The sequence below is a fragment of the Blastochloris tepida genome (genome assembly GCF_003966715.1).
Lineage (GTDB): Bacteria > Pseudomonadota > Alphaproteobacteria > Rhizobiales > Xanthobacteraceae > Blastochloris > Blastochloris tepida.
On the sequence record NZ_AP018907.1, the window covers coordinates 2,251,028 to 2,307,423 of the forward strand.

Consider the following 56,396-nt stretch of genomic DNA (forward strand, 5'->3'; position numbering starts at 1 on the left):
GCGTGATCGTTCGACCCGCCATTTCAGCCCCCGAACTCGGAATTGGCTAAGCATCCCTCTGATTTTGAACGTTAATCAGACCGCGGCCAGAGGGTCAACCGGGCAGGCGGGGAATCACCACCGCAACAACACCGATCCCCAGGTGAAGCCGCCGCCCATGGCTTCCAGCAGCACCAGATTGCCGGGCTTGAGCCGGCCTTCGGCGGCCGCCACCGACAGCGCCAGCGGGATCGAGGCCGCCGAGGTGTTGGCGTGGCGGTCGACCGTGATGACCACCTTGTCCGCGGCGATGCCGAGCTTGACGGCCGAGGCATCGATGATGCGCCGGTTGGCCTGGTGAGGCACGAACCAGTCGATGTCGTCCGGCCCGTAGCCAGTGGCCTTGAAGGCGTCCTCGATGACGTCGGTGATCATGCCCACCGCGTGGCGGAACACCTCCCGCCCCTCCATGCGCAGGAAGCCGACGCTCTGGGTCGAGGACGGGCCGCCATCGACATAGAGCTTCAGCTTGTGGCGGCCGTCGGAGCGCAGATGGCTGGTGAGCACCCCGCGGTCGGCGCGCGTGCCCGGCTGCTCCTGGCGCTCCAGCACCACGGCGCCGGCGCCGTCGCCGAACAGCACGCAGGTGGTGCGGTCGGTCCAGTCGAGGATGCGCGAGAAGGTCTCGGCGCCGATCACCAGTGCCCGGCGGAACCTGCCGCTCGCCAGCATGCAGTCGGCGGTGGAGAGCGCGAACACGAAGCCCGAGCACACCGCCTGCAGGTCGAAGGCGGCGCCGTGGGTGATGCCGAGCGCGGCCTGGACCGTAACGGCGGTGGAGGGAAAGGTGTTGTCGGGCGTGGCCGTGGCCAACACGATGAGGTCGATGTCGGCGGCCTCGATCCCGGCATTGGCCAGCGCCGCCTTTGCCGCGGCGATGGCGAGATCGGACGTCACCTCGCCCTTGGCGGCGATGTGGCGTTGGCGGATGCCCGTGCGTTGGACGATCCATTCGTCGGTCGTGTCGACCATGCCCGCCAGTTCGGCGTTGGTCAGCACACGCTCGGGCAGATAACCGCCGACCCCGAGCACCACAGAGCGCGCTGTCACGATGCGGCGGCCTCCGCCGGAACCGTCGGAGGGGAGAACGTGCCGCGCTCGTACCGAGCGAGATCGGCGCTGATCTTGGCGAGAAGTCCGTACCGCACCATGTCGTAGCCGATATCCACCGCGGACGCGAAACCGAGCTTGTCGGTTCCGCCGTGGCTCTTGATCACCACACCGTTCAAACCGAGAAAGACGCCGCCATTGGAGCGGCGCGGGTCCATTTTTTCCTTCAGCGCCTTGAAAGCCCCGCGCGCCAGAAGAAAACCCAGCCGGGTCCATACCGTCCTGCCAAACGAGGCGCGCAGGTATTCGGCGATCTGCTTAGCCGTGCCTTCGGCGGTCTTCAGCGCGATATTGCCGGAGAAGCCTTCGGTCACCACCACGTCGACGGTGCCACGGCCGATATCGTCGCCCTCGACGAAGCCGTGATAGTCGAGGCCCGGCATGTCGAGGGCGCGCAGGCGCTGACCGGCGTCGCGCACCGCCTCGACGCCCTTGATCTCCTCGACCCCGACATTGAGCAGGCCGACGGTCGGCCGGTCGAGATCGAACACGATGCGGGCCATGGCCGAGCCCATCACCGCCAGATCGACGAGGTGCTGGGCGTCGGCACCGATCGAGGCGCCCACGTCGAGCACCAGCGATTCGCCGCGCACCGTCGGCCAGATGCCGGCGATCGCCGGCCGCTCGATGCCGGCCATGGTGTGCAGGCAGATCTTCGACATCGCCATCAGCGCGCCGGTGTTGCCGGCGGACACCGCGACATCGGCCTCGCCGCGCTTCACCGCCTCGATGGCCCGCCACATCGACGACACCCGGCGGCCGGCGCGCAGCGCCTGGCTCGGCTTGTCGTCCATGCGCACCGCCACCTCGGTGTGCTGGAACTCCGACACCGCGGCGACCTTCGGATGCCGGTCGAGAATCGGCCGGACCTCCGACTCACGGCCGAAGACCAGGAAGCTGGTGTCGGGGTGGCGGATGAGCGAGATCTCGGCGCCGGCAATCACGACCGAAGGTCCGTGATCTCCGCCCATGGCGTCGAGCGCGATGCGGACAGGTGCGGTCATGGCTCAGTGGAGATTGACGGACCACGTGATCGGCGGCTCGGCAGGCCCCTCCCCTGCGCCGACCGTTGGCGAAGCGGAGATGCTTGCGGACTTATCAGGCCGGCAGGATGACCGGAGCCGGACCGAAACCCGCCTCCCGCACCCCCGCCGATGCCTGCGGGCGCGAACATACATTTTCGCGCCGTCCTGGCAACCACGTGACAGAACTATGACGCTCCGGAATCCTTCAGCCTGGCCAGCGCGGCAAACGGGGACTCGTCGTGGGCCTGCTCATCGCCGGGCTGCCATGCCGCATCCGGCTTGCGCGGATAGGGATCGACCCCCAGGCTGAAGAACTCGGTGAGGATGGCACCGAGATCGATGCGGCCGTTGATGATGGGCTCGGGCGGATCGGCGCTCTCATAGCCGAACTCGACCTCGGCGCCCGGCGCGTAGTCCGGCCCGGCATCGGCGGCGAAGCGCACGTCCACCGCCTCGTCGATCGCGCTCTCCATCGGCTCCAGTGTCACCACGCAGGCCTGCACGACGCGCCCGGTGAGGCGGCCGGTCACGGTGACCGTCCCCTTGCGGTCGACGACAAGCTCCAGAGTCGCCTTCAGCTCGGGCACTGACAGCGCGCCGACATGGCGAGCGAGTGCGGCCCGGGTCTCCTCGGTCGGCTCCAGCGTCAGGCTGCTCTCGGGCGGAAGCTGCGCCACCAGCACCGAGTGGGTCCAGGGAGCGGCGGGTGTGGGGTCGGTCACGGCAAGTCTCCAGATTCCGGCAAAGCCGGACGCAACGGGAATCATATGGGTTCCGGCAGATCGATCGGCGACCCCGGACACGTTCACTGGACACCATAGCCGGCCCGGCCGCCGGGCAAAACGCGCGAGCGCCCCGGTTCCCAGGCCGAGCGGGCGGCGCTTGACGCCCGCCAGAGCGGTGGGCAGCCTCGCACGTCGCTTTTTCGCAACGTCAGGGAGCTGGCCATGGCCATCCGACACGTCGCGATCGGGAGGGCGGTCATCCTGACGATGCTCGGCCTCCTGTTCGCGCCCCTGCCCGCCGTCGCCCAGTCGGCCGGCTGGTCCGTCCACCGGCTCGACAGCGCCGGGATCGCCGTGCCGACCGACTGGAAGGTGGCGCGCGTCAATGGCGGCAAGGAGCTCGACATCACCTCGCCGGACGGCAGCCGCCGCCTGCTGGTGTGGTGGTGGTTCCCCGATGAGCCGCTGCTGGGCTATCCCGACATCGTCTCCCACCGCAAGGTGACGGTGGCCGGCGAGCGCGCGCTCTACATCCACAGCCGCACCGGCCCGCGCGACACCATATCGGTGACGCTGGACAAGGGCCGCAAGGACAAGCGGCGGCTGCACTTTCTCTATGAGGTCGAGGGCGACCTCAGCCAGGGGGATCCGGCGCTCGACGATATCCTGTCGCGGGTGACGCTCGGCGGCGCGGCCCAGAACCCGGTTCAAGACAAGCGCAGCGAGGCGGCCCCCGCTCTCCCGGCGCCCGCTGCCGCGCCCGCCCCCGCCGCTGCGCCGAGCCCGGCCCCGGTGGCGGCCGGCCCAGCCGCGGCGTCGCCCAGGCGGGTGTGGCTCGGCCGCTTCTCGATCGAGCCGCCGGCCGGCTGGTCCGATGTCAGCGACCGCGGCACCGGCGCGGTGACGCTGGCGCGGCCGGACTCGGTGGCGCGAATCGACATGTCGCTGCTGCCGGCCGGCGAGCCGATGCCGAGCGAGGGCCTGGAGGAGGTCGAGCAGACGGTGATCGCCGATCAGCCGGCCACCCGCCTGTTGGTGCGGGGCGCCGGAACGCAGGCGATGTTCTACATCTTCGACGAGGCGGACGCCGCCGGCGCCCGCCTGACCCTGGTGCTGACGACGGTGGGCGAGGTTTCCGGCGCGCTTGCGCTGTTCGAGACCGTCGCCGAGAGCCTCCGTGCCGATCTGCCGCCGCCTGCCGGCACCGCGCAGGGCGCCCAAAGTTTGTCCCCGGCCGGCGACGACGAGCTGGACCAGGATCCGTTCGCCGGCCTCGATCTGGATTGAGCCGCGAGGCTCCGGTAGGTTTCGACCGCAGCGGGTGCCGGTCGGGCCGGCGCGCCACGATCACGCCACAGAGCCGCACGAAGGTCGCCGCGCCATTTCCATTGCTTCAGGTCGGCTGTATGCCGGTGGCGTCGCCGCAGGGCCGCCGAGGCCGGCCGGCGGAGGCGATGCGGTCATGAAAGACGCACTGCGCTCAGGACAGTTGTTCGGGATCGTTGCGTTCAGGATAGAGGTGCGATGAGCAAGTTCACGATCGGTCGACGCGCGTTGGCGGTCGGATTGCTGGCGGCGATGCTGCCGCTCGGCGGCTGCTTCACCCAGACCCTGCAGCGCGGCTATGTGATGCCGGAAAACGCGCTGGAGCAGGTGCCGATCGGCTCCACCCAGGAGCAGGTGCTGATCGTGCTCGGCACGCCGTCCACCGTCGCCACGCTGAACGGCGAGGTGTTCTACTACATCTCGCAGACGGCGAAGCAGAGCGCCGCCTTCATGCAGCCCAAGATCGTCGATCAGCGGGTGCTGGCGGTCTATTTCGATCCCAAGTCGCGCCGGGTGCAGCGGGTCGCCAATTACGGCCTGCAGGACGGCAAGGTGTTCGACTTCATCAGCCGCACCACCACCGCCGGCGGCGAGGAACTGTCGTTCCTGCGCCAGATCCTGAGCGCCAACAAGAGCTCGTGAGACGGTTTCCGGTCGATCCCTTCGGGATACCGGAAACGGTCACCGGTCGGACGCGGCTTGGCGCGGTCTGGCAGCCGCCCGATCGTCCGCTCCGCAACCATGGCCTGTGCGGCAAGACCGCCGCCAGTGCGGCTAACGCCTTGGCGCACCTTGCCCGCCGTGGTAAGCGACCGCTTCGGCCGTACGGCGCGGGGTGTCCGCGTGCGTCGACCGGATCAACGCAACCATGAGTAAGGGGAGCGTGGCCATGTCGGTTTCCGACGTCGAGCGCAGCCGGCCGCTATCCAACAGCTTCTTCACCGCCTCGCTGGCCGAGGCCGATCCCGAGATCGCCTCCGCCATCGCCAAGGAGCTGAAGCGGCTGCAGGACCATATCGAGCTCATCGCGTCGGAGAACATCGTCTCGCAGGCGGTGCTCGAGGCCCAGGGCTCGATCATGACGAACAAGTACGCCGAGGGGTATCCCGGCCGGCGCTACTATGGCGGCTGCGAGTTCGTCGACATCGCCGAGACCATTGCGATCGACCGCGCCAAGAAGCTGTTCGGCTGCGCCTTCGCCAATGTCCAGCCCAATTCCGGCAGCCAGGCGAACCAGGGCGTGTTCCTGGCGCTGCTGAAGCCCGGCGACACCTTCATGGGGCTCGACCTCTCCGCCGGGGGCCACCTCACCCATGGCAGCGCCGTCAACATGTCCGGCAAGTGGTTCAACGTGGTGCCCTACAATGTGCGCCCCGAGGACCAGTTGATCGACATGGAGGCGGTCGAGAAGCTCGCCCGCGAGCACAGGCCGAAGCTGATCCTGGCCGGCGGCTCGGCCTATGCCCGCCACTGGGACTTCGCCCGCTTCCGCCAGATCTGCGACGAGATCGGCGCCATCTTCATGGTCGACATGGCCCATTTCGCCGGGCTGGTGGCGGGCGGTGCCCATCCCTCGCCGTTCCCGCACGCCCATGTCGTGACCTCGACCACCCACAAGACGCTGCGCGGCCCGCGCGGCGGCCTGATCCTCACCAATGACGAGGACATCGCCAAGAAGATCAATTCGGCGATCTTCCCCGGCCTGCAGGGCGGCCCGCTGATGCACGTGATCGCCGCCAAGGCGGTGGCGTTCGGCGAGGCGCTGCGCCCCGAATTCCGCACCTATGCCGCGCAGGTGGTCGAGAACGCCAAGGTGCTGGCGGCGACGCTGCTGGAAGCCGGCTTCGCGCTGGTCACCGGCGGCACCGACAACCATCTGCTGCTGGTCGACCTGCGGCCGAAGGCGCTCACCGGCAAGGCGGCGGAGGCCGCGCTGGGGCGCGCCCACCTGACCTGCAACAAGAACGGCATCCCGTTCGACCCCGAGAAGCCGATGGTCACCTCGGGCATCCGGCTCGGCACGCCGGCCGCCACCAGCCGCGGCTTCGGCCCGGCCGAGTTCAGGAAGGTCGGCGAGCTGATCGCCGAGGCGCTCGACGGGCTGTCGAAGAACGGCGAGTCCGGCAATGGCGCGGTCGAGTCGGCGGTGGCCGCCAAGGTCGGCGAGCTGACCCGGCGCTTCCCGGTCTACGGACAGTGACCTCATGACAGGGCGGCGCGGGTCATGAAGTGCCCCTTCTGCGGCAGCCTGGACACCCAGGTGAAGGACTCGCGCCCGTCCGAGGACGGCACGGCGGTGCGCCGCCGCCGGGTATGCCCCGATTGCGGCGCGCGCTTCACCACCTTCGAGCGGGTGCAGCTTCGCGAACTCACCGTGCTCAAGCGCTCGGGCCGGCGCGTGCCGTTCGACCGCGAGAAGCTACGCCGCTCCATCGCCATCGCGCTGCGCAAGCGCCCGGTCGAGGAGGAGCGGATCGACCGGCTGGTCTCCGACATCGTCCGCCAACTTGAGAGCCAGGGCGAGAACGAGATCGAGTCCGAGGCGATCGGCCAATTGGTGATGCAGCGCCTGCGCGACATCGACACCGTGGCCTATGTCCGCTTCGCCTCGGTCTACCGCAATTTCCGCGATCCCAAGGATTTCGAGGATCTGCTCGGCGAGATCGCCCACGCGGCGGCAGCCGGCGCCGATCGGCCATGACCGCCGCGACCGCTCCGCACCACCCCGCCGCCCGCCCCGCATCCGAGACCACGGCTGACGATCTGCGGCTGATGGCGGCGGCGATCGCGCTGGGCGATGCCGCGCGCGGCACCACGTGGCCCAATCCGGCGGTCGGTGCGCTGGTGGTGCGCATCGAGGACGGCGTCCCGGTGATCGTCGGCCGCGGCTGGACCCAGCCCGGCGGGCGACCCCACGCCGAGGTGGTGGCGCTGGCGCAGGCCGGGGCGGCGGCGAAGGGCGCCACCCTCTACGTGTCGCTGGAGCCCTGCGCCCATTTCGGCAAGACCCCGCCCTGCGCCGACGCCATCATCAAGGCCGGCATCGCCCGCGTGGTCGCATCCGTCGGCGATCCCGACCCCCGCACGGCAGGTGCCGGCTTCGCCAAGCTCGAAGCGGCCGGCATCGAAGTCACGCGCGACGTGCTGCGGGCGGAGGGCCTGCGCTCGCACGCCGGCCACATTCGCCGGGTTCAGGACGGCCGTCCGCACGTGATGCTGAAGCTCGCGGTCTCGGCCGACGGCAAGGCGGCGCTGCCCGGGCCGCGGCCGGCTGTGATCACCGGCGAGGCGGCGCGCGCCCGCGTGCATATGCTGCGGGCATTGTCGGATGCGATCCTGGTCGGCATCGGCACGGTGCTGGCCGACGATCCCGACCTCACCTGCCGCCTGCCGGGGCTGGCACACCGTTCGCCGGTGCGGGTGGTGCTCGACGACGGGCTGCGGCTGCCGCCCACCTCGCGCCTCGTCCGAAGCGCCGGCACCGTGCCGGTGTGGGTGATCGCCGCCGCGGACGCCGATCATGCCCGGGAGCAGGCGCTGACCCAGGCCGGCGTCGAGGTGATGCGGGTCGGGCGCGGTGCCGACGTCCGGCTGGACCTTGCCCAGGCGCTGGCGCTGCTCGCCACCCGCGGCATCACCCGGCTGATGGTCGAGGGCGGGCCCACCGTCGCGGCCGCCCTGCTCAAGGCCGATCTCGTCGACGAGACGGTGGTGTTCGAAAGCCCCGTCCGGCTGGGCGAGGACGCCCTGCCGGCGCTGGCCGGCCTGCCGCTCGGCATGCTTTCTGCTTCCCCGGCCCTGAACGCCGTCGAGCGGGTGCCGGTCGGCGCCGACCTCATGACGGTCGCAAGGAGACCCTGAATGTTCACCGGCATCGTCACCGACATCGGCGAGGTGGTCGCCGTCCAGGACCGCGACACGCTGCGCCGCCTCACCGTCGCCTGCCGCTATCCGGCGGCCTCGATCGCCCTCGGCGCCTCGATCTGCCACTGCGGCATCTGCATGACCGTGGTCGAGATCGGCGAGCAGGACGGCCGCACCGTCTATGCCGTGGATGCCGCGGCCGAGACGCTGCGGCTGACCACCGCCGGCACCTGGCAGGTGGGAACCCGCCTCAATCTCGAACGCTCGCTGAAGATCGGCGACGAGCTTGGCGGCCACATCGTCACCGGCCATGTCGACGGGCTGGCCGAGGTGATCTCGCGCCGCGACGCCGATGCGCAGGCGACCTTCGTCATCCGCGCCCCGAAGGCGCTTGCCCGCTTCATCGCCGCCAAGGGCTCGGTGGCGCTCGACGGCACGTCGCTGACGGTCAACACGGTCGAAAACGACGACTTCTCGGTGCATATCATCCCGCACACCCTGGCGGTAACCACCTGGGGCGCGGTGAAGGCCGGCGACCGGTTGAATCTGGAGGTGGATCTGATGGCGCGCTATGCCGCGCGCCTTGCCGAGGCGCGCTGATCCGCGTATTCCCGGGCACAAACCCGGAAAATACCCCTGATGATCGTCACCTCTTCCAGCGCGGCCGCGGAGGCCGAGCAACCCATTCCCGGCGCCCGTATTCTCGTGGTCGAGGCGCGCTTCTACGAGTCGCTCGCCGACCTGCTGCTCGACGGCGCCATGCGCCGGCTTCAGGCGGCCGGCGTGCAGGTCGATCGCGTCACCGTGCCCGGCTCGCTGGAGATCCCGGCGGCCGCAGCCATTCTGCTCGACGCGGCGGCGGCCCGCCTTGAGCCCTATGACGGCGTGCTGGCGCTCGGCTGCGTGATTCGCGGCGAGACTTCGCACTACGACATCGTCGCCAACGAATCGGCGCGCGGCCTGATGGATCTGGCGGTCGCCCGCGCGCTGCCGGTGGTCAACGGCATCCTCACCGTCAACACCGAGGCGCAGGCGACCGAGCGCGCCGAGCCCGCGCGGCTCGACAAGGGCGGCCATGCCGCCGCTGCCGTGCTGTCGCTGGTGCGGCTCAAGCGCGGCCTCGTGATGCCGGAGCGCGTGTCATGAGTTCCGCGCCCGACAAGCCTGCCGCTCCCAAATCGCCCTCGCCGCGCCGCGTCGCGCGGGCCGGCGCCCGCCTCAATGCGGTGCAGGCGCTCTACCAGATGGATCTGGCGGCGACGCCGACCGCCGACGTGTTCGCCGAGTTCGAAAGCCACTGGATCGGCCGCGAGGTCGAGGGCGTCACCCATCCGGATGCCGAGATCGCCTTCTTCCGCGATCTCGTCGAGGGCGTGGTGCGCGAGCAGCGCCGCATCGACCCGCTGATCGACGCCACCCTCAGCGGCGGCTGGCCGCTCAAGCGCGTCGAGGCCGTGCTGCGGGCGCTGCTGCGTTCCGGCTGCTACGAATTGATGTCCCGCCCCGATATTCCCGCACGGGTTGTCGTGTCACAATATGTCGACGTCGCCAGCGCGTTCCTGGAGCAGGAGGAAACCTCGATGGCCAATGCCGTTCTCGACGCGCTGGCCCGCAAGCTGCGCGCGGCCGAATTCACCGACGAGGGCGGCCGTTGAGATGACCATGGAGCTGAAGGTGCCGCCTCCAGACGGCGCTGCCGCAGCCCCCGGCGCGGAGGCTGCCGCCGCGCCGAGGCCGGCGCCTTCGGCTTCGACTGCAGACGAACCCGCACCGGCCGCGCCCGTCCCGGCCGCCCTGCCCTTCGATTTCGGGCCGCTCGATCTGCGGCCGCTGGAGCCCGGCGCGCTCGATTTGGGGCCGCTCGATCTCGGGCCGCTCGATCTCGGGCCGTTCGATCCCGGCCTGTTCGAGTCCGCCGTCGCCAAGGAGACGCCCGCGGCGGAAACGTCCCCGACCGAGACACCGGCGAGCGAGACGCCTGAGAGCGAAAAGCCCGAAGCGGAGACGGCAAAGGCCGAAGCGCCGGCCGCCGATGTGCCGGCCGCCGGCCCGCCGGCGCGCGAGCCTCGCCCGGAGACTCCGGCCGAGCCGGCAGCGGCCGAGCCGCTCACCCTGCCGACGGCGCAGCTGCGCGCCGCCGCGCCCGCGCCCTTCGTGCTCGACGTGCCGCCGCCGGTGCTGGTGAAGGCATCGGTGCGGCCGAACCCGGAAGCCAAGCCGCGCCCGCCGGCCGCGCCCGTCGCCAAAACGCCGCCCCCGCCTGCCGCCGCGCCCGTCGCCGAGGCCGCGACGGCGCCCGAGCCGCCACAAAGCCGGGTGCGCCCGCTTGTGCCGGTGCATGCCGATGCGGTGAGCCGGCTGTCCGGCGAGGATGCGCTGATCCACCGGGCGTTCGCGCCGATCGCCAGCCACGAGGGCGCGTTCGGCCTGACCGACGATGCCGCGGCGATCCCGGTGCCGCCGTCGCACGAGGTGGTGGCCACCACCGACACGCTGGTGGCCGGCGTCCACTTCTTCGCCAACGATCCGCCCGAGGCGATCGCCCGCAAGGCGCTGCGGGTCAATCTGTCCGACCTCGCCGCCAAGGCCGCCGAGCCGCTCGGCTTCCTGCTGTCGGTGGCGCTGCCGGAAGGCACCGGGCCGGACTGGATCGACGCCTTCGCACGCGGGCTCTCTGACGATTCCAAGCGATATCGCATTCCGCTGTTCGGCGGCGACACCGTGCGCACCACCGGGCCGCTGGTGATCTCGGTCACCGCGCTCGGCACCGCGAAGCCCGGCGAGGTGGTGCGCCGCGCCGGGGCGCAGCCCGGCGACTGGGTGATGGTCACCGGAACGATCGGCGATGCGGCGCTGGGGCTGATGCTGCGCAAGCATCTCGGCCTGAAGGCGCTCAACCGGCTCGGCGCGCGCGACAAGGCCCATCTCACCGACCGCTACCTGCTGCCGCAGCCGCGCCTGAAGCTGGCGGCGGCGCTGCGCCTGCACGCCACCGCGGCGATGGACATTTCCGACGGCCTTGCCGGCGACCTCGCCAAGCTCTGCGCGGTCTCGGGCGTCAGCGCCCGCATCGAGACGGCGCTGCTGCCGCTGTCGCCCGCCGCGGCCGCCGCCATCGAGACCGATCCCCGCCTCCTGGAGCGGGTGGTGACCGGCGGCGACGACTACGAAATCCTGATGACCGTGCCTTCCGACGATCTCGACGCCTTCGTCTCGGCGGCGACGCGGGCGGGCGTGGCGGTCACCGCCATCGGCGAGATCACCGCCGGGCCGGGCCTGCCGGTGCTCTACGGCCCGGACGGACCGATGAAGCTCAAGCAGATGAGCTTCAGCCATTTCTGACGCTGCCTCGGGGCGTCTGGAGCATCCGTCGATCTGATTGGACCAAGCGGACGCTTTTGGTTTTTGTTTTATCGCATTCTCTTCCGCAAAACCGGTTCCCACTTTTGCGGAGAATGCTCTACCCGATCTGGCGGTTGCGCGCGGAGATGTAGCGCGGTAGTGGCGTGCGGTTCCGCACCATCTTGAGGGCGTCCGCCTCCGGCGAGTCGTGGCACATCGCCTCGACGAGATCGATGTAGGCCTGCCCCGGCAGGGCCGGTGCGAACACATAGCCCTGCGCCATGTGGATGCCGTGCTCGCGCAGATATTCCACCTGCTCGAAGCTCTCGACGCCTTCGGCGATGACGTCGATCCGCATGGTGCGGCCGAGTTCGGCCAGCGTGTCGATGATGGCGTTGGAATAGCGCTCGGTGCCGATGGCATCGACGAACATCTTGTCGATCTTGATCGCGTCGACGCCGAGCTTGAGCAGATAGTTCAGGCCGCTGTGTCCGGTGCCGACATCGTCGATCGCCACCCTGGCGCCGAGGGCCTGCAGCGCGGCGATGCTGCGGCGCGCGGCGGCGAGATCGGCCAGCGGCGCGCGCTCGGTCACTTCCAGCATGAGCTGCGACAACTGGATCGCGGAGTGTCCGAAGATCTCCTGGATGTCCTTGACGATGCGGTCATTGTCGAAATGCTCGGCATGGATGTTGAAGCCGAGCTTGAGCTGGGGGCGCAGCGCATAGACGTCCGCCACCTCGTCCCGCGCCGCCCGCATCAGCGCGAGCGTCAGCTCGAAGATCAGGCCGGAGCTTTCGGCGAGCGGCACGAAGGCGCCGGGCGAGACCACCTCGCCGGTCGGCTTGCGCCAGCGCACCAGCACCTCGCAGCCGATCAGCCGGCCCGCGGCGATGTCCATCACCGGCTGATAGAAGGGCACGATCTCGCCCGCCGCGATCGCCGCCCGCAACTCGCCCACCGGATCCTCGCGCGGGCGCGTCGTGCTCAGCGCCAGCGCGATGACCAGCGCGCAGACCACGAAGCCGCCGGCGCGCGTGTACTGCACCAGCGTCCCGCCTTCGGCCTTGAGGCCGCCCATCGTGCGCACGATCTCCACCGAGATCGGAAATTGGCTGGAACTCACGACGACGCGGACATCCCGCGGGCCGACCGGTTCGCCGGGATCGTGCAGCACCGACGGGATGCCGGCCAGGAACAGCCGGACGCCCAGCCCCTGCGCCGGCGGGATGAAATCGTCGGCCTCGAAGATCTCGGCGGGCACGAGCGCCGCCAGATAGTGCTGGGCAACCGGATGGCGCAGCCGCAGCGCCGGCTCCTGGCTCTCGCCGAACCGCACCATCGACACGGTGATGCCGGAATCGGCCACGGTCTGCTCGGCCGTCATGGCCTTGTGGTCGGAGCCGAAGCCGTGGTGGGAGCACAGCACGGCGCCCGCGCCATCGACCAGGGCCACCTCCTTGACCGGCGTGGTGGTGTAGACTGCGCGCCGCATCGCCTCGATGTCCCCCGGCCGGCACGAGCCGACGCCGGATGCGACGAGAGTCCGCAACGACGTGGAGGCGCGCTGCAGCCTGACATTGGCCCGCGCAACCATTTCGCGGGCGTTCAGCGTCGCCTGCGACGTGCCGCGGTCGTGGGTGAGGACGTCGATCGCCGCTTCCACGCCGATGACGATGAAGGCCGCGCAGCAGATCGCCGCGAAAAGCACGAGCACCCGTTTTCGTGTCGCGCGCTTCACCCCGACAATCCTCGCGCTAATCTCCACTCCGATAAAGCCGAATTCGCCTTAAAAACGGATTAACACTTGGAACCTTACGCAGTAGTCGATGGGATAATGAACCAGAGATCGAACTGTTACAGTTCGCACCGGTGCACAATATTTCGCCATCCCCACAACCATGTTGCGAATGAAGCACGCGGCGAAACCCTCAACGGCCGGCCAGCCCCGTCGGGAGAACTTGTGTCGGGCCGCGTTCTGAACTGCAACTTTCGAGCGACTGCCGTCCCTGGCTGACGCAGACCGGGCAGAGCCTTCACGGCAAGAGATGATACCAACGGCCGCGAAAGCGGACCGTTGGTTCCGATCGCGGATTTTCGCTAAATCTTTGATTTCCCGCAAGAAAATCCGCGAGAGTCAACGGCTCCACGCGTCAGCGTCTGGGGCCGTTAGTATGATGCGTCTGTGAATACCGGTTCTGCGAAAGAACGCGCGCCGAAAGCCCCGCGTACGAGCGGGGCTTTCGGTACTTGCATAGCGGAAATGCGGCTTGATCCGACCGGCGCCGGTCAAGCGATTGCCGGCCCGTTGGGCCGGCGAACCGCAGTCCGTATTGTCCGGCTTCCGGTCGATCCGTTCGGGATACCGGAAACGGTCTCGGCGGAAATCCCTCGTTCGGAAACGAGAATTTCGGCGAACGGCACATGGTTTCCGGCCTGATCGGCCGGAAACCCTATCAGGCGCCGGGCAGGTTCAGCCGGATATGCAGCTCGCGCAGCTGCTTGGCCGTCACCGTCGAGGGCGCGCCCATCAGCAGATCCTCGCAGCGCTGGTTCATCGGGAACAGCACCACCTCGCGCAGATTGCTCTCGCCGGCCAGCAGCATGACGATGCGATCGACGCCCGGGGCGATGCCGCCGTGCGGCGGCGCGCCGTACTGGAACGCCCGGTACATGCCGCCGAACTTCTCGATGATCGTCTCCTCGCCATAGCCGGCGACCGCGAACGCCTTCTTCATGACGTCCGGACGGTGGTTACGGATGGCGCCCGAGGACAGTTCGATGCCGTTGCAGACGATGTCGTACTGGAAGGCGGTGATCGACAGAATCGTGTCGCTGTCGGCCGGATCGAGCGCCATGAAGGCATCGTGCTCGAAGTTCGGCATCGAGAACGGGTTGTGCGAAAAGTCGATCCTCTTCTCGTCCTCGTTCCACTCGTACATCGGGAAGTCGGTGATCCAGCAGAACTCGAAGCGGTTCTCCTCGATCAGGCCGAGCTCCTTGCCGACGCGGCTCCTGGCCTCGCCGGCGAACCTGTAGAACTTCTCGGGCCGACCGGCGACGAAGAAGCAGGCGTCGCCGTCATGCAGGCCTAGCCGCTCGGCGATCATCGCCGTGCGCTCGGGGCCGATATTGTTGGCGAGCGGCCCGGCGCCCGCGCCCTCGCGCCAGAAGATGTAGCCCAGCCCCGGCTGGCCCTGGTCCTGCGCCCAGCCGTTCATGCGGTCGCAGAAGGCGCGGCTGCCGCCGCCGGGGGCGGGAATGGCCCACACGTCGGCCTTGGGATCGTCGGCCAGGATGCGGGCGAACACCTTGAAGCCCGACTCGCGGAAGGCGTCGGCGACCGACTGCATCTTGATCGGGTTGCGCAGGTCCGGCTTGTCGGTGCCATAGGTGCGGATGGCGTCGGCATAGCGGATCTTCGGGAAGGTCTGGGTGACCGGCTTGCCGTTGCCGAACTCCTCGAACACGCCCTTCAGCACCGGCTCGACGGCGGTGAACACGTCCTCCTGGGTGACGAAGCTCATCTCGATATCGAGCTGGTAGAACTCGCCCGGCGAGCGGTCGGCGCGGGCGTCCTCGTCGCGGAAGCAGGGCGCGATCTGGAAGTAGCGGTCGAAGCCCGCCACCATGAGGAGCTGCTTGAACTGCTGGGGCGCCTGCGGCAGCGCATAGAACTTGCCGGGATGGACGCGGCTCGGCACCAGATAGTCGCGCGCGCCCTCGGGCGAGGAGGCGGTGAGGATCGGCGTCTGAAACTCGAAGAAGCCCTGCGATTTCATGCGGCTGCGCAGCGAGTCGATCACCGCCCCGCGCAGCATGATGTTGCGGTGCAGCCGCTCGCGGCGCAGATCGAGGAAACGGTAACGCAGGCGCGTTTCCTCGGGATATTCCTGATCGCCGAACACCTGGAGCGGCAGCTCCCCGGCCGGGCCCAGCACCTCCAGCTCGGTGATGAACACCTCGATCTCGCCGGTGGCGAGCTCGCCATTCACCGTGCCGATCGGCCGCGGGCGGACCTTGCCGTCGATCCGGATCACCCATTCGGCCCGGGCCTGCTCGGCCGCCTTGAAGGCCGGGCTGTCGGGGTCGGCGACCACCTGGGTAATGCCATAGTGATCGCGCAGATCGATGAACAGCACGCCCCCATGGTCACGGATGCGGTGGCACCAGCCCGAAAGGCGGACGGTCTGGCCGATGTCGGAGGCGCGCAACGCGCCGCAGCTGTGGGTACGATAGCGGTGCATGGAAAACCCGTTGACGGAGCGGGGGGCTAGAGCACATGTGACGGCACCCTTGTCAAGGCACCGACTCCAAGCCTGACTGCGACTCCGCTATAGCAGTTCCATGAATCTGATTACGACCACCCGGGAACTGGCAGACGTCTGCTCGCGACTTGCGGAATATCCGTTCGTCACCGTCGACACCGAGTTTCTGCGCGAAACCACATTCTGGCCCAAGCTGTGCGTGGTGCAGATGGCCGGGCCGGACGAGGCCGTCGTGGTCGACGCCTTGGCCGACGGCCTTGATCTGTCATGCTTTTTCGAGCTGATGGCCAATGAGCAGGTGGTCAAGGTGTTCCATGCCGGCCGGCAGGACATCGAGATCATCTGGCACCGCGCCAACATGATCCCCCACCCGGTGTTCGACACCCAGGTGGCGGCCATGGTGCTCGGCCACGGCGATTCGGTGTCCTACGACCAGCTCGTCCAGCGACTGACCGGCCAGGTCATCGACAAGTCCAGCCGGTTCACCGACTGGGCGCGCCGGCCTCTGAGCGAGGCGCAGATCGCCTATGCGGAAGCCGACGTCACGCATCTGCGCGATGTCTACATGCGCCTGCTGCGCGACCTGGAGAAGCGCGGCCGCGGCGACTGGGTGGCCGAGGAGATGGCGGTGCTGATCTCGCCGGAGACCTACCGGCAGGATCCGGCGGTCGCTTGGCAGCGGCTCAAGACGCGGGTGCGCAAGCCGCGCGAGCTCGGGGTGCTGATCGAGGTCGCCGAGTGGCGCGACCGCGAGGCGCAGGCGCGCGACGTGCCGCGCTCGCGCGTGCTCAAGGACGAGGTGATCGGCGAGATCGCCATCCAGCAGCCGACCACGCCCGAGGCGCTGGCGCAGCTTCGCTCGCTGCCCAAGGGGTTCGAGCGCTCGAACTGGGGCGTCGCCATCATCGAGACGGTGAAGCGCGGCCTCGCCCGCGACCCCAAGACGCTGCCCGCCATCGAGCGCGAGCGCAATTCCTCCAACGGCGCCCATGCCACGGTGGAGCTGCTGAAGGTGCTGCTACGCATGACCGCCGAGCGCCACGCGGTGGCGGCCAAGGTGATCGCCACCGTCGACGACCTCGAGCAGATCGCCGCCGACGACGAGGCCGACGTGGCGGCGCTGCGCGGCTGGCGGCGCGAGCTGTTCGGCAACAAGGCGCTGGCGCTGAAGGAGGGCCGGCTGGCGCTGGCGATCGACCGCGGCCGGGTGGTGGCGGTGGAGCGGCCGAACGGCGAGCACTGAGCGAAGCCCGGCGCGGTCAGGGTCCGGCCGCCATCGGGCGGGGCGGCGGAGCGGCGTTCGTCGAACCGGCATCTGCGCAGCCGCTATTTGCGCGATGGGTGCTCGTACGGCCGGAATTTGCGTGCGCGGAACCGGCACGGTAACGTCCTGCCCCTCAGCCGGGGCTCATATCCCAGCCTCCAAGGTTTCCAGCCTCCAAGGTTTCCGGCACGTCCCCGAGGTCGACCCATGAAGATCATCCGGCATCGGATCGAGTTCGCCACCATCGAGCCGATCGAGATCGTCGATATCACCGGGCGCGTGCGGGACTGGGTGGCGGCCTCCGGCGTCAGGGATGGCTTGGTAACAGTTACCTCTATGCACACCACCGCCCGCGTCAATGTCAATGAGCGCGAGCCGCAGCTCCAGCGCGACATGGTCACCTTCCTCAAGCGGCTGGTGCCGCGCGACGGCGACTGGCTGCACAATCTCGCCGCGGTCGACGGCCGCGACAATGCCCACTCGCACCTGCTCGGCCTGTTCATGAATTCGTCCGAGACCATCCCGGTCAGCGGCGGCGACCTCGTGCTCGGCGGCTGGCAGTCGATCTTCTTCATCGAGCTCGATGGACCGCGCGAGCGGCGCGGGCTCGATTTGCAACTGCTGGGAACCGACTGACCGATGACGCCGGATGACATTGCGGGCTTCTTCGCCACCCGTGCCGACCTCAATCTCGACGACTATATCGAGCTCGATTTCACCTTCGAGTGCGCGGGCGATCCGCGCGCCGCCGCGGCCCATCTCGCAAGCGAGCAATCGACCGCGCAGTGGCGGCGGGTGGGCGTGGACGAGGATTTCCGGCCGCGCTTCGCCGCCAAGGTGATCGATCTGCGCGCCGAGCCGCAGCCGATCGGCTTCTCAGTGCCGGTCGCCTGCGCCGCGCCCGGCGAAGTGTTCTCCTGCCGCGCGACGATCGCCCACCCGCACGGCAATTTCGGCCCGCGGATCCCCAATCTGCTGTCGGCGGTGTGCGGCGAGGGCGTGTTCTTCGCCCCCGGCATCCCGCTGATCCGGCTGGAGGATATCCGCTTTCCGCTGCCCTATCTCGCCGCTTTCGAGGGGCCGCAGTTCGGGCTTGCCGGCCTGCGCGAGCAACTGAAGGCGTTCGACCGCCCGATCTTCTTCGGCGTCATCAAGCCCAATATCGGCCTGCCGGCCGCCCCCTTCGCCGAGCTCGGCTATGAGAGCTGGCTCGGCGGGCTCGACATCGCCAAGGATGACGAGATGCTGGCCGACATTCCGTGGTGCCCGCTGAAGGAGCGCGCCGCGGCACTCGGCGCCGCTCGCTGCCGGGCCGAGCAGGAGACCGACACCCCCAAGATCTACCTCGCCAACATCACCGACGAGGTCGACCGGCTGGCCGATCTGCACGATCTCGCGGTCGCGGCCGGCGCCAATGCGCTGCTCGTCAACGCCATGCCTGTGGGCCTGAGTGGCGTGCGCATGCTGCGCCGCCACGCCGAGGTGCCGCTGGTCGCCCACTTCCCGTTCATCGCCGCCTTCAGCCGGCTGGCGGGCTACGGCATCCACTCGCGCGTGCTCACCCGCCTGCAGCGGCTGGCCGGGTTCGACGTCGTCATCATGCCCGGCTTCGGCCCGCGGATGATGACCCCCGAGCGCGAGGTGCTGGATTGCGTACGCGCCTGCCTGGAACCGATGGGGCCGATCAAGCCCTGCCTGCCGGTCCCCGGCGGCAGCGACTCGGCGGCAACGCTGGAGGGCGTCTACCGCCGGCTGGGCTCGGCCGATTTCGGCTTCGTGCCGGGGCGCGGCGTGTTCGGCCACCCGATGGGGCCGCGCGGCGGCGCCGCGAGCATTCGCCAAGCCTGGGAGGCCATCGCCGGCGGCATCCCGCTCGACCGCCACGCCGCGACGCATCCGGAACTTCAGGCGGCGCTGGCGGCGTTCGCCGCCCCGCACACGTCGCCCCGCGCGGCATAATTTCTCTCACCTTTGCCACGCACCTACCTCCGGTCCTGAGGGTGGCGGGCGGTAGCGACCGGACCCAACGGTCGGCTTTCGCTGCCATTGTCATTGTGCCGGCGCGTTCCTCAATGGGCCGAACAGGCTGCGCCGGCTTGCACCCCCGTGTGCGCCGGCTTGCGCGCGGGCCACTTGCGCGCGGGCCATTTGCGCGCGGGCCATTTGCGCGCGGGCCATTTGCGCGCGGGCAAGAGGCCGGCCTCGGAGCGGAGATCGCTATCTGGCTACCGCAAAGCTTCACATTGAAGCAATCGATCGGCTTGATTCAATCTTTAAGTGTTTAAGCATTTTTCGCAACCTTAGATAATTTAGCTAAACCTCCAGCATGTTCTGTCAATACACACTCAAGGCATATTTCTGACCGCGCTTTGCCACAAGCTGGGGCTATGCTATCGTTTATTGACATTGATGGGCGGGGGAAAGACAGCATGAAGGGGATCATCCTGGCTGGCGGCAGCGGAACGCGGCTTTATCCCGTCACCACCGTGGTGTCGAAACAACTGCTCCCGGTCTTCGACAAGCCGATGATCTACTATCCCCTGGCGGCTCTGATGTTTGCCGGGATCCGCGACATCCTCATCATCACCAATCCGCCGGACCAGCCGCTGTTCGAGCGCCTGCTCGGCGACGGCGGCGATTTCGGGCTGCGCTTCTCCTATGCGGTGCAGGACCGGCCGCGCGGCCTCGCCGACGCCTTCATCGTCGGCCGCGATTTCGTCGGCGACGACCGCGTCGCCCTGGTGCTGGGCGACAACATCTTCTACGGCGCCGGCCTGCCGGGGCTGCTGGCGAAGGCGGCAGCGCGCCAGACGGGCGCCACCGTGTTCGGCTATGTCGTCAACGACCCGCAGGCCTATGGCGTGGTCGAGCTCGACGAGAGCGGCCGTGCCCTGTCGATCGAGGAGAAGCCCAAATTCCCCAGGTCGAACGTGGCGGTGACCGGTCTCTATTTCTACGACAATGACGTGCTCGACATCGCCGCCGGCATCAAGCCGTCGGCGCGCGGCGAGATCGAGATCACCGACGTCAACCGCGCCTACATGCAGCGCGGCGACCTCTATGTCGAAACGCTCGGCCGCGGCTATGCGTGGCTCGACACCGGCACCCACGCCTCGCTGGTCGAGGCCAGCCATTTCGTGCAGATCCTCGAGCAGCGCCAGGGCCTGCGCATCGCCTGCCCGGAGGAGATCGCGCTCCGGCTCGGCTACATCCCGCTCGACAAGTTCCACGCGCTGGCCCAGCGCGTCGCCAAGAGCAGCTATGGCGAATATCTGATGTCGGTCTACAAGAGCTTCGCCGCCGCCCCGCGCATCGCCGCGGCGTGATACGGCACCAACGGCCGGCCGGCGTGCACCCCATGTGAGCCGGATCCCCCGGCGAGCGCGGCCGAGATTGAGCGGCATTCCTGCCGTTCCCCAGATACAGCACGGGCGGTCATCCGCCGGCCGCAGCGCCGCCGCCCGCAGCGCCCGGACCAGCGCATGCACGCCGGGCTCAAGCCGCGATCAGCCCCACACCCCGACCCTGCGATCCTCGACCCGCTTGGCCTTGTGCGTGGCGCGCGGCAGCGTGTCGGGCGGCAACACGTTGACATCCGCCGACACGCCGGTGACCGACTTGAGCTTGCGCCCGAAGCGGTGGGCAAGATCCTGGTCGTGGCCGTTGAAGCCGCGCACCTTCTCGACCTCGACGGTGAGCCTGTCGAGGTGATGAACCCGCTCGACGATCAGGCGATACTCGCCGGTGAGTTCGTGGTCCTGCCGCGCCACCGCCTCGACATCGCTCGGAAACAAATTGACGCCCTTGATGATCAGCATATCGTCAAGCCGTCCATGGATGCCGTCGAGCCGGACCGCGGTGCGGCCGCATTTGCAGGGCTCCGGATTGTAGCTGACGATATCGCCGGTGCGGAAACGCACCATCGGCCGCGCCGTCTTCTTCAGCGTCGTCAGCACCATCTCGCCGCGCTCGCCCGGCTTCACTGGCAGGCCGGTGACCTGGTCGAGCACTTCGATCAGGATGTGGTCCTCCGCCCAGTGCAGGCCGTCCTTTTCCTCGCACATGCCGGCGCACGAGCCGAAGATGTCGGACAGGCCGTAATAGTCGTAGACTGACGCGCCCCAGAGTTCCTCGATGCGGCCCCGCGTCTCGGGGATCGATCCCCCCGGCTCGCCGGCAACGAAGATACGCCTGACGCTGAGATCCTTGCGCAGGTCGTAGCCTTCCTTCTGCGCCGTCTCGCCGAGATACCAGGCGTAGGACGGCGTGGTCCAGATGATGGTCGCCTGGAACTGGCGCAGAATCGCCAGCAGCCGCTCCGACGGTATCGTCCCGGCATGAATGCTGAGCGCGCCGAGCTTCTGCGCGCCGAGCACGCATGGCCCACCGATGAACAGGGACATGTTCAGCGAGTGCGCATACCGATCGTGCGGCCGCATGCCGGACGACCAGAACTGCCGCGCCTCATAGTCGATCCAATCGTCGAAATCCTGCGCGGTGAATGGCGAGGCGGTGGGCACGCCGGTCGAGCCGGACGAGGCCGAGATGTAGACGATATCGCGCTCGGGGACCGCGGTGAGGTCGCCGAACGGCGGCACCGCGAGCTGCCGGTCGCGCAGCACGCGCTTGTCGATAAAGGGAAAGCGCCGGATGTCGTCGAGCGTCCTGATCTGGTCGGGATGGGCCTTCGCGGCGTCGAACGCGGCGCGATAATAGAGTGAATTTGCGTAGGCATGCGCGATGTGCTGCTTCAGCAGTCCAAGCTTGAGGCGATCCCAGTCCTCGCGGCTCTGCGTCTCGAGCTTCGCGTCCCAGTAGCGGAGATCGTCGTTGAAGGCGGTCGTCATGTCATTCCATTCCAGGCGTGAGATCAGAGCAGCGACACAGTCGCCCAGTCGCGCGGGATGCCGCCGAAGGTGGACCATCGCCATCGGACGCCGGTCAGACCGGCGGTTTCCGGCATCTCCGCCACGCTCGGCATCCGCTCGCGACGACGCATTTCGAGGCAGATGCTAGCGTGAGTTCGAACGCTGCGACTCCCGGTCCGGAGAATAAAAATTCCGGTCTCGCAACATTGCCCGTGGCAGCAACCTCATCCCACGCAGCAGCCCCTGCGCAGACATGTCTTCTCTTCGGCTCACGACCACCACCGATCGCGAAAGCAATCCCGCGCCGGCGCCCCATTCCCCCACCTCTGTTGAGACGGAGTCCGGGCGCTACCGTGTGGTCGTCAAGCGCATGCCTCTACGCACCCGGAAGGCAACCATGGGTCACGGCCGCTCGCAGACGAGGCGGGACCGCGCGGCGGGCGCGAAGCCGTACTCATCATCCTGCGCAAGGCGTTCAGCAGCCGGCTGATCGCCTTGTTCGTAGGCGCGGTCCGACTCGCCATCTTCGCGGTCGGGTTTCTGCCCAACGTGCTGTTCACGTGCGGGAGGAGAAGACGATGAAGGACGCCAAGGGGCTGGGGCGGATTGCAAGGGCAGCTCGGACGCCGCTGCAATGGTCGAGGCCGGGGTTGCCCGGGTCGCCATCCCAGTGACCGTCGAGAAGGTCGCCGATCATGCCGCCATCGCCTCCTTCGGCGTCGCCTCGACGCAAGGCATCGTCATCGACGGTAATATCAACGGCCCCAGACGCTGACGCGTGGGGCCGTTGACTCTCGCAGATTTTCTATTGGGAAATCAAAGATTTCGCGAAAATCCGCGATCGGAACCAACGGTCCGCGTTCGCGGCCGTTGGTATAAGGTGATCCATGCGGGCAGGATGCCCAAGGCCGAGGACGTCGCCAAATGGTTGGCGTGATGCGGGCGAAGCGGCGAAAGGTCTGTGGCGTGGCCGAAGGAAATGACGATAGGACACAAGCGTCGTGGTCCAGGCAATGAAACGGTCCGCCAACATGAAGCCGTTCGATCAGCACAGCATCCTCGTCGATCTCTCCGACATCCGCGTCCGGCGGCGATGGGACCGGCGTCGACCAACGTGATGGAAATATTCCGGGGAGTGGGAGACGCCGGCACGGCACGCAACGTCCAATCTCAGCGTGACGTTGGAAACGACCCGCTCCCCAACCGCCGCTCGCAGCCACGTTCCTTCCAAGTGCGGCCATCCTTCCAAGCGCGGCCATCCCGATCGGAACGCGGGATCCCATGATCAGAGCTGGGCGCCATCCCCTCCCGACGGATTGCCACGGGTATGCGCGACCACCAGCCGAACCACCCGTTCCGCCGCAATTGCCGCACTTTCACGTTCCGTATTCAGCACCAGCGCTGGCGACACGGGAGGTTCGTAGGCCTGATCACGTCCGGTCAGGTGCCTGATGCGACCGGCCTCCGCCTTCGCATAGAGCCCCTTCGGATCGCGCTCGCGGCACACGTCGAGCGGTGCGTCGACGAAGACCTCCAGGAATCGCCCTTCGGGCAGCAGCGCAGCAATGCGGGCGCGATCGGCACGGAATGGCGACACCAGCGCTGTGACCACGATCAGGCCGGCATCGTGCAGAAGCCGCGCGACCTCGCCAACCCGTCGCACATTCTCGGTGCGCGAGAGCGCGTCGAAACCCAGGTCGGAATTGAGACTCTGCCGCAGATTGTCACCGTCGAGCAGCATGGTGTGGAAGCCCTGGGCCACCAGTCGCCGTTCGACCAGATTGGCGATCGTCGATTTCCCGGCTCCCGACAGTCCGGTCAGCCACACCACGACCGGTGTCTGCGCCTTGAGGAATGCTCGTCGTTCCGGCGTCACGTCATGCGCGTGGCCGTGGATCTCCTGCGATCCGCCGAGGCTTTCGCGAATCATGCCGGCGGCGACCGTGCGGTGCGTCGTCCGATCGATCAGAATGAACGAGCCGGTGGTGCGGTTGTCATCATAGGGATCGACGGCGATCGGGATCGTCGTCTCGAGGTGTATCCGGCCGATGCTGTTCAGCGGCAGGATGTCCGCGTCTTCATTCAGAAGCGTATCGACCGCGAGCGCGCTGGCAATGTTGGCAATGACCGCAGGCACCGTCGCCGTGCCTGCCTTCAGCAGATAGGCGGCGCGCGGAACGCCGGGGTCCTCATCCATCCACACCACGTCGGCGGAAAACTGCCGGGACACGATCGGCCGCGCCCGCGGCGCTGCGAGCACGTCACCCCGGGCGATGTCGAGCTCGTCCTCCAGAGTCAACGTCACGGCGTGCCCGGCTGCCGCACGCGGCACGTCGCCATCGAAGGTGACGATGCGCGCGACACGCGACGTATGTCCCGAAGCGGCGGCGACAACCGCATCGCCGACCCTGATCTCTCCTGACGCCACGGTGCCGGCGAACCCGCGAAAGTTCTGCGACGGTCGATTGACCCATTGCACCGGCAGCCGGAAAGCCTGATCGGCCCGGTGATGCCCGACATCGATGGTTTCCAGCAGCCGAAGCAGTGTCGGCCCATGGTACCAGGGCGTGCGCGGACTCGGTTCGGCGATATTGTCGCCAAACCGCGCGGACAGCGGAATCGCGGTGATCGACGCGAATGCGAGCGGCGCTGCGAATGCGCGGAACGCCGCCGCAATCTCCTCGAACACGTCTTGCGAGAACTCGACGAGGTCGATCTTGTTGATCGCGAGCGCGACGTGGCGAATGCCGAGCAGCGAGACGATGACCGCATGACGGTGCGTCTGCTCGAGGAGACCGCGGCGAGCGTCCACCAGCAGAACCGCGAAATCGGCGTTCGAAGCGCCGGTCGCCATGTTTCGGGTGTATTGCTTGTGGCCGGGCGTATCGGCAACGATGAACGCACGTTGCGCTGTGGCAAAGAACCGGTAGGCCACATCGATGGTGATGCCCTGCTCGCGCTCGGCCTCCAGGCCATCCAGCAGCAGAGCGTAGTCGATCTCGCCGCCGGTGGTGCCGAACCGCCGCGAATCGCGTTCCAGCGTCGCCATCTGGTCCCGGAACAGGCTGTTCGCTTCGTGAAGCAGCCGGCCGATCAGGGTCGACTTGCCGTCGTCCACCGAGCCGCAGGTGATGAACCGCAGCTCGCTGCGTTCCTGGCGCGGCAGCACCTCCGGCTCGGACTGGATCGTCTCGGCGGCAATGGCGCGTGCGGCTGCAGTCGACATCAGAAATACCCCTCGCGCTTCTTGCGTTCCATCGAGGCATGCATGGCGCCGTCGATCAGCCGGCCCTGTCGTTCCGATGACTCGGAGGCGACCACCTCGGCAAATATGTCGTCCACCGTCGTTGCGTCCGATGCCGTCGCGGCAGACAGCGGCCAGCAGCCGAGCGTGCGAAAGCGCACGCGGCGCGTCACCACCTGCTCGCCGGGATTGAAACGCATGCGCTCGTCATCGACGACGATCAGCGCGCCATCGCGGTCGACCACCGGCCTGTCAGCGGCGAGATAGAGCGGCACGATCGGGATGTCCTCGATACGGATGTAGTCCCAGATGTCGAACTCGGTCCAGTTGGAGAGCGGGAACACCCGCATCGTCTCGCCCGGCGAAAGGCGCGTGTTGAACAGGCTCCACAATTCGGGGCGCTGGTTGCGCGGCTCCCAGATGTGGCCGCTGGCACGGTGGGAGAAGATGCGCTCCTTGGCGCGCGCCTTTTCCTCGTCGCGCCGGCCACCGCCGAACGCGGCGTCGAATCCGAATTCATCGAGCGCGGCCTTGAGCGCTTCCGTCAGCATCAGGCGGGTATATTCGCCGGTCTCGGTGTCGAACGGATTGACCCCGGCGCGGGCAGCGCGTTCGTTCGAACGCACGATCAGGTCGAGCCCAAGCTCCCTCGCCGTGCGGTCGCGATGGTCGAGCAGATCGCGAAAATCCCAGCCCGAAGCGATGTGCAGGAAGGGAAACGGTGGCCGCGCCGGAAAGAATGCCTTGCGGGCAAGGTGCAGCATGACGCTGGAATCCTTGCCGACCGAATACAGCATCACCGGATTACGGAACTCGGCCACCACCTCGCGCAGGATGAAGATTGCCTCATCCTCGAGACGCTTCAGATGGGGCGACAGACGGCCCTGCCGCGCCGGGCGGCGTACGACCGGTGGCTCCTCCGGCAGGGCCCCCGGCATCAGGATATCGGACATCAGACTGTCTCCGAGACGCGCAGCCAGGGCCGCGGGCCGGGCCGCGTTTCAGTACCTTCCCGCGACGCCGGCTGATAATGGTGCCGCACCGCCTTGATGCGGCCCTCGCGCAGCGCTCCGATCGTGCCAGGGTGCGTGACATCAAGCGCGTCGAACCCGACACGGGTGAGAAACACGATCTGGTCCTGCAGCACGTCGCCGACCGCACGCAGCTCGCCTTGATAGCCGAACCGATCGCGCAGCAGTCGCGCCGTCGAGAAATGTCGGCCGTCCGCATATTTCGCGACGTGCACCACCACCAATCGCAGGTGGGGAATGATCTCCTGAAGCCCGTCGAGCCTCTCGCCGGCTGCCAGCACGACACCCGCGCCGGCATTGCGCTGGCGCAGCTTCGGCCATTCCGCGATCAGACGCGCCTTCGCAAGCGCCACCTTGCCGGTCGCCGGCACCGGTTCGGTCTCGCCTGGAAACTGCCAGTCGTCGTCGCCGAAGGAGCCGTTTCGATAGAGTGCCATGGTCGGTTGTCCGGGTCAGGTTTCCGAGATCAAGGGCAGCGAGGCCGGGCGGTGGATGCCGCATTCGGTCTTGTCGAAGCCGGACCATCGGCCGGCCCGCGGATTGTCGGCGGACGCCGGTCGCGTGCACGGTTGACAGCCGATCGACGGATAGCCGCGCGCCACCAGCGGGTGTTGCGGCAGGCTGTGCTTGCGGGCATAGGCCGCAAGATCCGCCGCACCCCACGCCGCGAGCGGATTCACCTTCACCCGCTTGTCCTCGAATTCGAACGCCGGCAGCGCAGCTCGCGTCTCGGCCTGAAAGCGCTTGCGGCCGGTGATCCAGGCGGCGAACGGCTCAAGTGCCGCATTGAACGGCGACACCTTTCGAAGGGCACAGCAGCCATCCGGATCCCAGGTCGCCCGAGTTCCATCCGGATCGCGGCGGCTGACCGCATCCGGTGACGGGCCCACCACCCGCACATCGCCGAGCCCCAGCCGCTCCGCCAGTTCGTCGCGGTAGGCCAGCGTCTCCGGGAAGTGCCGGCCAGTGTCGACGAACAGCACCGGAATCGCCCGATCGATCGTTGCTGCAAGGTGAAGCAGCACCACCGACTCGGCCCCGAACGACGACACAACCGCAATCTCGCCCTTGAAGTGGTCGAGTGCCGCTCGCAGCACCGTCGCCGCATCGGCGGCCCCATAACGGTCCTGCAGCAGCGCTGCGTCAGCCGGCGTCGGCATAGAGCGCCTCCCAGAACGGCTTCTCGCCGAGCCTTCGATAGGTGGCGAGAAACGTCTCCTCCGGCGCCAAACGAAGGCGAACGTACGCGCTGATGATGATCTCCACGGCATCGACGACGTCTTCAGACGAGAACCCGCGGCCTACGATCTCACCGATCGCGGTGTTCTCGTCAGCCGAGCCGCCAAGCGTGATCTGGTAGAACTCCTCGCCCTTGCGGTCGACACCAAGAATGCCGATGTGTCCGACGTGATGATGGCCGCACGCATTGATGCAACCGGAAATCTTGAGCTTCAGGTCTCCGATGTCATGTTGACGGTCGAGATCGGCGAAACGCTCCGACAGCCGCTGCGCAACCGGGATCGAGCGGGCATTCGCCAGCGAGCAATAGTCGAGCCCGGGGCAGCAGATGATATCGGTGATGAGGCCGGCATTCGGCGTGGCAAGCTCCACGCTCTCCAGCGCCGCATGCGCCGCCGGCAGGTCATCAAGCCTGACGTGCGGCAGGATGAGGTTCTGCTCGTGCGACACGCGAATCTCGCCGAAGGAGAACCGCTCGGCAATGTCTGCGACCGCATCCATCTGGTCGGCGTTGGCATCGCCCGGGATGCCACCGGACGGCTTCAGCGAGATCGTGACGATCCCATAGCCCGGCTGGCGGTGCGGGTGCACGTTGCGCGCGACGAAGCGGACAAAGGCGGGGTTGGCGCGTCTGGCCGCCTCGAAGATCTCCGCGCGGCCCGGCTCCTCGACGAAGGCCGGCGGCGCAAAGTAGGCGCGAATTCGCGCGATCTCCTCTGCCGGAAGCGTCAGGGTGCGGCCCCGCAACTCGCCGAACTCGTCTTCGATCGCCGCCTTGAGCCGGTCGAACCCTGTCTCGTGAACCAGGATCTTGATGCGCGCCTTGTACTTGTTGTCGCGCCGTCCCTCGAGATTGTAGATTCGCAGGATGGCCTCGACATAGGCAAGCACGTCTTCCTCAGCCACGAAGTCGCGAAGCTTCTTCGCGACCATTGGCGTGCGTCCCTGGCCACCGCCGACATAGACTGCAAAGCCGATCCTGCCCGCCGCGTCGCGCGTCACCTCCAGCCCGATGTCGTGGACCTGAATTGCGGCTCGGTCTCGCGGCCCGCCGCTAATCGAGATCTTGAACTTGCGCGGTAGGAAGGTGAATTCCGGGTGGAGCGAGGACCACTGCCTCAGGATCTCGGCATAGGGTCGCGGATCGGCGATCTCATCCGCCGCGGCGCCGGCGAAATGATCGACCGTGACATTGCGCACACAGCTTCCAGAAGTCTGGATCGCGTGCATCTCGACCTCGGCGAGTTCGTTCAGGATCGCCGGCACGTCCTGCAGTGCGATCCAGTTGTACTGAAGGTTCTGGCGGGTAGTGAAGTGGCCATAGCCGCGGTCGAACCGTCGGCCGATGTCGGCAAGCTTGCGCATCTGGCGTGCCGACAGCGTGCCATAGGGAATCGCGATACGCAGCATGTAGGCATGAAGCTGCAGATAGACGCCGTTCATCAGGCGAAGCGGCCGGAACTGATCTTCGGTCAGTTCGCCGGCCAGCCGCCGCTCGACCTGGTCGGCGAATTCCGCCACGCGCTCTCGGACAAAGGTGGCGTCGAACTCATCGTATCGATACATCACGGATGCTCCGGACCGGCGTTGCTGGACACCAGGATCGTCGGGCCGCTTGCGCGAATCAGCTCACGCAACTCCAAAGGCCGTACGAACCCCTTTTCGTTCACAACCCCGATCAGTGTCGGCTCCACCACACGTCCGGCATCGTGGTCGGCACGGGCGCGAGCCAGCAATGCGTCGGCGGCCTCGCGCGTCGTCGCGATTTCGGCGTCTCCGACAGAGGGAAGCCATGCGCCGTCCGCCCGGCGGAACACCACGAGGCCTGTGCGGAGATCGTTGGCGATTGCCACGGATGGCTGGAAGGGCTTTGTGGTCTTCGATCTGGTCATCGCTCAAGCCGCTCTGCGGGTGGATGGACACGCAGCCGGTCTCGCTCCGGCGACACCCGGGACGACGTCGCAGGCGATCCCCGCCACGCGAAGCGCTGTTGCCGCGCTACGAACGAACGCCGAGGCCGCTGCATCGCCCGGAACAAGTCGAACCACGCGCCGGCCGGCACCGGCATGCTGTGTCAGCAGCGCAACCTCGTCAGGTTGGTACACCGCGCCGTGCCTTGGCGGGTCGATGCCGATGCGTTCGATGTCACGTCGCGCCAATGCCAGGATGTCTTCCGGTGCATCGCTATCGTGGACCAGCACGTCGGCGCCGAGCAGCAGGCGGTGGGCACGCAGAGTCATCAGATCCGCCTCCCCTGGTCCGGTGCCAATGAACAGCACGGCACCAGCCACCGTTCGGGCGATCGCTTGATCGAGATCCGCGAGCGCCTGTTGAGCTGCGGTCTCCGCCGCACCGGCGAGCGCGAGCTCGGCCGCGCGGCCTTCCAGGAGACCTGTCCAGAATCTGCGCCGTGCGACAGGATCCGCGAGACGATCGAGTACCTGGGAGCGCACTGAACCCGCAAGAACAGCGAGCTGGCCGAGGTTCGGCGGCAACAGCGCCTCGATCATCCCGCGAATCCGTGTCGCCAGAACCGGTGCGTGGCCATCGGTGGCGACGGCGACCGAGATCGGTGCGCGATCGATGATCGCCGGCATGGCGAAGTCGGAGAGTTGCGGTCGGTCGACCACGTTGACCGGCACGCGTTGCGCGTGGGCATGTGCCGCATGACGCGCATCGGTGTCGGCGTCACCGGTAGCGATGATTGCCAGGGCGACGTCATCCAGCGCATAGGCGCAAAAGTCGCCGTCACTTCGGGTAATTCCATGCGAAGCGGCGAACCGCTCGAGTGCCGGCGACGGATTCGCGGCGACCAGCGTCAATGCCGCTTCGGTGCGTGCCAGCAATCGCAGCTTCTGCAGTGCTGCGGCTCCCTCCCCGACCACGACCACGCGGCGACCGGCGACGTCATGGGACACGGGAAGGAAGCGGAAACGTGCCATGGACGAACCTCGATATTGCATGGACTCTACGCGCCGAAGGCACGAAGCCGGCGGAAGGACACATGGACGGTGTCGCCCCTGGCGAGCAGCACGTCCGGCGGCAACTCCATCTCCACCTTTGGAAGATCCGCATCGATCTGAAGCTCGGCCCGCCGCGTCGCCCCTGCTCGCCGCACATCAGCAATCCGCGCCGACAGCGCGTTCGCCTCGCCCTCTGCCAGGACAAGGTCGCGTGGGCGGACGAACAGCGATGCCGGTCCGTCCGCGACCCTCGCGCCGTTCAGCGGGAGCGCGTGCGGGCCGAGCCGCAGCACGCCGCCGGTCGCATGCGCTGGAAGCCGCGCCGCCTCGCCGATGAAGCCCGCGACGAACGCCGTCGCCGGATGCTCATAGACCTCGTCGGGTGTTCCGATCTGCTCCAGCCGCCCCCGGTTGAGGACGGCAACACGATCGGCAATCTCGAGCGCCTCGTCCTGGTCGTGGGTGACGAAAAGCGTGGTGTGGCCGGTCTTCTCATGGATGTCGCGCAGCCAGCGGCGGAGGTCGCGTCGCACCTGGGCGTCGAGCGCGCCAAACGGCTCATCGAGCAGCAGCACCTTGGGATCGACGGCCAAGGCGCGAGCCAGCGCCACGCGCTGGCGCTGACCACCAGAAAGTTGCGCGGGATAGCGCCGCTCCAGCCCGGCAAGCTGCACGAGGTCGAGCAGTTCCGCCACTCGCGCCCGGATCGCCGCACTCGACGGTCGTGATGCACGCGGGCGCACCCTCAAGCCGTACGCGATGTTCTCGGCCACGGTGAGATGGCGGAACAGTGCATAATGCTGAAACATGAAGCCGACGCCGCGCGCCTGCACCGGCACCTGCGTTGCGTCCTCGCCGCCAAGCAGGATCCGTCCACTGGTGGCCTGCTCCAACCCGGCGACGATGCGCAGCAGCGTCGTCTTGCCGGATCCCGAGGGGCCCAGCAGCGCCACCAGCTCGCCGGGACGTGCGCGCAAGCTGACCCCATCAAGTGCCGCTGCCTCACCGAAGCGCTTGCTGATGCTCTCGGCCCGGATTTCCGCTGTCCGGCCGCTATCCAAGGCGGCGTGCTCTTGCAAGGCCATCGCCGTAGCGCCATTCGAGGGCTGACTTGACCACGAGCGTGATGAGAGCGAGCCCAGCGAGAAGCGAGGCGACCGCGAAGGCACCGACAAAGGCATATTCATTGTAGAGAATCTCCACCTGCAGCGGCAGTGTGTTCGTAAGGCCGCGAATGTGTCCGGAAACAACCGACACCGCGCCGAACTCGCCCATGGCGCGTGCATTGGCGAGCAGCACCCCATAGAGCAGCGCCCATTTCACGTTCGGCAGCGTGACGGTGAGAAACATGCGAAAGGCAGAGGCGCCGAGCGTCAACGCCGCCTCCTCCTCGGCCGTGCCCTGCTCCTGCATCAGCGGAATCAGCTCGCGCGCCACGAACGGGAAGGTGACGAAGATCGTCGCCAGCACCAAGCCTGGTACGGCGAAGATGATCTTGATGTCATGCTCCTGCAGGAAGCTGCCGAACACGCCGTGCGCGCCGAACAGCAGCACGAAGACGAGACCAGAGACCACAGGCGATACCGAGAATGGCAGGTCGATGAGAGTGACCAGCACGCTCTTTCCAACGAAATCGAATTTCGCCACGGCCCAGGCTGCGGCGATGCCGAACACCACGTTCAGCGGTACCGCAATCGCTGCCACCAGCAATGTCAGGCGGATTGCCGCCTGTGTGTCGGGATCGGCGAAGCTGGCGAAATAGGCCGCGACGCCGCGGCGCAGCGCCTCGGCGAACACGGCGGTCAAGGGCAGCACCAGGAACAACGCCAGGAACGCCATCGCGGCCGCAATCAGGACCAAACGGACGAAAAGCCCCTCGCCGACCACCTCTACCGGGCTTCCCCGCAACACAACTGCTGCCGACACCCCATTAGACATGACCGAACCTCCGCCGGCTCCAGGCCTGGATGAGGTTGATCACCAAAAGCGCCATGAACGAGATCGCCAGCATGATGGTGGCGAGCGCCACCGCCCCGGTGTAGTTGAACTCCTCGAGCTGGATGACGATCAGGAGCGGCGCGATCTCGGACACGAACGGCATGTTGCCGGCGATGAAGATCACCGAGCCGTATTCGCCGACCGCGCGGCCGAACGCCAGCGCGAAGCCGGTCAGCACCGCCGGTGCCAGCGCAGGCAGGACGACGCGCGCCACGGTTTGCACCCGCGAGGCGCCGAGCGTGGCGGAGGCCTCCTCGATCTCGCGGTCGAGATCGGCCAGAACCGGCTGAACAGTTCGCACCACGAATGGTAGCCCGATGAACACCAAGGCCACGAAAATGCCAAGCGGCGTGTACGCAACGGAAATGCCGAGCGGCAGAAGCCGTGAGCCGACCCAGCCGTTCGGTGCATAGATCGCAGTGAGGGCGATTCCAGCGACCGCTGTGGGCAGCGCAAACGGCAAATCGACCATGGCATCCAACAGCCGCCGGCCGGGAAACGCATAGCGAGTCAGGACCCACGCCACGACAAACCCGCTCACCGCGTTGAGCGCGGCCGCCGCGAATGCGACCCCGAACGTCAGCCTCAGCGCCGCGGCGGTCCGCGGCGCTGTCGCAGTCTCCCAAAGCCCCTCAATCCCGAGACCAGAGGCACGGCCTACCAGAACGCTGAGCGGAATGAGAACGATCAGCGACAGATAGGTCACCGCGAAGCCGAAGGTCAGGCCAAATCCCGGCAGCGCAGAGTGCTGGCGCAGCTTAAAAGGCATCGATCGCAAGGTGTCGGCAGCGCTCATCGGCCTGCCGCCCCACCGGGCTTATAGATCTCGTCGAACACACCGCCATCGGCGAAGTGCTCGGCTTGCGCCTTGCTCCAGCCGCCGAACACCGCATCGATGGTGACGAGCTTGAGATTCGGAAACCGCTTGAGGTCGGCCGGGTCGGCGGCCTCCAGCTTCGACGGCCGGTAGAAGTTGGCGGCGATGATGCGCTGCGCCGCGGGGGAGTAGAGAAAGTCGAGATAGGCCTCGGCCACATGGCGCGTGCCGCGCCGGTCGACAACTGCGTCGACCAGTGCGACCGGCGGCTCGGCCAGGATCGACAGCGACGGATAGACGATGTCGAACCTGTCGGCGCCGAACTCGGCGAGCGCGAGATGGGCCTCGTTCTCCCACGAAATGAACACGTCGCCCAGCCCGCGTTGCACGAACGTCGTCGTCGAGCCGCGCGCGCCGGTGTCGAGCACCGGAACGTTGCGATAGATCGCAGCGACGAACGCCTTGGCCTTCTCCGGATCGTTGGTGCGGTCGAGCTCATAGGCCCAGGCGGCGAGGTAGTTCCAGCGCGCCCCGCCCGAGGTCTTCGGGTTGGGGGTGATCACCGCCACGCCGGGCTTGGCGAGATCGCTCCAGTCCTGAATGGCCTTGGGGTTGCCCTTGCGCACCAGGAACACGATGGTCGAGGTGTAGGGCGAGGAATTGCTGGGCAGCCGCGTCTGCCAGTTCGCCGGCAACAGCTTGGCCTTCTCGGCGATCGCGTCGATGTCGGCGGCGAGCGCCAGCGTCACCACGTCGGCCTGGAGCCCGTCGATCACCGTGCGCGCCTGCCGCCCCGAGCCGCCATGCGAGGTGCGGATGGTCACCCTCTGGCCGGTCCGCGCCAGCCAGTCCTTCGCAAACGCCTCGTTGATTGCCTTGTAAAGTTCGCGTGTCGGATCATACGACACGTTGGTAAGCGTCACCTCGGACGACTGTGTTGCGGATTCACGGCTCCCGTCCTGCGCATGGCCGAACACGGTCGTCGCCAGCACAAGGCCAAAGGCAGCAGCCGTTGCCGCGAGGTAGCGCCAATCCAGGGGCTGCGAATTTGTCATCTCGGTCTCCACGGCAAATCGATCTCCAGAAATGGATGCTCCGAGAACGGAGCCGTCGAAGAGCCGGCTCACAGGAGAAGCCGACCCGCGGATTCACGCAAGACCGGGAGAGGAATTTGGATCATCTTCACTCCAGGTCACAGCTTGGGCGAATTGAATCCTCTGCAGCTTGCGGCGGCACGAGAGAATTTGTTCCGGACGCGCCGGCTACGCCGCCACTTGCCGCAACGGCCGGGCGCTTGCCCGGCCACCATCACCACGTAGCCAGGATGCTGCCGGCGAACGCCTTGTCGACGAACGCTTTGACTTCGGCCGAGCGGTAGATGTCGATATAGCGGCGGATGCGCGGGTCATCCTTGCGGTCCTCGCGGGCGGCGAACACCAGCGTCCATTGCGAATCCACGCCTTCCAGCGCCAGTGCCTTCTTCTGGTCGAGACCGGCGAGGTGTGCGTAATTGTTCGAGACGAACGCCACCGCAACATCGTCGAGGGAGCGCGGCAACTGGGCGGCCTCAAGCTCGATGAAGCTCAGCTTCTTGGGATTTTCAACGATGTCGGCGGGGGTTGCCGAGATGCCCGCGCCTTCCTTCAGCTTGATCAGGCCAGCCTGCTGGAACAGATAGAGTGCGCGCGCGGAATTGGTCGGGTCGTTGGGGATCGCCACCTTGGCACCGGCGGGAATGTCCGCCAGTTTGGTGAACTTCGAGGAGTAGATGCCCGCCGGCACCACGATCGATGTCTCGAGCGGGATGATCTGGAACCCGCGCGCCTTGACCTGATTGGCGAGATAGGGCCGGTGCTGGAAATTGTTGAGGTCGATATCGCCGGAGTTCAGCGCGACGTTCGGCTGCGTCCAGTCGGTAAACTCGATCACCTCGACCTTCAGCCCCTCCTTCTCGGCAATGCGCGCCGCCTCGCGCAGGATGTCGCCGTAGGGGCCGGCGGAAACGCCGACTTTGAGCGCCCTGCCCGGCTGCACGGTCGGCACGACGTCCGCCGTCTGCGCCTGCGCGACGGCAACCGCCGGCACGAGGCTGGTGAGTGCTGCCGCGAGCACGAGGCGGCGGGAAAGGTGTCCGATCATCGCAATAAGCTCCCTAACGCCGGGCGCACGCCGCGGCGGTGTCAGATCTGGATTGGGGAAGGAGGCTGGCCGAAACGCAGGGACCGAGGCACCCGGCCGCTCCGCGGGACGACGCAACGAGGTGTCGGATCCGGCTAGCGCCGACAGCTTGCGGTAACAAAGCTCACGGGGCTTCTCCTGTTCTAATCCGGAGACCCACGAAATCATCGTGGCGCTTTAGCGTTTGGTGTCGCGGCGCAAGCTGCTCCGTCAAATCCCGCGACCGGCCGAGGCCGATGCCACATGATCCCGTCTTCGCGGTATCGCGTCAACGAAAGCGAATCCCAAAGTTCGCCGAGATCGGGGAATGGACTTGTTTCGATTGCGGCTCGGAAGGAGGATTCTTGAGGCCCTGCCCGCCGATCCAGACATGCAGCGCTGGCCACGCCGACGGAAAGCCCCATCCAAAGCAGAACGCCCCCGGTTGCACCGGGGGCGTTCCGCACAAGCTTCCGGGGAGAGACCGCAGCCTACCACGCTGCAACGTAGGCACCCTTGAACTTGTCGGCGATGAATTGCTTCACCGCGTCGCTGTGATAGGCCTTCACGAAGGTCGCGACCCAAGGCTTTTCCCGGTCCTCCTCGCGCACGACAATGATATTGACCCAGGGCCCATCCGCCGTTTCCTTCAGTATGGAATCCTTCACCGGATCGAGTCCGGCCTGGACGGCATAGTTATTGTTGACGGCGGCGGCATCGACATCTGGCAGCGAGCGCGGCAGTTGCGCGGCATCGAGCTCGATGAACCGGAACCGCTTCGGATTGCCTGTGATGTCGGCGACGCCGGCGGTGACACCCGCGCCCTCCCGCAGCTTGATGATGCCGTTCGTGGCGAGAAGCTGCAGCGACCGGGCGCCGTTCGTCGGATCGTTCTGTATCGCGACGGCCGCGCCCGAGGGCAGATCGTCGAAGCTCTTGTACTTCTTCGAGTAGAACCCCATGGGCGAGGCGATGGTGTCGCCCACCTTGGCCAGTCGCCAGTCGGTCTTCGCAAGCTGGTTCTTCAGGTAAGGCTCATGCTGGAACGAGTTGATCTCGATGTCCTTCTGCGCCAGCGCCTGATTGGGAATGACGTAGTCCGTGAACTCGACGACCTTGACGTCGAGCCCCAACTTCTTCGCCTCCGGCACGACCTGTTCCAGGATTTGCGCATGAGGGCCGGCGGTGACTCCCACGCGAACGGTCTCGGCCACGGCGGAGGTCGTGAGGAGCGCCGCAACGGCGGCCGACAGGAGAAATTTCTTCATCGCTTGAACTCGATTTGACTTCGACTGTGATCGGGGTTTGGCAGGCGGCCCTATGGCCGCGACCGCGTGTGGATGCTCACTCCCGTCGGGTACGGCGGTCGAGCCGGCGGGCCAGCGTGTCGCCGAACGACTGCACGAACTGAACCAGGGCGATCAGGATCACCACCACCGCCAGCATCACCTCCGGCATGAAGCGCTGATAGCCGTAGCGGATGCCGAGATCGCCCAGACCGCCGCCGCCAACTGCGCCCACCATCGCTGAATGCCCGATCAGGCTGACCAGCGACAGCGTAAGTCCAAGCACGATCGCCGGCATCGCCTCCGGCACCAGCACCTTGCGCACGACCTGGAGCGGTGTCGCGCCCATCGCACGGGCTGCCTCGATCAGACCCGGATCGACCTCGCGCACGGCGCCTTCGACAATGCGGGCGATGAACGGCGTCGCGGCGATCGTCAGCGGCACGATCGCCGCCGAGGTTCCGATCGACGTGCCGGCAACGAGCCGAGTGAACGGAATGATCGCCACCACCAGAATGATGAATGGCGTCGAGCGGGTGGCGTTGACGACGGCGCCGAGCACCGTATTGGCGACCGGCGCCGCGAAGATCTCGCCGCCGCGCGAGGTGGCAAGGAACACGCCGAGCGGCAGCCCCAGCGCCGTCCCGAGAGCGCCGGCAACCCCGACCATATAGAGAGTGTCGATCAGCGAGGCGACGATCTGATCGACGATGGCAGCGGGAAGGAGAAGACTTTCAAGCGACATGACCGAGAACCTCCGTCGACAGATGGAGCCGTCCGAGCGCGTTGCGCACGGCATCGACGGTCACCGGATCCCCGGGCACCGCGACGATCAACGTGCCGAACGACCGGCCGGCAATGGGCTCGATCTGGCCGGCGAGAATATTGACGTCGATTCCCAGGAGGCGGGTGACGCGCGACAGAACCGGCTCGTCGGCATTGGGACCGGTGAAGACGATGCGCAGGACCGTACGTCCGCCGGGGATCGGCTCGGAGACGAGACGCGACCGCAGATCCTCCGACAGCAGTGCGCCGGTGACCGATCCGACGAAGTTGCGGGTGGTTTCGTGCTCCGGATGGGCGAACACCTCGAAGGTCGAGCCCTGCTCGACCACCCGGCCCCGGTCGAGAACAGCAACCCGGTCGGCGATCGATTTCACGACACTCATCTCGTGCGTGATCAGCACGACGGTGAGGTGAAGCTCCCGGCGAATGCGGGCGATCAGCGCCAGGATCTGCTGCGTGGTCTCGGGATCGAGCGCCGAGGTTGCCTCATCACACAGGAGCACTTTCGGACGGATGGCCAGCGCGCGGGCGATCCCGACGCGCTGCTTCTGACCGCCGGACAGTTCGCTGGGATAGCGATCGCGCTGTGCCGACAGGCCGACCAGGTCCAACAGCTCGTCGACCCGAGCGGCGATGTCGCGGCGCGGCCAGCCGGCGATTTCCAGCGGCAGCGCGACATTCGCGGCGGCGGTCCGCCGCGCCAGCAGCGCGAAGTGCTGGAACACCATGCCGATCGTGCGGCGGGCGGTTCGCGCGGCGCTCTCCTCAAGATCGGAGATGGTGACGCCGTCGATCAAGACCCGTCCCGAGGTCGGTCGCTCCAGCGCGTTGACAATGCGCACCAGTGTCGACTTGCCGGCGCCGCTGCGGCCAATGATGCCGAGAATTTCGCCGGCACCGACATCGATCGACACGTCGTCGAGGGCGGTGACCGGGGCCGCATCGCTGCGCGGGCGGTAGACCTTGCCGACGCGGTCGAGCCGGATCACCGGATCGGTCCTGGACACCCCCTGCCGCGCGGCGCTGTCCGCCACCGGAATCACGGAGGAATGTGCGTTCATGAATGACTCCTGCGCGCGCCCGCGAGGGGAGCACGCTCAGTTTGACGGGAAAGGAATGGCTTGCGGCCGGGTTCGCGGCCGGCAGCAACGGACTGCGCTATTTCAGCGACAACAGGCTGTGGGCATCATGTCACACCTCTTCCGGCGGAGACCCACGAACCAGAGGACATAAGAATCCAAGTCCGGGGCGCTTTAGCGTTTGGTGTCGCGGCGCAAGCTGCTCGACTCAAATCACCGCGGCTCGCCGTTCCTGACAGCGCGAGCACGCTTAGGATGAGGGTTTGCCGCCGGACGTCAAGCACGATCCTGCGCGAAATCCGCCGATTCGGCGGTCGGCCCGTCAAATAGCGAAGACACTCTCCTGCGCCGCATCCGCGGCAAACGGGCGTTCTCCCGGGGCGCCCTTTCGGAGGACGACCTTCCCCGGGACGGATCCCTCCGCACGACGACAGCCGCGGCGGACGCCCAAGCGGCAGGTTCGGCCAACATCGTCGCATCGGCCTCCGTTGATGCGGAGGAGGCGCCAACATAGCGAAGGAAACCGCACGCCTTCGCCAAGTTTGCCTTGTCACATCCCCGACGCGATCTAACGTGGTCGTGACGTTTGGCGTGACGACCACCACGTCGAGCCGCACACACTGGAAAATCCGACTTTCGCGGACATGCAGACTGGGACCATTGCGCCGCTTCGCGGCGCGGGGTGCGGCCGTGCTGACATGCTCCCCATTTTCCTGCCGGTCATAAGTTAGGCCCGGCTGCGGTTTGGTCCCGTTGGGACCGGGTGGCGAACGTCGACGGCGCAAGACCGCCGAGGCTCGAATGGGGTCTGACGGTGTTGTAGTCGGTGCGCCAAGCCTCGATGATCCGCCGCGCCTCGGCCAGCGAGGCGAAGGCGTGCTCATTGAGGCATTCATCGCGCAGCCGGCCGTTGAAGCTCTCCACGAAGGCATTCTGGATCGGCTTGCCGGGGGCGATGTAATGCCATTCGATCCCGGTGTCCTCGGCGAAGCGCAGGATTGCCCGGCTCACGAACTCCGTGCCGTTGTCGGAGACGATCATGCAGGGACGACCGCGCCGGGCGATCAGCTCGCCGAGCTCGCGCACGACGCGGGCCCCGGAGAGCGAGGTGTCGACCACCGCGGCCAGGCACTCCCGCGTGAAGTCGTCGACGACGTTCAGCACCCGGAAGCGGCGCCCATCGTCCAGCGCATCGGAGACGAAGTCCAGGCTCCAGCGCTGGTTCGCCCCCTGCGGCACCGCCATCGGCGCCCGCGTACCCAGGGCCCGCTTGCGGCCGCCACGGCGGCGCACCGCCAGCCGCTCCTCCCGGTAGAGCCGGTAGACCTTCTTCAGGTTCATTCGCATGCCCTCCCGCCGCAGCAGGATCGCCAGCCGCCGATAGCCGAACCGGCGGCGCCCGTTGGCCAGCTCCCGCAGGCGCACCCGGACGGTCGCGTCACCGCCCGTCTTGCGCCGGCCCTGGAAGCTCGACCGATCCACCCCGATCAGCCCGCAGGCCCGGCGCTCGGAGTAGCCGTGATCGGTGATCACGCGCTCCACCGTCGCGAACCGGGCTGCAGGCGAGATCAGTTTTTTCTCAGCAGGTCCTTCAGCACGGCGTTGTCGAGCATCTGCTCGGCCAAAAGCTTCTTCAGCCGCCGGTTCTCCTCCTCGAGCGAGCGCAGCCGCGCCGTCTCCGAGGCCGTCATCCCGCCAAACTTGGCCTTCCACTTGTAAAGCGTCGCGTCGCTGATCCCGTGCTTGCGGCACACATCCTGGGGCTTCATCCCAGCCTCGTGCTCCTTCAGCACCGAAATGATCTGCTCCTCGCTGAAACGGCTTCGACGCATGGTCCATCTCCTCGTCGATGGACCCAACTTATCCCTGGCCGGAAATCAGGGGAGCACGTCAGTGCATGCAGCATGAAGGGCAGCATCGATGGCTGAGGATACCGAAGTTCGCAGAACGCTTTCGGAAGGGGCCGCACGGCAACTCGCCAACGCCACCAAGACGCGCGCGCAATGGCCCGGGATAACACCACGCTGGCTCGTCAGCTTCCTGCCGTGGACGCCGGTGGAAGCCGGCATCTATCGCCTCAACCGCGTCAAGGAGGAGGAGACGGCGGCGAGGATCGACGTCGAGTGCAGCCCGCGTCGCGACCGCGATCCTGATCTGCCGGAGACCTTCGTCGATTACGAGGAGGCACCGCGCGAATATTCGCTCAACGCCATCACCACCGTGCTCGACGTGCAGACCCGCGTGTCGGATCTCTACAGCCACCCCTACGACCAGATTCAGGAGCAGCTTCGCCTGCTGATCGAGAAGGTGAAGGAGCGCCAGGAATCCGAGCTCATCAACAACGCCGAGTACGGCCTCCTCAACAACATCGCGCCCTCCCAGCGCATCGGCACCCGCAACGGGCCGCCGACCCCCGACGATCTCGACGAACTGATCACCAAGGTGTGGAAGGAGCCGGCGTTCTTCCTTGCCCATCCCAAGGCGATCGCGGCGTTCGAGGCGACCCATCTCCAGATCGGCGTGAGCGCAGAATTTCCATCCCCTTCATCTGCCCGCAGGAGAAGGGGATTGCATTATTCGGCGCACGTCTTGCCGATCCGGGAAATGGCATTCTCTATTTGGCCAGCGACGCAATTCGAACGGAGCCATTCATGACCCTATCCCGCCGCACGCTGCTTGCCGCTGGCCTTGGCGCGGCCGCCATGCCCGCGCTGTCTTACGGACCGGCACGGGCCGCGAGCATTCCATTGCGGGCAGGCGTCATCCCGATCATCGGCGCCTCGCCGCTGTTCGTGGCCGACAAGGAGGGTTGGTTCAAGGACTCCGGGCTCGACCTCACCGTCACCACCTTCCAGTCCGGGCCGAACACCATCCAAGCGCTCGCCTCCGGCACCATCGACCTCTATGTCGCGGGCATTGCCCCACTCGGCGTCGCGCGCTCGCGCGGCATCGACATCAAGGTGGTCGCCGCCACTGCCACCGGCGAGAACGTGTTCGTCGCCACGCCGCAGCTCGCCGCCCATTTCACCGAGGGCGTGACGCCGGCAGAGGCCTTCGCGCGGTTTCGCGACGCAACCGGCAAGCCGGCGCGTCTCGCCACACAGCCATCCGGCTCGGTGCCCAACACCACGCTGCAATATTGGCTGTGGGAGCGCATCAAGGCCGATCCCGGCGACGTCGAGATCGTGGCGATGGGCATCGACGCCACCCAGCAGGCCGTGCTGGCCGACGCGGTGGAAGGCGCCACCGTGCGCGAGCCGGCACTCACCATCATCCGCAAGACCAACCCCGCCGTGCGCCTCATCGCGGTCGGCGACGAGCTGTTCCCCGGCCAGCCCGGCACAGTGGCGGCCGTGTCGGGCGCGTTCCTCAAGAGCCATCCCGGTGCCGTCGAGGCGCTGGTTGGCGCCCTGATCAAGGCCGAGGCGCTGATCACCCGCGATCCTGCCCGCGCAGCGCCACACGTCGCTGCCGCACTCGGCCCCGGCATCGTCGATGTCGAGACGGTGACGGCCGCCCTCACCTCGCCGGCCAGCAAATTCTTGATCGATCCGCGGCAGATCATCGGCCCGGCCAAGGCGATGCAGAGCTATCAGGTCAAGCTCGGCTCGCTCGCCGAGGATGCCCCACTCGACGCGCTGTTCGATACCAGCTTCTTCGAGAAGGCGAAGGCAGCCGGGTGACTCATTCCGCGAATTTCGAGCGCACTGACGCGCACGAGCAGACGGCGGTGCCAGCGGCCCGCCGCCTGATCGATCCGCTTCGCAGGGCCTCCGCCTCGCTCGGTCCGACCGGGCTCGCCGCGGCCGGCCTCGTGATATTCTTGCTGGTGTGGGAGGCCTTTCCCCGCTTCGGGCTGGTGAACCCGATGATGCTGCCGGGGCCGAGCGCCGTTCCCGCAGCGTTCCTGCGCGAGCTGCGGTCCGGCCAGTGGCTGTCGGCGGTCAGCGCCAGCCTCAGCCATTATTCGCTCGGCCTCGTGCTGGGGGCCCTGCTCGGCATCGCGCTCGGTGTGCTGACCGGCATGTTCCGGCGCGTCGAGGACGCGACATCCTGGATCGTGCGCGTGCTGCGGCCGATCCCCGGTCTCGCCTGGGCGCCATTCGCCATCATCTGGTTCGGTGTCACGCCCACGGCCGCGGTGTTCATCATTGCAGTTGCGGTGTTCTGGATCGTGTTCTTCGCCGCCCATGGCGCGATCCGCACCGTCGACCGCGACCTGATCGAGGTGGCCGACGCCTTCGGCTTCCGTTCGGCGCCGGCGCGCCTCGTCAAGATCCTGCTGCTGGCCGCCATGCCCGGCATCCTGGTCGGCATGCGTACCGCGCTCGGCCAGGCCTGGATGGCGGTGGTGGCGGCCGAGATCTTCGGCGTGCCGGGGCTCGGCCATCGCATGATCGAGGCCTCGGCCCTGCTCGCAACCGAGCTTGTGGTGGTCTACATGCTCACCATGGCCGCGCTCTACGGCCTGCTCGACTCCCTGTTCGTCACCCTCAACAATTGGCTGCTGCGATGGAAAGCGTGATCGAGATCGACGGTCTGTCGCTCGTCTACAACCGCGATGGCCTCCGCAACGAGGTGCTGCGCGGCCTCGACCTCCGGATCGCGCGTGGTGCCTTCGTCGCCATCGTCGGCGCATCCGGCGTCGGCAAGTCGACGCTGCTGCGCGTGCTGATCGGCCTCGCCGAGGCGGCTGCGGGTACCGTTCGAATCCGTACCTCGCCCGCCGCGCACCAACCGGTGGCGCTGGTGTTCCAGGATTCGCGTCTTCTGCCCTGGCGCACGGTGCTCGCCAATGTGGCGTTCGGCCTCGAAGGCCGCGGCCTCTCGCGCAGCGAGCGGGCCACGCGGGCGCTGGACGCGCTGCGCATCGTCGGCCTCGCCGAACTCGCCGCACGCTGGCCGCACCAGCTTTCGGGTGGTCAACGCCAGCGGGTGGCACTGGCGCGCGCGCTCGCCGTCGAGCCCGAGGTGCTGCTGATGGACGAGCCGTTCTCCGCGCTCGACGCCATCACCCGCGAGTCTCTGCAGGACGAACTGGTGCGCATCTGGCAGGAGACCGGCAAGACGGTGCTGTTCGTCACCCACGACATCGAGGAGGCGACCTATCTCGCCGACCGCGTTGTGGTGCTGGCCGGCGCCCCCGGCCGCGCCGTCGCCGACATCGCGATCGACGCGCCGCGTCCGCGCGCGCGGAGCGGCGGCCCGCAGGCGCTGGTTGCCGACATCCGCCACCATCTCGGCGCGGACAGCCTGATCGACGGCGCCGCCATCTGACCGCCCGCAAACCATCCTTCCCGGCGCCTCATGTCGATCCGGTGCGGGCCCCGAGGCGATGTCCCGCCCCAGCGGTCACGCACTGCGGCTGACCACCGTGGTGTAAATGCGTTCGAGCAGCACCAGCGCCCCGCGGCAGCCGACATAGCTGCGCGACAGAACGACCTCATAGGAGGCCGGGAATCCTGACAGTCCCGGCTGAAGAATTGCACCGGTTACGGGCGCGAGCTGCACGCCCCCGCCACTGCTGCGCTCGGCACCGGGCGCGCGCCACACCCGCGGCCTGTTCCTCGAATGGCGGGACCGTCTCGCGGCGAAGTCGCGCCGGCAGGCCGATTATGCTTGGCAGGTACTCGCCCGCGTCTTGTCCTGGGCGATGGGCCGCGGCCTGATCGGCACCAATCCCTGCGAGAAAGGCGGCCGTCTCTACCGCGGCACCCGCGCCGAATTCGTCTGGACTGACGACGATGAAGCCGCCTTCCTCCGGGCCGCGCCGGCGCATCTGCACCTGCCACTGATCCTGGGGCTGTGGACCGGCCAGCGGCAGGGCGATCTGCTCCGGCTCGGCTGGAGCGCCTACGACGGCACCACGATTCGCCTTCGCCAGTCCAAGACAGGCGCCAGGGTGGTGATCCCGGTGGGCGCGCCGCTCAAGGCCGCGCTGGACGCCACCCCGCGCCGGGCGACGGTGATCCTGACCAACAGCGATGGCCACGCCTGGACGGCGGACGGTTTCCGGTCATCGTGGGGAAAAGCCTGCGCCAAGGTCGGCGTGACCGGCGTCACGTTCAACGACCTGCGAGGAACCGCCGTGACGCGGCTGGCACTGGCGGGGGCGACGGAACCGGAGATCGCGACCATCACCGGGCACAGCCTGCGGGACGTTCGGTCGATCCTTGACGCCCACTATCTGCACCGGGATTCGGCCCTCGGGGAGAGCGCGATCCGGAAGCTGGAGGCTGCAAGCCGCAAACCGGATTTCAAACCGGAGGGTTAGGCGTCAGGTTGGCGATGCGCTAACCTATTGAAACTTAGTGGCTGGGGGACCTGGATTCGAACCAAGACTAACGGAGTCAGAGTCCGCTGTTCTACCATTAAACTATCCCCCACCAAACCGGCGATCAGGCTTGCCGCGTCCGCGACGCAAGAGGCAGCCGTCCTGCGTGCCGGTTCGATGATTTGGCCGATATAGCGACTTGGCCGTTTGTCGTCCACCCCCCGCCCGCGCGTTTTCACTGCCTCGTCGGCCCCGGGACCGGCGGCACGGCCCGCGACGGGCGGCGGGACAGCACGCCCGGTCGTGATTGGAGCATTCTCCGCGAACGTGGGGATCGGTCTTGCGACAGAGAATGCGCCAACTCAACAACTTGGAGCGTCCGCCCGGCTCAACCGGATCGGCGGATGCGCCTGGTTTGCGGCTTCGCCGTCGGGATGTCACGAACAGTCTCGCAGGAAACCATGTGGTATCAGCGTCCTCGAACGCTGACGCGTGGCACCGAGTTGACGCGCGGCGCCGAGCTGACGCGTAGCGCCGACATGGGGCCGTTGGCCCTTGTGGATTTTCCCAGCGGAAACCATACGGTTTCCGGGCGATTCCTCCGGGATGCTGGAATCGGCCTCGCCGGGCTCCCCTTGTTCGACAAGGGGATTTTCGGCGGCCGGACCACGGCTCGAAGGCCTTCCCGGCCGGAAACCGTATCCAGGATTTCAGAAAATCCGCGGCCGGGCCCAACGGTCGGCGATCGCCGCTGCCGGTGTGATGCCGGCCGCGGCATCCCGCAAGGAACGCGGCACCTGCACGCGAAGCGGCACCCGCACGAGAAGATGAGGCCAGACGACCATGACGGACCCCACACGATCGGCCGCTGACGATCCCAAGGCGCCGCTGCAGTGGGAGATCGACGTTCCGGTCGCCACCAATCCGCTGCTGCTCGCCAGCTATGCCAAGCTGTTCGGCCTCACCGCGCTGATCATGGGCGCGTTTCTGTCGTTCCTGATGGCGGTGAGCGGCAGCCCGGACGCGATTCCGATGATGGTGGCGATCAGCGCCGGCATTTCGCTGGCGCTGTTCGTGGTCGGCGTGCTGGGCATGGCGGTGATCTACCGCAACCGCATGAGCATGCGCTTCACGCTCGACCGGCGCGGGGTGCGGGCCGAGACCATCGACCGCCGGGCCGACCGCGTGGCGACCGCCACCATCGTGCTCGGCGCGCTGACCGGCAAGCCCGGCGCGGTCGGCACCGGGCTGATCGCCAAGAGCACCGCCGACCAGCGCGCCGCTTGGCGCGGCATCGTCAAGGCGCGCTTCTATCCGCGCCTCAACGCCATCGCGCTCGGCAATGCCTGGCGCACGGTGATGATCGTGTTCTGCCCGCCGGAGCACTATGAGGCGGCAGCCGAGCGGGTGCGCCGCGGCATGGCGCGCCACCCGGCGCCGGCCAGCACCCGCAGCAGCCCGGTCGGCGGGCTGCTGCTGCGCACCGCGCTGGTGGTGGCGGCGACTCTGCCGCTGTTCACGCTGCCCTACCCGGCCGAGATCGATCCGTTCGCGCCGCTGTTCACGCTGTGCTTCGCGCTGGCCTCGGTGTGGCTGATCCCGCTGCTCAGCGTGGCGGTGATCGGCGGGGTCGGCTGGATCGCCGGCCACATTGTGCTGGCGATGCTCGACCAGCGGCGCTCGATGTTCTCGCCGCACGAGATCTACCGCGCCTATGAGGTGGCGGGCGGCGACGTGTGGGCGCACCTCGCGCTCGCGGGGCTGGGCGGTTTCTATCTGGTGTGGCTGTCGCTGGCGCTGCTGCGCGGCCGCGTCAGCTCGGGACTGGCCGGCGATCTCGCCCAACTCGACGACGATTGACACGGTTTCCGGAGCCTCGCATGAGACGCCCTGCCCAACTGCTTCTGCCGCTGGCGCTGACCGCGCTGATGGTGCTGGCGGCCCCCGTCCAAGCACAACAGACCACACAACAGACAACGCAGGCGACCGGCACCCCGGAAACCGGCGTGTGGACCTATGGCGAGCACCCGCTGTGGGGGCTGTCGGCCTATGTCACGGCCGGCGGCGAGAGCGTCGGCCTGCGCTGCCTGCCCGATCGCGGCTTCACCCATCCGGCGGTGGCGCTGATGCTCACGCCCGGACTGGTGCGGCCGCACGCAAACTTTCCTCCCACCGAGGCGATTCAGCGCTACCGGTTCGTCGGCGATCCGGGGATGGGCGAAGGCATGATCGCGCAGGCGCCGGGCGGCCATTTCGAGATGCAGGGCACGACCTGCGACGTGAGCCTCGACTCCTTCCGGGCGGCGCGCGCGCTGCTGTTCTATGACGAGACCGCCGACGTGATGGCGCTCGACGACGCGACCGCCGAGCGCGCCCCCGGGCTGATCGCGCGCATCCCGCTCGACGGCGCCAAGACGGCCATCGACCGGCTGGTGCGGGCCTGCCCGGCGATCCGCAAGGACATCGAGAACGGCTGCGGCATCTAGACCGAACATGTCCGGGCCAACCCCGCCCCAACGGCTCCCGGCGGCGAGGTGTTTTCCTCGTCGGCGCGTCGGGATCAACCTTGCTGAAGGCAAGTTTCTACCTGTTGTTGCAGTCGGGCAGCCGAGTATTGGCGCATCCCCCGCGGCGATGTTCCGGCAAGAAGGGAACGGCCCTCGCCCCAAGCGTGCAGAAGAATCACCGGGGCGCGGAGAGCAGGCGGTCGCCTGCCGGGCCGGATGTCTGCCCGTTGTTGATTCACATCAAGGCCTTTTGCCCCACTTGTGGTAGTCTATTGGTCTTCTCCCGCGCAGAAGGAGGACGCCATGAAGACCAATGAAGCGCCCAAGACCAAGGCCTATGTTCGCCCGACCATGCGGACCGTGGTCACGCCCAAGGAAATCCGCGATATCGACCAGCCCTGCGCCTTCTACAGCCCGGGCGAGCGGAAGAAGAAGAACCCCAACAAGTGATGGCGCATGCGGTGCTCCGGCCAGCGGGCTGGAAACCGCATGATCCCGCAGGGATAGGCGCCCCACGACGATCCGTCTTCGCTGCCGGGCAGCGTTGTCCCGATGATCGGGGCGCTGGGTGGAGAGCCGGATTGCGGGGTTTCGGTGCGGGGCCGGCGACGGCCCTGCATTTTCGCTGTGGCGCCGGTCGGGAACTCGCCGGATGCGGCACTGCGCCGGCATCGCGCGGCGTTGCGTTGGCGTGGCGCGACACTGCACTGGCGTTGCGAAGCACTGCGGCGGCATTGCGCGACACTGCGTTGGCGTGGCGCAGCGTTGCGAAGCCGGACCGTGAGGCGCGCCGGGCGCGTGGCCGCGGCATCCCGATTCGTCGCGAGGGCGAGGCGCGCATGCCGCCTCCGGGTCGAACGCGAAGTTGCGTGCCATGACATCTGATATTTCGAAGTCATCTGATATTTCGAAGTCATCTGATCTTTCGAAGTCGTCCAGCTCTTCGAAGTCATCCGGCGTTTCGGATTCCTGTCCGGCGGCCCGCGCCGGCCACCTCCACGCCTTCTCCGTCGCGGGCCGGGACTATCTCGTCAACGGCTCGACCGGGCAGGCGTTTGCCGCGGGCGAGGCCAGCCCGAGCCGCGCCGCCTTGAGCCGGGCCGCCTTGGACGACCTCGAGGCCTTCGGCCATCTCGACGCCATCGCCCCCGCCGAGGACGGCGCGCCGGACGAGACGCTGCCGCCCACCGGCATCGGCTCGGTGCTTCTCAACGTCACCCATCACTGCAATCTGGCCTGCGCCTATTGCGTGATGGCGATGCCCGACCTGCAGCACGCCTATCGCGACGAGGCGCAGTCGCTGCGCGAGGACACCGGCCGCGCCTGCATCGATTTCCTGGCCCAGGCGGGCTATCGCGACGGCGTCAGCATCACCTTCTTCGGCGGCGAGCCGCTGCTGAAGTTCGATCTCATCGTGCGCCTCGTCGACTATGCCGAGGCGACCTATCCTGACCGGTTCCGCTATCAGCTCATCACCAATGGCTGCCTGATGCGGCCGCCGATGTACGACTTCTTCCGCCGCCACCGCTTCTCATTCCTGTGGAGCCTCGACGGCGAGCCGGAGGTGCACGACCGGCTGCGGCGCTTCAAGAAGGACGGGGGCTCGGTGTTCGCCGAGTCGTTCGCCGCGCTGCAGGCGTTCCGCGCTGCGTGCCCGGAGTGCCCGGTCGGCGTCAACATCACCTATTTCCGCCAGACGCTGGACCTGCCGGCGGCCGTGCGGTTCTTCCGCAGCCACGGCATCGATGCCATCCGCATGGATCGCGGTCTCGTGCCGCGCGAAAGCCCCCACGCGGTGGGGCTCGACGAAACCGCGCAGGCGAAGGCCCAATTGACCGAGGTTGCGGACGATTATCTGGCGGCGCTGCTGCGCGGCGAGGTGTTCAGCCTCAACCCGTTCGTCAACTACATGCGGGTGATCTCGAAACGGCTGCCGCGCACCCGCGCCTGCAATGCCGGGCTCGACTACGTCACCATCGCCGCCACCGGCGAGATCTATTCCTGCTACAAGCTGCTCGGCCTCGACGACTGCCGGCTCGGCGATGTCGATGAGGGCTACAGCCGCGATGCGTCCCTGAAATTGTGGGAGCGGCTGAATGTCGGCCAGCGGCCGGGCTGCAGCGCCTGCTGGGCGCGCTTCATCTGCGCCGGCGGCTGCGCCGCCGACAACCGCCATCTCAACGGCTCCTACACCGAGCCGACGCGCGAGAACTGCGCCATCGCGCTGCACGCCATCGAGCTCGCGATCCACCTCTATTTCACGCTGGTCGAGGCCGCGCCGCAGGTGCTGAAGGCGCTGCTCGGCGCCGAGCACCTCGCCGGGGACGACCGCCCGGTGCGCTGCGACGCGGTGCGCGCGGGCGCCGATGGCATGGTGGAGAATGCCGAGACCGGCGCCAGCTATCGGCTCAACGAACCGGCCGCGCTGATCCTGTCGCTCTGCGACGGCGCGCATGCGCTCGACGACATCGCCGCCCGCCTCGCCGATCGATACGATGTGCCCGGGGCGCTGGCGGCGATGGATTGCCGCGAGCAGATCTTCCGCATGGCCAAGGCCGGGCTCGTCGCCGTTCCGCCGGGCGAGGCCGACGGCTCCGCCCACCGGCTGGTTTGAGGTTTCCGCCGTGACCCATGATTACGCCGCGAGCTACGAGCGCAATTTCGGCTTCTTCAAGGACTATTCGCGCGAGGCGGTCTTCCTCGACCATGTGTTCAAGACCTTCGGCACCGATGTCGAGCGGGTGATCGACATTGCCTGCGGTCCGGGCAGCCACATCGTCGAGTTGGCGCGCATGGGCTATCGCGCGGCGGCCGCCGACATCGATCCGGCGATGCTCGCGCGCACGCAGGGTGCCGCCGCCGAGCACGGCATGACCATCGACACCCATGTCGCCGACATGCGCAACTTCCGGCTCAGCGGCCGGTTCGATGCCGCGCTGAACATGTTCTATTCGTTCCAGAACGTGCTGTTCGCGCCGCAGCAGCAGATCGGCTTCTTCCAGGGTGTGGCGGCGCTGCTGCGGCCGGGCGGGCTGTTCGTCATCGAGCTGCTGCCCGAGGAGAACAATCTGCGCCTCTATCCGCCGGGCGAAAGTTTCGTCACCCATCGCGCGGTCGAGGAGGACGGCTCGACGCTCACCGTCACCTCGACCAGCCGCATCGTCGACGAGACGAGGAAGGACATCGTCTTTCTCTACGAGACCGTGCTGCCGGACGGCAGCTTCGAGCACGAGGAGCTGATCTCGCCCATCCGCCGGGTGTATCTTCCCCAGTTCGAGGCGCTGTGCGCGGCGGCGGGGCTGGTACAGGTCGCGGCCTTCGGCGCCTGCGATTCCGACGTGCCGTTCACCGACGACAGCGCCAAGCTGGTGGCGGTGCTGGAGAAGGCCTGAATGGGAGACGCGCTCGCCGCCCGCTATCAGGCGCTGGTGCGCACGCTGCCCGCCGATGCCGCGGGCCTGCATGCGCTGGGCTTGGCGCTGCGCCAGGACTTCGGCTGCGACCGCGCCACGCTGTTCCTGAAGGCGCGCCACGGCGTCTATGTCGCCATCTATGCCGAGGGGCTGGAGGACATGACGCTGGCGGTGAAGCCCGGCGAGGGGCTGGCCGGCAAGGCGGTGCAGCGGCGGGCCGCCATCGTCTCCAACGAGGCCCCCTACGACCCCGACGCGCTGAGCCGGCTGCGCGACCACTATTCCGGCTACGAGACGCATTCGGTGATGGTGGCGCCGATCCCCCGCCTGTTACGGGCGCCGGAGGGCGCGGTGCAGCTCATCAACAAGCTCACCGGCCCGTTCACCGACGACGATCTCGCCCGCCTCAGCGCGGTGGCGAACGGGCTGCGCGGCCTGCGCCGCTTCTGCCGCGCGCCAGCCGAGAACCTCTGGGATCCGCATCTGCACAGGGAGAGCAGCGATGGCCGCGCGCCAGCAGATCAAGCCGTCCTTGCTGATCACCGAGAAGGATGACCAGCTCTTCGCGCTCGACACCGAAAGCGGCCGGGTGCACGAATTCAACGTCACCGCCAAAATGATCCTGCAGCTCTTCCTGGAGCCGCGCGACGAGGACGAGGCGGCCGCGGCGTTCGCACGCGCCTTCGACATCCCGCACGCGCAGGCGCTGGAGGATGTGCGCACCATGCTCGCCCAGTTCCGCGCCAATGATCTGCTGCTGCCCGACAGCGAGGCCGCGTGCCGCGCGAGCACCTAGAGCATTCTCCGCAAAAGTGGGAACCGGTTTTGCGAACGAGAATGCGACAACTCAAGAAATTGGAGCGTCCGCCTGGTCCAATCGGACCAGCGGGCGCTTTGACGATTATGGTCGGCGATTGCGCCTACGGCCTTGAGAGCACCTCGCCCGAGGCGCTGGCGTTCTTCCGCCGCGCCTATGCCGCCTGCCTGCGGCCGGCCGGCGGCGAGGCCGGCCGTTTCACCTTACACCAAATGCCAAGAAGCCTCCCTCGTCATGCCCGCGCTTGCAGCCAAGCTTGCGCAGGCTGCGAATACTTGCCTGCGCGCGGGCATCCACGACTTGAAACGTCATTTGGAAATAAGACGTGGATGGCCGGGACAAGCCCGGCCATGACGGCGGCATTTCAGTGGCAAGGCCCGCAAGCCATAGAACCATGCGACGAAGGCTGGCTGGTGTGCATCGACGGCGCGGCGTTCGCCCGTGCGCCGCTGACCGAGGCCATGCATCTCCTCGATTGGGAGATGGTGCGGCGCGCGGTGAAGCAGGACTCATCCTGCGCCGCCTTCCATGCCGGCTGGGTGGTGCGCGACGGTCGTGCCTTCCTGTTCGCCGGCGAGGGCGCGAGCGGCAAGAGCGGGCTGTGCCTCAAGGCGATGATGCGCGGCTTCCGCTGCGGCGCCGAGGACGTGACGTTTCTTGCCGGCAACCGGCTGGTGCCGTTTGCCCGCGCCATCCAGCTTCGGCGCGACGATCCGCTGCTCGACGGCATCCACTCCGCCCGGTTGTTCGAAGGCTGCGATGGGCGGGTGTGCGTCGAGGTGCGCCCCGAGGAAGCAGCCGTCGAAACGTCGGCCGCGACGTCGACCGTGGTGGTGCTCGATCCCACGGCCGATGGACCGGCACGGACGCTGTCGCCGCTCGAAGGGTTGCAGCGACTGCTCGGCCTGTGCCACCGGCTGGACCGCACCGGCCAGACGCTGTTCGACACCATCGCCTCGCTCGCCGCGGCCGGGCGCGTGCTGGTCGCCTCGCCCGCCGCGGCGCTCGCCCTGCTCGATCCGCCGGAGGTTTGATCGTGACCGACCGCATGCTCGATCCTTCGATCCGCCGCAGCGCCACCGAGGCGTGGTACGTGTCGGGCCGCGCCTCGCAGCGCGACCGCTACGCCCATTGCCTCGACATGCTGGCAGCCCGCCTGCCCGCCCCCGGCCTCGTCTATGATCTCGGCGCCGGCACCGGCCATTTCGCCCGACTGCTCGCCGCCCGCGCGGCGCAGGTGGTCGGCATCGAGCGCCTGCCCGAGCGCGTGCAGATCTGCCGCGCCACCCAGGCGGACGTCGGCAATCTCAGCTTCATCGAGGGCGACGTGCTCGACCTCGATCTGCCCGCCGGCACGGCGGACGCGGTGTCGGCGCTCGAAATGCTCTATTATGTCGCGCCGGAGACGTGGCCGCGTTTCTTCGACACCGTCGCCCGCCTGCTGCGGCCCGGCGGCCTTTTGCTGGTAAGCCTCAACGTGTTCTCGCAGGAGGGCGCGGCGGGTGAGACGGAGCTTCTCGACGCAGTGAGTGAGCGCTTCCGTATTGTCGAGACCCGCCACATGCACCGCATGCACTATTATCGGCTTGAACTGCCGCTGATCCGCCTGCTCGACGAGATCACCTATCTGGAGCGCGTGAAGGTGTTCTATCCGCACACGCTGTCGATCGGCCACACGGTCTATTCGCCGCGGCTCGACAGGCTCTTGCTGCCGCCCAACCGGCTGCTCGACCGCGTTGCGCTGCCGGCCCTGCGCCGCGCGGCGCTGGCGCTGCTTGGTTCGCGCAGCCTCTATCGTCTCATCACCGGGGCCTCGCGCCGGTTCAGCCCGCAGGCATCGCGCAGCCAGATTCTCGTGCTCGCCGAGCGAAAGACGTGAGAGCCACGCGCATGGCGCCCGTGATCCAGGCCGAAAACCTGCGCAAGACCTACCGCATCCGCCAGCAGCGGCCGGGGCTCGGCCACGCGATCCGTGCGCTCATCCGCCCCGATTGGATCGAACGCGCCGCGCTCGACGGCATCTCGTTCGAGGTCGCGCAAGGCGCGATCGCCGGGCTGATGGGCGCCAATGGCGCCGGCAAATCCACGCTCATCAAGCTTCTGGTCGGCATCATGCCACGCGACGGCGGCACGCTGACGGTCGCCGGGCTCGATCCCTTCCGCCAGCGCCGGAACTATGTGCAGCGCATCGGCGTGGTGTTCGGCCAGCGCTCGAATTTGCTGTGGGATCTGTCGGTGGTGGAGTCGTTCGAGCTGCACCGCGCCGTCTTCGGCGTGGCGCGCGCCGACTATGAGCGCCGGCTTGCCGAGCTTACCGAGCTGTTCGAGCTTGGCGAGCTGCTGCACCAGCCGGCGCGCACATTGAGCCTCGGCCAGACCATGCGTTGCGCCGTGGCGCAGGTGCTGCTGCAGCAGCCCGACATCCTGTTTCTCGACGAGCCGACCATCGGCCTCGACGTGGTGTCGGTGGAGCGCCTCGGTCAGGCACTGAAGCGGCTCAATGCGGCGTTCAACACCACCATCGTCATCACCAGCCACGACCTCGCGATGATCGAGGACATCTGCTCGCAGGTGATCCTGCTGGAGGACGGCCGCATCCTGTTCGACGGCACCGCGCGTGCCGCCGTCGAGCGCTACGGCCGCTATCGCCGGCTGCGCTTCGTGTTCCCGCCCGGCGCCGACATCGCCGCGGCGGCGGCCTTCCTGCAGGGCCGCGGTGTCGCCGTCACCGTCGATGGGCCGGAGCTTTGCGGTGTGGTCGACGCCGAGGCCGGCATGGTCGGCACCTGCGCGGCGCTGGTCGATGAGCTGACGCGCCGCCATGCGCTCGCGGAATTCTTCGTCGAGAAACCCTCCCTCAAGGAGGTGATCCTGCATGCCTACCGTTAGAGCATTCCTCGCAAAAGTGGGAACCGGTTTTGCGAAGGAGAATGCGACAGCGCAAGAACCTGGAGCGTCCGCCCGGTTCAACCGGATCGGCGGACGCTCCCGACAGGCGCTGTTCGCCCGCTACATGGTCGGGCGCACCGCCATCAAGGAGACGCTGTGCTATCCGGCGGACGTGGTGATCGAGTTCGTCTCCTATCCGCTCGCCTTCATGGGCTATTTCTTCTTCGTGCTGGCCATGGCGGCGCACGGCGGGGCGATCGGCGGTGACGCCGCCGGCACATCGGTCTCGGCGCTCATCACCTATTTCTCGATCGCCTGGATGCTGCGCATGATCGTCGACCAGGGCGTCGACGGCGATGTCGCGGCCGAGGTGCAGAGCGGCGACGTGGCGCTGGCGCTGGTGCGGCCGCTGCCGCTTGCGGGCTTCTTCTTCGCACGCTTCGTGGGGCTGGGCCTCGCCCGCCTCGTCTATTACGGCGTGCCGGCGTGGCTGCTGCTGACGCTGCTGTTCGGCGACGAGATCCGCTTCGAGCCCGCGCGGCTGGTGTGGTTCCTGCCCTACGCCGTCATCGCCTTCCGCATGGCGTTCGAGATCCAGTTCGCGATTGGCCTCGTGTCGTTCTTCACCTTCGTCAACCAGCAGGTCTCGTGGAGCTTCGACATGCTGGTGCGGCTGGCCTCAGGGTTGATCGTGCCGCTCAGCCTGTTTCCGCCCGTGGTGGCGGTGTGGCTGGAGGCTTTGCCGTTCCAGTACATCTATTACCGGCCGATCCAGGTGCTGTTGGAGCCCGCTCCCTCCAACGTGCTTCTTTCCGGGCTTGCGATCGGTGCGGCCTGGACGCTGGCGCTGCACCTTCTCAATCGCGGCGTGCTGGCGCTCGCGCTGCGCCGCCACGTCATCTATGGAAGCTGACGCATCCGCACCACACGGACCCCGCATGCGCGCACTCGCCCTCCTGCCCGTCTTCCTGGCGCTGCATCTCAAGGTGATGCTGCAGTACCGCGCCGATTTCGTCATGGGTGCGGTGGGGCAGATCATCTACACGCTGCTCAGCGTCGCCTTCATCGGCGCGGTGATGATGCCGGGCACCGCGCTCGACGGCTGGCGCTTCTGGGATGTGATGTTCCTGCTCGGCTTCGGCGATGTCGCCTTCGGCCTCAGCGCCATCCTGTTCTTCCGCGTCTTTCTCAGCTTCGAATCCGTCTACATCATCCAGGGCCGGCTCGATCAGCTTCTGCTGCAGCCGCTGCCGGTCCTTCCGGCGTTGATCCTGCGCAATATCGACCTCAACCATCTGGCGGTGGTGATCAAGGGCCTCGTCGTCGTCGCGGTCGCCGCGCACATGCTGGATCTCGCCTGGTCGGCGGCGAGACTGGCCGAGTTCGCGCTGCTGGCGGCAAGCGCCGCCACCATCTATGGCGGCCTCTACATCGCTTTCGTGTCGCTGGGCTTCTGGTTCCGCCGCCGCGCCTCGCTGGCGCGGCCGGTGCTGAGCCTGAACTACCTCACCCAATATCCGCTCACCATCTATCCCGGCCCGGTGCAGGTGCTGCTCACCTTCGTGCTGCCGCTGGGCCTCGCCACCTTCTATCCGGCGCAGAGCTTTCTCGGCATCGCCGCGACGAATGGCGTGGCGGAGGTCGCACCGTGGATGATGCCGCTTCTCGCGTTGGCGGTGGCGGCGTTCGGCGCCGGCGTGTTTCATCTGGGGCTCAGGCGCTATGTCAGCTCCGGCACCTGAGAGGACCGCGATCGTCTACACGCTGACGCGGCCGGCGCGAGACCGGCTGCATGTCGCGGCACACATCGCGCCGGCATCGCCGGTGAGCGTTCTCACGATGCGCGAAGCCTACGGGCCGGCGCGTGGCTTTGCCGGCGGCATCGCCGATCTCGTGGTTTCGGGCGCGGATGCGCGCGCCGCCGCCGAGGCGGGTCGCGTCCTGGTCGCGGCGGCCGAGCCCTTCACCCTCGCCTATGACTGCGTGCTGCCGGATTATGCGGATGCCGTCTCGCTGCTGCGCGGTTTCCGCCGCGGCGATACGCTGTTCGTGCCCGGCATGGCGC

At 67.5% G+C, this 56,396-nt stretch carries 55 protein-coding genes, 1 tRNA gene and 1 pseudogene (2 of these 57 running past the window's edge); 32 read left to right on the forward strand and 25 right to left on the reverse strand.

Features of this window, described 5'->3' with window-relative positions; all coding sequences use genetic code 11:
* The 4 genes from BLTE_RS10435 to BLTE_RS10450 form a co-directional block, all read right to left on the reverse strand.
* On the reverse strand, positions 1-22 hold the start of the coding sequence (locus tag BLTE_RS10435) for an integration host factor subunit alpha (RefSeq protein WP_126400206.1). Its footprint begins 293 nt before the window's first position; only the first 22 of its 315 coding nucleotides appear in the window; the start codon lies at positions 20-22; its stop codon lies beyond the left edge, outside the window.
* A 92-nt stretch (positions 23-114) separates the two neighbouring features.
* Entirely contained in the window at positions 115-1,092 is a 978-nt protein-coding gene (locus BLTE_RS10440) for a beta-ketoacyl-ACP synthase III (RefSeq protein ID WP_126402148.1), read from the reverse strand.
* The gene (gene plsX, locus BLTE_RS10445) at positions 1,086-2,153 is read right to left on the reverse strand and encodes a phosphate acyltransferase PlsX (protein WP_126400208.1); all 1,068 of its coding nucleotides are present in this window, start codon (positions 2,151-2,153) and stop codon (positions 1,086-1,088) included. Before plsX ends, BLTE_RS10440 begins: the two co-directional genes overlap by 7 nt.
* Positions 2,154-2,359: 206 nt before the next feature.
* A complete protein-coding gene (locus BLTE_RS10450) occupies positions 2,360-2,896 on the reverse strand; it encodes a YceD family protein (RefSeq protein WP_160140581.1) in 537 nt (178 codons plus the stop codon).
* A gap of 225 nt (positions 2,897-3,121) precedes the next feature.
* Here BLTE_RS10450 and BLTE_RS18295 point away from each other — a divergent pair, with 225 nt between their 5' ends.
* The 9 genes from BLTE_RS18295 to thiL all read left to right on the forward strand — a co-directional run bounded on the left by BLTE_RS18295 (position 3,122) and on the right by thiL (position 11,431).
* Positions 3,122-4,186 (forward strand): hypothetical protein, encoded by a 1,065-nt coding sequence (locus tag BLTE_RS18295; RefSeq protein WP_174769496.1) that lies wholly within the window; start codon positions 3,122-3,124, stop codon positions 4,184-4,186.
* 237 nt (positions 4,187-4,423) lie between these two features.
* Positions 4,424-4,867, forward strand: a complete 444-nt coding sequence (locus BLTE_RS10460; protein WP_126400214.1) for an outer membrane protein assembly factor BamE — start codon at positions 4,424-4,426, stop codon at positions 4,865-4,867.
* Between the two features lie 247 nt (positions 4,868-5,114).
* Complete coding sequence (gene glyA, locus BLTE_RS10465; RefSeq protein WP_126400217.1) at positions 5,115-6,425, forward strand: serine hydroxymethyltransferase; 1,311 nt, start codon at positions 5,115-5,117, stop codon at positions 6,423-6,425.
* Between the two features lie 24 nt (positions 6,426-6,449).
* Positions 6,450-6,926: a transcriptional regulator NrdR gene (gene nrdR, locus BLTE_RS10470; protein WP_126400220.1), complete on the forward strand. Its 477-nt coding sequence runs from the start codon at positions 6,450-6,452 to the stop codon at positions 6,924-6,926.
* Positions 6,923-8,086, forward strand: a complete 1,164-nt coding sequence (gene ribD / locus BLTE_RS10475; RefSeq protein WP_425290271.1) for a bifunctional diaminohydroxyphosphoribosylaminopyrimidine deaminase/5-amino-6-(5-phosphoribosylamino)uracil reductase RibD — start codon at positions 6,923-6,925, stop codon at positions 8,084-8,086. The genes nrdR and ribD overlap by 4 nt, the downstream gene beginning before the upstream one ends.
* Positions 8,087-8,689: a riboflavin synthase gene (locus BLTE_RS10480; protein WP_126400222.1), complete on the forward strand. Its 603-nt coding sequence runs from the start codon at positions 8,087-8,089 to the stop codon at positions 8,687-8,689.
* A 42-nt stretch (positions 8,690-8,731) separates the two neighbouring features.
* Positions 8,732-9,235, forward strand: coding sequence for a 6,7-dimethyl-8-ribityllumazine synthase (ribH, locus tag BLTE_RS10485; RefSeq protein WP_425290298.1), 504 nt, complete (start codon positions 8,732-8,734; stop codon positions 9,233-9,235).
* A complete protein-coding gene (gene nusB, locus BLTE_RS10490; RefSeq protein ID WP_126400228.1) occupies positions 9,232-9,744 on the forward strand; it encodes a transcription antitermination factor NusB in 513 nt (170 codons plus the stop codon). Before ribH ends, nusB begins: the two co-directional genes overlap by 4 nt.
* A 1-nt stretch (position 9,745) precedes the next feature.
* Entirely contained in the window at positions 9,746-11,431 is a 1,686-nt protein-coding gene (thiL, locus tag BLTE_RS10495) for a thiamine-phosphate kinase (RefSeq protein WP_244599955.1), read from the forward strand.
* A 118-nt stretch (positions 11,432-11,549) separates the two neighbouring features.
* Here thiL and BLTE_RS10500 read toward each other — a convergent pair whose 3' ends face one another.
* Both BLTE_RS10500 and aspS read right to left on the reverse strand, forming a co-directional pair.
* Positions 11,550-13,148 carry an EAL domain-containing protein gene (locus BLTE_RS10500; protein ID WP_126400230.1) on the reverse strand — a complete coding sequence of 533 codons (1,599 nt, stop codon included), beginning with the start codon at positions 13,146-13,148 and terminating at the stop codon, positions 11,550-11,552.
* Between the two features lie 739 nt (positions 13,149-13,887).
* The gene (aspS, locus tag BLTE_RS10505; protein ID WP_126400233.1) at positions 13,888-15,678 is read right to left on the reverse strand and encodes an aspartate--tRNA ligase; all 1,791 of its coding nucleotides are present in this window, start codon (positions 15,676-15,678) and stop codon (positions 13,888-13,890) included.
* 100 nt (positions 15,679-15,778) lie between these two features.
* Between aspS and rnd the strand changes: the two genes are divergently transcribed.
* The 4 genes from rnd to rfbA all read left to right on the forward strand — a co-directional run bounded on the left by rnd (position 15,779) and on the right by rfbA (position 20,289).
* Positions 15,779-16,942 (forward strand): ribonuclease D, encoded by a 1,164-nt coding sequence (gene rnd, locus BLTE_RS10510; RefSeq protein WP_126400236.1) that lies wholly within the window; start codon positions 15,779-15,781, stop codon positions 16,940-16,942.
* Between the two features lie 228 nt (positions 16,943-17,170).
* Positions 17,171-17,599 (forward strand): secondary thiamine-phosphate synthase enzyme YjbQ, encoded by a 429-nt coding sequence (locus BLTE_RS10515; RefSeq protein WP_126400239.1) that lies wholly within the window; start codon positions 17,171-17,173, stop codon positions 17,597-17,599.
* Positions 17,600-17,602: 3 nt separating this feature from the next.
* Positions 17,603-18,922 carry a RuBisCO large subunit C-terminal-like domain-containing protein gene (locus BLTE_RS10520; RefSeq protein WP_126400242.1) on the forward strand — a complete coding sequence of 440 codons (1,320 nt, stop codon included), beginning with the start codon at positions 17,603-17,605 and terminating at the stop codon, positions 18,920-18,922.
* A gap of 470 nt (positions 18,923-19,392) precedes the next feature.
* The gene (rfbA, locus tag BLTE_RS10525; protein WP_126400245.1) at positions 19,393-20,289 is read left to right on the forward strand and encodes a glucose-1-phosphate thymidylyltransferase RfbA; all 897 of its coding nucleotides are present in this window, start codon (positions 19,393-19,395) and stop codon (positions 20,287-20,289) included.
* Between the two features lie 180 nt (positions 20,290-20,469).
* On the opposite strand, the gene BLTE_RS10530 is transcribed toward rfbA, so the two are convergent.
* Entirely contained in the window at positions 20,470-21,810 is a 1,341-nt protein-coding gene (locus BLTE_RS10530; protein WP_126400247.1) for a phenylacetate--CoA ligase family protein, read from the reverse strand.
* A 655-nt stretch (positions 21,811-22,465) separates the two neighbouring features.
* Here BLTE_RS10530 and BLTE_RS17930 point away from each other — a divergent pair.
* Entirely contained in the window at positions 22,466-22,606 is a 141-nt protein-coding gene (locus BLTE_RS17930; RefSeq protein WP_145988188.1) for a thioredoxin domain-containing protein, read from the forward strand.
* Between the two features lie 510 nt (positions 22,607-23,116).
* Here the strand turns inward: BLTE_RS17930 and cysN are convergent.
* The 16 genes from cysN to BLTE_RS10610 form a co-directional block, all read right to left on the reverse strand.
* The gene (gene cysN / locus BLTE_RS10535; protein WP_126400250.1) at positions 23,117-25,057 is read right to left on the reverse strand and encodes a sulfate adenylyltransferase subunit CysN; all 1,941 of its coding nucleotides are present in this window, start codon (positions 25,055-25,057) and stop codon (positions 23,117-23,119) included.
* Positions 25,057-26,028 carry a sulfate adenylyltransferase subunit CysD gene (gene cysD, locus BLTE_RS10540; RefSeq protein WP_425290272.1) on the reverse strand — a complete coding sequence of 324 codons (972 nt, stop codon included), beginning with the start codon at positions 26,026-26,028 and terminating at the stop codon, positions 25,057-25,059. The genes cysN and cysD overlap by 1 nt, the downstream gene beginning before the upstream one ends.
* Complete coding sequence (locus tag BLTE_RS10545) at positions 26,028-26,543, reverse strand: DUF934 domain-containing protein (protein ID WP_126400253.1); 516 nt, start codon at positions 26,541-26,543, stop codon at positions 26,028-26,030. Before BLTE_RS10545 ends, cysD begins: the two co-directional genes overlap by 1 nt.
* A gap of 15 nt (positions 26,544-26,558) precedes the next feature.
* Positions 26,559-27,266, reverse strand: a complete 708-nt coding sequence (locus BLTE_RS10550) for a phosphoadenylyl-sulfate reductase (protein ID WP_126400256.1) — start codon at positions 27,264-27,266, stop codon at positions 26,559-26,561.
* Entirely contained in the window at positions 27,250-28,911 is a 1,662-nt protein-coding gene (locus tag BLTE_RS10555; protein ID WP_126400259.1) for a nitrite/sulfite reductase, read from the reverse strand. The genes BLTE_RS10550 and BLTE_RS10555 overlap by 17 nt, the downstream gene beginning before the upstream one ends.
* Positions 28,911-29,237: a DUF2849 domain-containing protein gene (locus tag BLTE_RS10560; RefSeq protein ID WP_126400262.1), complete on the reverse strand. Its 327-nt coding sequence runs from the start codon at positions 29,235-29,237 to the stop codon at positions 28,911-28,913. Before BLTE_RS10560 ends, BLTE_RS10555 begins: the two co-directional genes overlap by 1 nt.
* Before the next feature lie 3 nt (positions 29,238-29,240).
* Entirely contained in the window at positions 29,241-30,287 is a 1,047-nt protein-coding gene (locus BLTE_RS10565) for an NAD(P)-dependent oxidoreductase (protein ID WP_160140582.1), read from the reverse strand.
* Positions 30,288-30,313: 26 nt separating this feature from the next.
* Positions 30,314-31,393: a sulfate/molybdate ABC transporter ATP-binding protein gene (locus tag BLTE_RS10570; RefSeq protein ID WP_126400268.1), complete on the reverse strand. Its 1,080-nt coding sequence runs from the start codon at positions 31,391-31,393 to the stop codon at positions 30,314-30,316.
* Positions 31,362-32,246 (reverse strand): sulfate ABC transporter permease subunit CysW, encoded by an 885-nt coding sequence (gene cysW, locus BLTE_RS10575; protein WP_126400271.1) that lies wholly within the window; start codon positions 32,244-32,246, stop codon positions 31,362-31,364. The genes BLTE_RS10570 and cysW overlap by 32 nt, the downstream gene beginning before the upstream one ends.
* Positions 32,239-33,102 (reverse strand): sulfate ABC transporter permease subunit CysT, encoded by an 864-nt coding sequence (cysT, locus tag BLTE_RS10580; protein WP_126400274.1) that lies wholly within the window; start codon positions 33,100-33,102, stop codon positions 32,239-32,241. Before cysT ends, cysW begins: the two co-directional genes overlap by 8 nt.
* Complete coding sequence (locus BLTE_RS10585) at positions 33,099-34,178, reverse strand: sulfate ABC transporter substrate-binding protein (protein ID WP_126400278.1); 1,080 nt, start codon at positions 34,176-34,178, stop codon at positions 33,099-33,101. The genes cysT and BLTE_RS10585 overlap by 4 nt, the downstream gene beginning before the upstream one ends.
* Before the next feature lie 253 nt (positions 34,179-34,431).
* Positions 34,432-35,262, reverse strand: coding sequence for a MetQ/NlpA family ABC transporter substrate-binding protein (locus tag BLTE_RS10590; RefSeq protein WP_126400281.1), 831 nt, complete (start codon positions 35,260-35,262; stop codon positions 34,432-34,434).
* Between the two features lie 509 nt (positions 35,263-35,771).
* Positions 35,772-36,548 (reverse strand): MetQ/NlpA family ABC transporter substrate-binding protein, encoded by a 777-nt coding sequence (locus BLTE_RS10595; protein ID WP_126400284.1) that lies wholly within the window; start codon positions 36,546-36,548, stop codon positions 35,772-35,774.
* Positions 36,549-36,624: 76 nt separating this feature from the next.
* Entirely contained in the window at positions 36,625-37,236 is a 612-nt protein-coding gene (locus tag BLTE_RS10600; RefSeq protein WP_425290299.1) for a methionine ABC transporter permease, read from the reverse strand.
* A 64-nt stretch (positions 37,237-37,300) separates the two neighbouring features.
* Positions 37,301-38,413, reverse strand: coding sequence for a methionine ABC transporter ATP-binding protein (locus BLTE_RS10605; RefSeq protein ID WP_126400290.1), 1,113 nt, complete (start codon positions 38,411-38,413; stop codon positions 37,301-37,303).
* Between the two features lie 738 nt (positions 38,414-39,151).
* A protein-coding gene (locus BLTE_RS10610; RefSeq protein ID WP_126400293.1) for an IS3 family transposase occupies positions 39,152-40,263 on the reverse strand; the annotation gives its coding sequence in 2 pieces (ribosomal slippage) (positions 39,152-40,011 and positions 40,011-40,263; 1,113 coding nt in all).
* Positions 40,264-40,351: 88 nt separating this feature from the next.
* Here BLTE_RS10610 and BLTE_RS10615 point away from each other — a divergent pair.
* The 4 genes and pseudogenes from BLTE_RS10615 to BLTE_RS10630 all read left to right on the forward strand — a co-directional run.
* Positions 40,352-40,927 (forward strand): annotated as a pseudogene (locus BLTE_RS10615) (hypothetical protein); the annotation flags it as partial.
* A 155-nt stretch (positions 40,928-41,082) separates the two neighbouring features.
* The gene (locus BLTE_RS10620; RefSeq protein WP_126400296.1) at positions 41,083-42,114 is read left to right on the forward strand and encodes an ABC transporter substrate-binding protein; all 1,032 of its coding nucleotides are present in this window, start codon (positions 41,083-41,085) and stop codon (positions 42,112-42,114) included.
* Positions 42,115-42,182: 68 nt separating this feature from the next.
* Positions 42,183-42,956 carry an ABC transporter permease gene (locus tag BLTE_RS10625; protein ID WP_425290300.1) on the forward strand — a complete coding sequence of 258 codons (774 nt, stop codon included), beginning with the start codon at positions 42,183-42,185 and terminating at the stop codon, positions 42,954-42,956.
* On the forward strand, positions 42,944-43,708 hold the full coding sequence (locus BLTE_RS10630) for an ABC transporter ATP-binding protein (RefSeq protein ID WP_126400299.1): 765 nt from the start codon (positions 42,944-42,946) through the stop codon (positions 43,706-43,708). Before BLTE_RS10625 ends, BLTE_RS10630 begins: the two co-directional genes overlap by 13 nt.
* A 75-nt stretch (positions 43,709-43,783) precedes the next feature.
* Here the strand turns inward: BLTE_RS10630 and BLTE_RS18105 are convergent, their stop codons facing one another.
* Positions 43,784-43,942 (reverse strand): hypothetical protein, encoded by a 159-nt coding sequence (locus tag BLTE_RS18105; RefSeq protein WP_160140583.1) that lies wholly within the window; start codon positions 43,940-43,942, stop codon positions 43,784-43,786.
* A 130-nt stretch (positions 43,943-44,072) separates the two neighbouring features.
* Between BLTE_RS18105 and BLTE_RS10635 the strand changes: the two genes are divergently transcribed.
* On the forward strand, positions 44,073-44,705 hold the full coding sequence (locus BLTE_RS10635) for a tyrosine-type recombinase/integrase (RefSeq protein WP_244599956.1): 633 nt from the start codon (positions 44,073-44,075) through the stop codon (positions 44,703-44,705).
* Positions 44,706-44,743: 38 nt separating this feature from the next.
* Here BLTE_RS10635 and BLTE_RS10640 read toward each other — a convergent pair.
* A tRNA-Gln gene (locus tag BLTE_RS10640) sits at positions 44,744-44,817 on the reverse strand.
* Between the two features lie 731 nt (positions 44,818-45,548).
* Here BLTE_RS10640 and BLTE_RS10645 point away from each other — a divergent pair.
* The 13 genes from BLTE_RS10645 to BLTE_RS10695 form a co-directional block, all read left to right on the forward strand.
* Positions 45,549-46,565: a hypothetical protein gene (locus BLTE_RS10645; protein ID WP_126400303.1), complete on the forward strand. Its 1,017-nt coding sequence runs from the start codon at positions 45,549-45,551 to the stop codon at positions 46,563-46,565.
* A gap of 20 nt (positions 46,566-46,585) precedes the next feature.
* Positions 46,586-47,191 carry a hypothetical protein gene (locus BLTE_RS10650; protein WP_126400306.1) on the forward strand — a complete coding sequence of 202 codons (606 nt, stop codon included), beginning with the start codon at positions 46,586-46,588 and terminating at the stop codon, positions 47,189-47,191.
* Between the two features lie 324 nt (positions 47,192-47,515).
* A complete protein-coding gene (locus BLTE_RS18110) occupies positions 47,516-47,662 on the forward strand; it encodes a hypothetical protein (protein WP_160140584.1) in 147 nt (48 codons plus the stop codon).
* Positions 47,663-48,086: 424 nt separating this feature from the next.
* Positions 48,087-49,826, forward strand: coding sequence for a PqqD family peptide modification chaperone (locus BLTE_RS10655; RefSeq protein WP_126400308.1), 1,740 nt, complete (start codon positions 48,087-48,089; stop codon positions 49,824-49,826).
* A gap of 10 nt (positions 49,827-49,836) precedes the next feature.
* Complete coding sequence (locus tag BLTE_RS10660) at positions 49,837-50,604, forward strand: class I SAM-dependent DNA methyltransferase (protein WP_160140585.1); 768 nt, start codon at positions 49,837-49,839, stop codon at positions 50,602-50,604.
* On the forward strand, positions 50,605-51,180 hold the full coding sequence (locus BLTE_RS10665; protein WP_126400314.1) for a GAF domain-containing protein: 576 nt from the start codon (positions 50,605-50,607) through the stop codon (positions 51,178-51,180).
* Positions 51,128-51,421, forward strand: a complete 294-nt coding sequence (locus BLTE_RS10670) for a PqqD family peptide modification chaperone (protein WP_126400316.1) — start codon at positions 51,128-51,130, stop codon at positions 51,419-51,421. The genes BLTE_RS10665 and BLTE_RS10670 overlap by 53 nt, the downstream gene beginning before the upstream one ends.
* 371 nt (positions 51,422-51,792) lie before the next feature.
* On the forward strand, positions 51,793-52,476 hold the full coding sequence (locus tag BLTE_RS18115) for a phosphoenolpyruvate carboxykinase (ATP) (protein WP_160140586.1): 684 nt from the start codon (positions 51,793-51,795) through the stop codon (positions 52,474-52,476).
* A gap of 2 nt (positions 52,477-52,478) precedes the next feature.
* Positions 52,479-53,321: a class I SAM-dependent methyltransferase gene (locus tag BLTE_RS18120; RefSeq protein ID WP_160140587.1), complete on the forward strand. Its 843-nt coding sequence runs from the start codon at positions 52,479-52,481 to the stop codon at positions 53,319-53,321.
* An 11-nt stretch (positions 53,322-53,332) separates the two neighbouring features.
* Positions 53,333-54,331 carry an ABC transporter ATP-binding protein gene (locus BLTE_RS10680; RefSeq protein ID WP_126400323.1) on the forward strand — a complete coding sequence of 333 codons (999 nt, stop codon included), beginning with the start codon at positions 53,333-53,335 and terminating at the stop codon, positions 54,329-54,331.
* Between the two features lie 124 nt (positions 54,332-54,455).
* Entirely contained in the window at positions 54,456-55,244 is a 789-nt protein-coding gene (locus tag BLTE_RS10685; RefSeq protein ID WP_160140588.1) for an ABC transporter permease, read from the forward strand.
* A 25-nt stretch (positions 55,245-55,269) separates the two neighbouring features.
* Entirely contained in the window at positions 55,270-56,073 is an 804-nt protein-coding gene (locus BLTE_RS10690; RefSeq protein WP_160140589.1) for an ABC transporter permease, read from the forward strand.
* Positions 56,054-56,396 carry the 5' portion of a hypothetical protein gene (locus BLTE_RS10695; protein WP_126400332.1) on the forward strand. It continues 821 nt past the right edge of the window, so only the first 343 of its 1,164 coding nucleotides appear in the window; it begins with the start codon at positions 56,054-56,056; its stop codon lies beyond the right edge, outside the window. Before BLTE_RS10690 ends, BLTE_RS10695 begins: the two co-directional genes overlap by 20 nt.

Bases quoted from the DNA above. Each gene is read 5' to 3' on its own strand.
- plsX (WP_126400208.1), bottom strand. From the start codon at position 2,153: ATGACCGCACCTGTCCGCATCGCGCTCGACGCCATGGGCGGAGATCAC.
- BLTE_RS18295 (WP_174769496.1), top strand. From the start codon at position 3,122: ATGGCCATCCGACACGTCGCGATCGGGAGGGCGGTCATCCTGACGATG.
- BLTE_RS10460 (WP_126400214.1), top strand. From the start codon at position 4,424: ATGAGCAAGTTCACGATCGGTCGACGCGCGTTGGCGGTCGGATTGCTG.
- glyA (WP_126400217.1), top strand. From the start codon at position 5,115: ATGTCGGTTTCCGACGTCGAGCGCAGCCGGCCGCTATCCAACAGCTTC.
- nrdR (WP_126400220.1), top strand. From the start codon at position 6,450: ATGAAGTGCCCCTTCTGCGGCAGCCTGGACACCCAGGTGAAGGACTCG.
- ribD (WP_425290271.1), top strand. From the start codon at position 6,923: ATGACCGCCGCGACCGCTCCGCACCACCCCGCCGCCCGCCCCGCATCC.
- BLTE_RS10480 (WP_126400222.1), top strand. From the start codon at position 8,087: ATGTTCACCGGCATCGTCACCGACATCGGCGAGGTGGTCGCCGTCCAG.
- nusB (WP_126400228.1), top strand. From the start codon at position 9,232: ATGAGTTCCGCGCCCGACAAGCCTGCCGCTCCCAAATCGCCCTCGCCG.
- thiL (WP_244599955.1), top strand. From the start codon at position 9,746: ATGACCATGGAGCTGAAGGTGCCGCCTCCAGACGGCGCTGCCGCAGCC.
- aspS (WP_126400233.1), bottom strand. From the start codon at position 15,678: ATGCACCGCTATCGTACCCACAGCTGCGGCGCGTTGCGCGCCTCCGAC.
- rnd (WP_126400236.1), top strand. From the start codon at position 15,779: ATGAATCTGATTACGACCACCCGGGAACTGGCAGACGTCTGCTCGCGA.
- BLTE_RS10515 (WP_126400239.1), top strand. From the start codon at position 17,171: ATGAAGATCATCCGGCATCGGATCGAGTTCGCCACCATCGAGCCGATC.
- BLTE_RS10520 (WP_126400242.1), top strand. From the start codon at position 17,603: ATGACGCCGGATGACATTGCGGGCTTCTTCGCCACCCGTGCCGACCTC.
- rfbA (WP_126400245.1), top strand. From the start codon at position 19,393: ATGAAGGGGATCATCCTGGCTGGCGGCAGCGGAACGCGGCTTTATCCC.
- BLTE_RS10530 (WP_126400247.1), bottom strand. From the start codon at position 21,810: ATGACGACCGCCTTCAACGACGATCTCCGCTACTGGGACGCGAAGCTC.
- BLTE_RS17930 (WP_145988188.1), top strand. From the start codon at position 22,466: ATGGTCGAGGCCGGGGTTGCCCGGGTCGCCATCCCAGTGACCGTCGAG.
- cysN (WP_126400250.1), bottom strand. From the start codon at position 25,057: ATGTCGACTGCAGCCGCACGCGCCATTGCCGCCGAGACGATCCAGTCC.
- cysD (WP_425290272.1), bottom strand. From the start codon at position 26,028: ATGTCCGATATCCTGATGCCGGGGGCCCTGCCGGAGGAGCCACCGGTC.
- BLTE_RS10545 (WP_126400253.1), bottom strand. From the start codon at position 26,543: ATGGCACTCTATCGAAACGGCTCCTTCGGCGACGACGACTGGCAGTTT.
- BLTE_RS10550 (WP_126400256.1), bottom strand. From the start codon at position 27,266: ATGCCGACGCCGGCTGACGCAGCGCTGCTGCAGGACCGTTATGGGGCC.
- BLTE_RS10555 (WP_126400259.1), bottom strand. From the start codon at position 28,911: ATGTATCGATACGATGAGTTCGACGCCACCTTTGTCCGAGAGCGCGTG.
- BLTE_RS10560 (WP_126400262.1), bottom strand. From the start codon at position 29,237: ATGACCAGATCGAAGACCACAAAGCCCTTCCAGCCATCCGTGGCAATC.
- BLTE_RS10565 (WP_160140582.1), bottom strand. From the start codon at position 30,287: ATGGCACGTTTCCGCTTCCTTCCCGTGTCCCATGACGTCGCCGGTCGC.
- BLTE_RS10570 (WP_126400268.1), bottom strand. From the start codon at position 31,393: ATGGCCTTGCAAGAGCACGCCGCCTTGGATAGCGGCCGGACAGCGGAA.
- cysW (WP_126400271.1), bottom strand. From the start codon at position 32,246: ATGTCTAATGGGGTGTCGGCAGCAGTTGTGTTGCGGGGAAGCCCGGTA.
- cysT (WP_126400274.1), bottom strand. From the start codon at position 33,102: ATGAGCGCTGCCGACACCTTGCGATCGATGCCTTTTAAGCTGCGCCAG.
- BLTE_RS10585 (WP_126400278.1), bottom strand. From the start codon at position 34,178: ATGACAAATTCGCAGCCCCTGGATTGGCGCTACCTCGCGGCAACGGCT.
- BLTE_RS10590 (WP_126400281.1), bottom strand. From the start codon at position 35,262: ATGATCGGACACCTTTCCCGCCGCCTCGTGCTCGCGGCAGCACTCACC.
- BLTE_RS10595 (WP_126400284.1), bottom strand. From the start codon at position 36,548: ATGAAGAAATTTCTCCTGTCGGCCGCCGTTGCGGCGCTCCTCACGACC.
- BLTE_RS10600 (WP_425290299.1), bottom strand. From the start codon at position 37,236: ATGGTCGGGGTTGCCGGCGCTCTCGGGACGGCGCTGGGGCTGCCGCTC.
- BLTE_RS10605 (WP_126400290.1), bottom strand. From the start codon at position 38,413: ATGAACGCACATTCCTCCGTGATTCCGGTGGCGGACAGCGCCGCGCGG.
- BLTE_RS10620 (WP_126400296.1), top strand. From the start codon at position 41,083: ATGACCCTATCCCGCCGCACGCTGCTTGCCGCTGGCCTTGGCGCGGCC.
- BLTE_RS10630 (WP_126400299.1), top strand. From the start codon at position 42,944: ATGGAAAGCGTGATCGAGATCGACGGTCTGTCGCTCGTCTACAACCGC.
- BLTE_RS10645 (WP_126400303.1), top strand. From the start codon at position 45,549: ATGACGGACCCCACACGATCGGCCGCTGACGATCCCAAGGCGCCGCTG.
- BLTE_RS10650 (WP_126400306.1), top strand. From the start codon at position 46,586: ATGAGACGCCCTGCCCAACTGCTTCTGCCGCTGGCGCTGACCGCGCTG.
- BLTE_RS18110 (WP_160140584.1), top strand. From the start codon at position 47,516: ATGAAGACCAATGAAGCGCCCAAGACCAAGGCCTATGTTCGCCCGACC.
- BLTE_RS10655 (WP_126400308.1), top strand. From the start codon at position 48,087: ATGACATCTGATATTTCGAAGTCATCTGATATTTCGAAGTCATCTGAT.
- BLTE_RS10665 (WP_126400314.1), top strand. From the start codon at position 50,605: ATGGGAGACGCGCTCGCCGCCCGCTATCAGGCGCTGGTGCGCACGCTG.
- BLTE_RS10670 (WP_126400316.1), top strand. From the start codon at position 51,128: ATGGCCGCGCGCCAGCAGATCAAGCCGTCCTTGCTGATCACCGAGAAG.
- BLTE_RS18115 (WP_160140586.1), top strand. From the start codon at position 51,793: ATGACGGCGGCATTTCAGTGGCAAGGCCCGCAAGCCATAGAACCATGC.
- BLTE_RS10680 (WP_126400323.1), top strand. From the start codon at position 53,333: ATGGCGCCCGTGATCCAGGCCGAAAACCTGCGCAAGACCTACCGCATC.
- BLTE_RS10685 (WP_160140588.1), top strand. From the start codon at position 54,456: ATGGTCGGGCGCACCGCCATCAAGGAGACGCTGTGCTATCCGGCGGAC.
- BLTE_RS10690 (WP_160140589.1), top strand. From the start codon at position 55,270: ATGCGCGCACTCGCCCTCCTGCCCGTCTTCCTGGCGCTGCATCTCAAG.